At 66.3% G+C, this 57671-nt stretch carries 47 protein-coding genes, 4 tRNA genes and 1 riboswitch (1 of these 52 only partly in view); of the genes, 30 read left to right on the top strand and 21 right to left on the bottom strand.

Annotated features, from left to right (window positions below; genetic code table 11):
* A protein-coding gene (gene glgB, locus AC1X6S_RS03500; protein ID WP_483404969.1) for a 1,4-alpha-glucan branching protein GlgB crosses the window boundary here: on the bottom strand, positions 1-1949 show its 5' portion. It extends 238 nt beyond the left edge of the window; 1949 of the gene's 2187 nt are visible here — the first part of the coding sequence; it begins with the start codon at positions 1947-1949; its stop codon lies beyond the left edge, outside the window.
* Positions 1950-2320: 371 nt separating this feature from the next.
* On the bottom strand, positions 2321-4387 hold the full coding sequence (locus AC1X6S_RS03495) for an alpha-1,4-glucan--maltose-1-phosphate maltosyltransferase (RefSeq protein ID WP_483404407.1): 2067 nt from the start codon (positions 4385-4387) through the stop codon (positions 2321-2323).
* 112 nt (positions 4388-4499) lie between these two features.
* Between AC1X6S_RS03495 and glgP the strand changes: the two genes are divergently transcribed.
* Complete coding sequence (gene glgP / locus AC1X6S_RS03490; protein WP_483404406.1) at positions 4500-7070, top strand: alpha-glucan family phosphorylase; 2571 nt, start codon at positions 4500-4502, stop codon at positions 7068-7070.
* Here the strand turns inward: glgP and ybaK are convergent.
* Positions 7067-7558, bottom strand: a complete 492-nt coding sequence (gene ybaK, locus AC1X6S_RS03485) for a Cys-tRNA(Pro) deacylase (RefSeq protein WP_483404405.1) — start codon at positions 7556-7558, stop codon at positions 7067-7069. The genes glgP and ybaK overlap by 4 nt on opposite strands.
* A gap of 84 nt (positions 7559-7642) precedes the next feature.
* Positions 7643-9727, bottom strand: a complete 2085-nt coding sequence (gene glgX, locus AC1X6S_RS03480) for a glycogen debranching protein GlgX (protein WP_483404404.1) — start codon at positions 9725-9727, stop codon at positions 7643-7645.
* A 60-nt stretch (positions 9728-9787) separates the two neighbouring features.
* On the opposite strand from glgX, the gene AC1X6S_RS03475 reads away from it, so the two are divergent.
* The 3 genes from AC1X6S_RS03475 (at position 9788) to ligA (ending at position 14586) form a co-directional block, all read left to right on the top strand.
* Entirely contained in the window at positions 9788-11008 is a 1221-nt protein-coding gene (locus tag AC1X6S_RS03475) for a cysteine desulfurase family protein (protein ID WP_483404403.1), read from the top strand.
* Positions 11009-11089: 81 nt separating this feature from the next.
* A complete protein-coding gene (gene mnmA, locus AC1X6S_RS03470; RefSeq protein ID WP_483404402.1) occupies positions 11090-12214 on the top strand; it encodes a tRNA 2-thiouridine(34) synthase MnmA in 1125 nt (374 codons plus the stop codon).
* An 86-nt stretch (positions 12215-12300) separates the two neighbouring features.
* Complete coding sequence (gene ligA / locus AC1X6S_RS03465) at positions 12301-14586, top strand: NAD-dependent DNA ligase LigA (RefSeq protein ID WP_483404401.1); 2286 nt, start codon at positions 12301-12303, stop codon at positions 14584-14586.
* A 24-nt stretch (positions 14587-14610) separates the two neighbouring features.
* On the opposite strand, the gene AC1X6S_RS03460 is transcribed toward ligA, so the two are convergent.
* Positions 14611-16326: a long-chain-fatty-acid--CoA ligase gene (locus AC1X6S_RS03460; protein ID WP_483404400.1), complete on the bottom strand. Its 1716-nt coding sequence runs from the start codon at positions 16324-16326 to the stop codon at positions 14611-14613.
* A 98-nt stretch (positions 16327-16424) separates the two neighbouring features.
* On the opposite strand from AC1X6S_RS03460, the gene gatC reads away from it, so the two are divergent.
* From gatC to AC1X6S_RS03410, 10 genes are all read left to right on the top strand, one after another.
* Positions 16425-16724, top strand: coding sequence for an Asp-tRNA(Asn)/Glu-tRNA(Gln) amidotransferase subunit GatC (gene gatC / locus AC1X6S_RS03455; RefSeq protein ID WP_108391294.1), 300 nt, complete (start codon positions 16425-16427; stop codon positions 16722-16724).
* Positions 16724-18235 (top strand): Asp-tRNA(Asn)/Glu-tRNA(Gln) amidotransferase subunit GatA, encoded by a 1512-nt coding sequence (gatA, locus tag AC1X6S_RS03450; RefSeq protein WP_483404399.1) that lies wholly within the window; start codon positions 16724-16726, stop codon positions 18233-18235. The genes gatC and gatA overlap by 1 nt, the downstream gene beginning before the upstream one ends.
* A complete protein-coding gene (gene gatB / locus AC1X6S_RS03445) occupies positions 18235-19749 on the top strand; it encodes an Asp-tRNA(Asn)/Glu-tRNA(Gln) amidotransferase subunit GatB (protein ID WP_483404398.1) in 1515 nt (504 codons plus the stop codon). Before gatA ends, gatB begins: the two co-directional genes overlap by 1 nt.
* Before the next feature lie 49 nt (positions 19750-19798).
* Positions 19799-20392, top strand: coding sequence for a hypothetical protein (locus AC1X6S_RS03440; protein ID WP_483404397.1), 594 nt, complete (start codon positions 19799-19801; stop codon positions 20390-20392).
* Positions 20393-20432: 40 nt separating this feature from the next.
* Complete coding sequence (locus AC1X6S_RS03435) at positions 20433-21686, top strand: DNA polymerase IV (RefSeq protein ID WP_483404396.1); 1254 nt, start codon at positions 20433-20435, stop codon at positions 21684-21686.
* Positions 21687-21761: 75 nt separating this feature from the next.
* Entirely contained in the window at positions 21762-22121 is a 360-nt protein-coding gene (locus AC1X6S_RS03430) for a hypothetical protein (protein WP_108391289.1), read from the top strand.
* Positions 22122-22138: 17 nt separating this feature from the next.
* Positions 22139-22249: riboswitch (TPP riboswitch) on the top strand.
* 33 nt (positions 22250-22282) lie between these two features.
* Complete coding sequence (locus AC1X6S_RS03425; RefSeq protein ID WP_483404395.1) at positions 22283-22960, top strand: ECF transporter S component; 678 nt, start codon at positions 22283-22285, stop codon at positions 22958-22960.
* Complete coding sequence (locus AC1X6S_RS03420; RefSeq protein ID WP_483404394.1) at positions 22961-24463, top strand: ABC transporter ATP-binding protein; 1503 nt, start codon at positions 22961-22963, stop codon at positions 24461-24463.
* Positions 24460-25242, top strand: coding sequence for an energy-coupling factor transporter transmembrane component T family protein (locus AC1X6S_RS03415; protein ID WP_483404393.1), 783 nt, complete (start codon positions 24460-24462; stop codon positions 25240-25242). Before AC1X6S_RS03420 ends, AC1X6S_RS03415 begins: the two co-directional genes overlap by 4 nt.
* Positions 25235-25789: an AAA family ATPase gene (locus AC1X6S_RS03410; protein ID WP_483404392.1), complete on the top strand. Its 555-nt coding sequence runs from the start codon at positions 25235-25237 to the stop codon at positions 25787-25789. The genes AC1X6S_RS03415 and AC1X6S_RS03410 overlap by 8 nt, the downstream gene beginning before the upstream one ends.
* On the opposite strand, the gene AC1X6S_RS03405 is transcribed toward AC1X6S_RS03410, so the two are convergent.
* The 4 genes from AC1X6S_RS03405 to orn form a co-directional block, all read right to left on the bottom strand.
* Entirely contained in the window at positions 25786-27018 is a 1233-nt protein-coding gene (locus AC1X6S_RS03405) for a D-alanyl-D-alanine carboxypeptidase family protein (protein WP_483404391.1), read from the bottom strand. The genes AC1X6S_RS03410 and AC1X6S_RS03405 overlap by 4 nt on opposite strands.
* A gap of 58 nt (positions 27019-27076) precedes the next feature.
* Positions 27077-27427, bottom strand: coding sequence for a metallopeptidase family protein (locus AC1X6S_RS03400; RefSeq protein ID WP_483404390.1), 351 nt, complete (start codon positions 27425-27427; stop codon positions 27077-27079).
* 54 nt (positions 27428-27481) lie between these two features.
* A tRNA-His gene (locus tag AC1X6S_RS03395) sits at positions 27482-27557 on the bottom strand.
* Between the two features lie 50 nt (positions 27558-27607).
* A complete protein-coding gene (gene orn, locus AC1X6S_RS03390; RefSeq protein WP_483404389.1) occupies positions 27608-28228 on the bottom strand; it encodes an oligoribonuclease in 621 nt (206 codons plus the stop codon).
* A gap of 90 nt (positions 28229-28318) precedes the next feature.
* Between orn and AC1X6S_RS03385 the strand changes: the two genes are divergently transcribed.
* Both AC1X6S_RS03385 and nadE read left to right on the top strand, forming a co-directional pair.
* Positions 28319-28391, top strand: a tRNA-Arg gene (locus AC1X6S_RS03385).
* Between the two features lie 54 nt (positions 28392-28445).
* Entirely contained in the window at positions 28446-29267 is an 822-nt protein-coding gene (gene nadE, locus AC1X6S_RS03380) for an ammonia-dependent NAD(+) synthetase (protein WP_483404388.1), read from the top strand.
* 132 nt (positions 29268-29399) lie between these two features.
* On the opposite strand, the gene AC1X6S_RS03375 is transcribed toward nadE, so the two are convergent.
* From AC1X6S_RS03375 to AC1X6S_RS03365, 3 genes are all read right to left on the bottom strand, one after another.
* Positions 29400-30134, bottom strand: coding sequence for a hypothetical protein (locus AC1X6S_RS03375; protein ID WP_483404387.1), 735 nt, complete (start codon positions 30132-30134; stop codon positions 29400-29402).
* 128 nt (positions 30135-30262) lie between these two features.
* Positions 30263-30508: a hypothetical protein gene (locus AC1X6S_RS03370; RefSeq protein ID WP_483404386.1), complete on the bottom strand. Its 246-nt coding sequence runs from the start codon at positions 30506-30508 to the stop codon at positions 30263-30265.
* Between the two features lie 92 nt (positions 30509-30600).
* A complete protein-coding gene (locus tag AC1X6S_RS03365) occupies positions 30601-31608 on the bottom strand; it encodes an aldo/keto reductase (RefSeq protein WP_483404385.1) in 1008 nt (335 codons plus the stop codon).
* Positions 31609-31829: 221 nt separating this feature from the next.
* Here AC1X6S_RS03365 and AC1X6S_RS03360 point away from each other — a divergent pair, with 221 nt between their 5' ends.
* The 3 genes from AC1X6S_RS03360 (at position 31830) to ettA (ending at position 34764) form a co-directional block, all read left to right on the top strand.
* On the top strand, positions 31830-32453 hold the full coding sequence (locus AC1X6S_RS03360; RefSeq protein WP_483404384.1) for a single-stranded DNA-binding protein: 624 nt from the start codon (positions 31830-31832) through the stop codon (positions 32451-32453).
* Between the two features lie 171 nt (positions 32454-32624).
* Positions 32625-33077 (top strand): DUF6993 domain-containing protein, encoded by a 453-nt coding sequence (locus AC1X6S_RS03355; protein ID WP_483404383.1) that lies wholly within the window; start codon positions 32625-32627, stop codon positions 33075-33077.
* A 4-nt stretch (positions 33078-33081) separates the two neighbouring features.
* The gene (gene ettA, locus AC1X6S_RS03350; RefSeq protein WP_108391278.1) at positions 33082-34764 is read left to right on the top strand and encodes an energy-dependent translational throttle protein EttA; all 1683 of its coding nucleotides are present in this window, start codon (positions 33082-33084) and stop codon (positions 34762-34764) included.
* Positions 34765-34850: 86 nt separating this feature from the next.
* On the opposite strand, the gene AC1X6S_RS03345 is transcribed toward ettA, so the two are convergent.
* On the bottom strand, positions 34851-35735 hold the full coding sequence (locus AC1X6S_RS03345; protein ID WP_483404382.1) for an acyl-CoA thioesterase: 885 nt from the start codon (positions 35733-35735) through the stop codon (positions 34851-34853).
* 70 nt (positions 35736-35805) lie between these two features.
* Here AC1X6S_RS03345 and AC1X6S_RS03340 point away from each other — a divergent pair, with 70 nt between their 5' ends.
* On the top strand, positions 35806-36462 hold the full coding sequence (locus tag AC1X6S_RS03340) for a DUF8185 domain-containing protein (protein WP_483404381.1): 657 nt from the start codon (positions 35806-35808) through the stop codon (positions 36460-36462).
* Between the two features lie 60 nt (positions 36463-36522).
* Here the strand turns inward: AC1X6S_RS03340 and AC1X6S_RS03335 are convergent, their stop codons facing one another.
* From AC1X6S_RS03335 to pepN, 4 genes are all read right to left on the bottom strand, one after another.
* Complete coding sequence (locus AC1X6S_RS03335; RefSeq protein WP_483404380.1) at positions 36523-38187, bottom strand: FAD-binding dehydrogenase; 1665 nt, start codon at positions 38185-38187, stop codon at positions 36523-36525.
* Positions 38188-38293: 106 nt separating this feature from the next.
* Positions 38294-38686 carry a globin gene (locus AC1X6S_RS03330; RefSeq protein ID WP_108391274.1) on the bottom strand — a complete coding sequence of 131 codons (393 nt, stop codon included), beginning with the start codon at positions 38684-38686 and terminating at the stop codon, positions 38294-38296.
* A complete protein-coding gene (locus tag AC1X6S_RS03325) occupies positions 38683-39693 on the bottom strand; it encodes a mechanosensitive ion channel family protein (RefSeq protein ID WP_483404379.1) in 1011 nt (336 codons plus the stop codon). Before AC1X6S_RS03325 ends, AC1X6S_RS03330 begins: the two co-directional genes overlap by 4 nt.
* A 138-nt stretch (positions 39694-39831) precedes the next feature.
* Positions 39832-42378 (bottom strand): aminopeptidase N, encoded by a 2547-nt coding sequence (gene pepN, locus AC1X6S_RS03320; protein ID WP_483404378.1) that lies wholly within the window; start codon positions 42376-42378, stop codon positions 39832-39834.
* 130 nt (positions 42379-42508) lie between these two features.
* On the opposite strand from pepN, the gene AC1X6S_RS03315 reads away from it, so the two are divergent.
* From AC1X6S_RS03315 to AC1X6S_RS03300, 4 genes are read left to right on the top strand one after another with little or no spacing between them, the layout of a single operon-like run.
* On the top strand, positions 42509-43135 hold the full coding sequence (locus AC1X6S_RS03315) for a mycothiol-dependent nitroreductase Rv2466c family protein (protein WP_483404377.1): 627 nt from the start codon (positions 42509-42511) through the stop codon (positions 43133-43135).
* A gap of 51 nt (positions 43136-43186) precedes the next feature.
* Positions 43187-43693: a ribose-5-phosphate isomerase gene (locus tag AC1X6S_RS03310; RefSeq protein WP_483404376.1), complete on the top strand. Its 507-nt coding sequence runs from the start codon at positions 43187-43189 to the stop codon at positions 43691-43693.
* A gap of 1 nt (position 43694) precedes the next feature.
* Positions 43695-44690: an Fpg/Nei family DNA glycosylase gene (locus AC1X6S_RS03305; RefSeq protein WP_483404375.1), complete on the top strand. Its 996-nt coding sequence runs from the start codon at positions 43695-43697 to the stop codon at positions 44688-44690.
* Between the two features lie 34 nt (positions 44691-44724).
* On the top strand, positions 44725-46248 hold the full coding sequence (locus AC1X6S_RS03300; RefSeq protein ID WP_483404374.1) for an amidohydrolase: 1524 nt from the start codon (positions 44725-44727) through the stop codon (positions 46246-46248).
* Positions 46249-46333: 85 nt separating this feature from the next.
* Here AC1X6S_RS03300 and AC1X6S_RS03295 read toward each other — a convergent pair whose 3' ends face one another.
* Positions 46334-46822 (bottom strand): Dps family protein, encoded by a 489-nt coding sequence (locus AC1X6S_RS03295; RefSeq protein ID WP_483404373.1) that lies wholly within the window; start codon positions 46820-46822, stop codon positions 46334-46336.
* Between the two features lie 228 nt (positions 46823-47050).
* On the opposite strand from AC1X6S_RS03295, the gene AC1X6S_RS03290 reads away from it, so the two are divergent.
* The 3 genes from AC1X6S_RS03290 to AC1X6S_RS03280 are packed head-to-tail and all read left to right on the top strand — an operon-like array spanning position 47051 to position 50873.
* A complete protein-coding gene (locus AC1X6S_RS03290) occupies positions 47051-48772 on the top strand; it encodes a multicopper oxidase family protein (RefSeq protein ID WP_483404372.1) in 1722 nt (573 codons plus the stop codon).
* On the top strand, positions 48762-50183 hold the full coding sequence (locus AC1X6S_RS03285; protein WP_483404371.1) for a sensor histidine kinase: 1422 nt from the start codon (positions 48762-48764) through the stop codon (positions 50181-50183). The genes AC1X6S_RS03290 and AC1X6S_RS03285 overlap by 11 nt, the downstream gene beginning before the upstream one ends.
* A gap of 21 nt (positions 50184-50204) precedes the next feature.
* Complete coding sequence (locus AC1X6S_RS03280) at positions 50205-50873, top strand: response regulator transcription factor (protein ID WP_483404370.1); 669 nt, start codon at positions 50205-50207, stop codon at positions 50871-50873.
* A 34-nt stretch (positions 50874-50907) separates the two neighbouring features.
* Here the strand turns inward: AC1X6S_RS03280 and AC1X6S_RS03275 are convergent, their stop codons facing one another.
* A complete protein-coding gene (locus AC1X6S_RS03275) occupies positions 50908-54741 on the bottom strand; it encodes an SCO7613 C-terminal domain-containing membrane protein (RefSeq protein ID WP_483404369.1) in 3834 nt (1277 codons plus the stop codon).
* Between the two features lie 301 nt (positions 54742-55042).
* Between AC1X6S_RS03275 and AC1X6S_RS03270 the strand changes: the two genes are divergently transcribed.
* Positions 55043-55588, top strand: coding sequence for a gamma carbonic anhydrase family protein (locus AC1X6S_RS03270; protein WP_483404368.1), 546 nt, complete (start codon positions 55043-55045; stop codon positions 55586-55588).
* Positions 55589-55595: 7 nt separating this feature from the next.
* On the opposite strand, the gene AC1X6S_RS03265 is transcribed toward AC1X6S_RS03270, so the two are convergent.
* Positions 55596-55787, bottom strand: a complete 192-nt coding sequence (locus AC1X6S_RS03265; protein WP_483404367.1) for a hypothetical protein — start codon at positions 55785-55787, stop codon at positions 55596-55598.
* Between the two features lie 35 nt (positions 55788-55822).
* Positions 55823-55896, bottom strand: a tRNA-Gly gene (locus AC1X6S_RS03260).
* Between the two features lie 208 nt (positions 55897-56104).
* On the opposite strand from AC1X6S_RS03260, the gene AC1X6S_RS03255 reads away from it, so the two are divergent.
* Together AC1X6S_RS03255 and tig are read left to right on the top strand one after the other, a co-directional pair.
* Positions 56105-56178: transfer RNA gene (locus AC1X6S_RS03255), tRNA-Pro, on the top strand.
* 56 nt (positions 56179-56234) lie between these two features.
* Entirely contained in the window at positions 56235-57641 is a 1407-nt protein-coding gene (tig, locus tag AC1X6S_RS03250; protein WP_483404366.1) for a trigger factor, read from the top strand.
* Positions 57642-57671 lie beyond the last annotated feature (30 nt).

Genomic DNA, 57671 nt, shown 5'->3' with positions numbered 1-57671 from the left:
TTGCCATCGTGATCGCGGCGGAGGAACGACAGCACGCTGTGCTCGGCGTCGCCCCCGTCGATGAGCTCGAACCCTTCCGGGTCGCTGTCGCGCGCCCAGAGGGCCGGGTTCTCCTTGTAGACGGCGTTGAGCTGTCCGACGAGGTTGAACAGGCCCTGGTGGGCTGGCTGGTCCAGGATCCACCAGTCGAGACCGCGTGCCTCAGACCATTCGGACGGCTGACCGAACTCCTGGCCCATGAACAGCAGCTGCTTGCCGGGGTGCGCCCACATGAAGGCGAGGAACACGCGAACGTTGGCCAGTTTCTGCCAGTGGTCTCCCGGCATCCGTGTCAGGAGTGATCCCTTGCCGTGCACGACCTCGTCGTGGCTGATCGGCAGGAGGAAGTTCTCGCTGAACGCGTAGACGAAGGTGAAGGTCAGTTCGCCATGGTGGTACTGGCGATACATGGGGTCTTCCTTCATGTACTGGAGGGTGTCGTTCATCCAGCCCATGTTCCACTTGATGCCGAAGCCCAGTCCGCCAGACGACGTCGGCCTGGTAACTCCGGGCCAGCTCGTCGACTCCTCGGCGATCATCACGATGCCTGGGTTGCGCTTGTACGCTGTCGCGTTCGCCTCCTGGAGCAGGCTGATGGCGTGGAGGTTCTCCCGGCCGCCGTGCTCATTGGGCACCCACTGGCCCTCTTCCCTCGAGTAGTCGAGGTAGAGCATCGATGCAACCGCGTCGACGCGAAGACCGTCGACGTGGAACTCCTCCAGCCAGTACAGCGCGTTGGCAACAAGGAAGTTGCGCACCTGGCTGTCGCCGAAGTTGAAGATGTACGTGCCCCAGTCCTTGTGCTCGCCGAGGCGCGGGTCTGAGTGCTCGTAAAGGGCCTGGCCGTCGAAACGGCCGAGCGCCCACTCGTCGGTGGCGAAGTGCCCTGGAACCCAGTCCATGAGCACGCCGATGCCGGCCTGGTGCAGCTGGTCGATCAGGTACTTGAGGTCGTCGGGGTGGCCGAAGCGGCTCGTCGGCGCGTAGTACCCGCTGATCTGGTAGCCCCACGAGCCGCCGTACGGGTGCTCAGCGAGCGGCATGAACTCCACGTGCGTGTAGCCGAGCGCGCGGATGTACTCGATCAGCGGCTCGGCAACCTCGCGGTAGCCGAGGCCAGGGCGCCACGATCCGAGGTGCATCTCGTAGATGCTCATCGGCCCGTCCTGCGGGTTGGTGCCCGCGCGACGCTCGAGCCACGCTGAGTCGTTCCAGGTGTGCGTGGATTCACCGACGACGGATGCCGTGAGCGGCGGGATCTCCGTGAACCTGGCCATCGGGTCGGCGCGCTGCACCCACTCGCCATTCGCGGTCAGGATCTCGAACTTGTACTTCGCGCCGGCGGCCACATCTGGAACGAAAAGCTCCCAGACGCCGGTCGGCCCCATGGTCCGCATGGCATGGGACAGGCCGTGCCAGCCGTTGAACTCGCCGATCACACGGACCGCACGAGCGTGCGGTGCCCACACGGTGAACGCTGTTCCCTCGACGGGGTCGCCGTAGGCGGAATGGGTCGTGAGGCGGGCGCCGAGCGCGTGCCACAGCTCCTCGTGCCTGCCCTCACCGATGAGGTGAAGGTCGAGTTCACCGATCGTCGGCGGGAAACGATACGGGTCGTCTGACGTCCAGGGTTCGCCGTCCTCGTACGTTGCGCGCACGCGGTAGTCGACGAAACCGTGAGCGTGAGTACCTGACCAGATGCCGCCGTGGAGGTGCTCGAGCTGCACCTCTTCTCCGGCGGAGAGGATGGCGGTGACCGACGAAGCGAACGGTCGGAGCACGCGGATGACCGACTCGGCTCCGAACGTGTGCTGTCCGAGGACCGCGTGCGGGTCGGGGTACGCACCGGCGGCGACAGCCTCGAGGACAGCGGTCTCGGGGACCGGAACCGGCGTGGCAGCCGGTGTCACGGCATCCGCCCTGGGCGGCACGACATCAGCGGCCGGGGGAGTGACAGTGCCGGAAACGGCATCCGTCTTCGGGGTGGCATCCGTCGGGGTGTCCGCGTCCGCGGGCTCCTGGGTCAGCGGCTTCTGGATCGCCGGCTCCTGGGTCGCGGGTTCCTGGGTCGCGGGCTCGCGGGGAGCAGCCTCCAGGGGCGCGGGTTCCGGGGTGGCGGGGGTCGCCGTCGCCGGACGCGCGGGGGTGACGGGCGTGACCGGCGACGCCGAACGCTCGGGCGTTACCGGTGCTGCGGGCGTGACCGGCGCTGCTGGCGTTACCGGTGTCCTGGGTGTTGCCGGGGGTACCGGCGTCTTCGGTGTCGGCGTGTTTGGGTCTGTCACTTGTTGAGCTCCTCAACGTGGAAGATGTGTACCGGTTCGACAAAGGCATCGAGCCGGACGAAGTTGTCGGTTCCCCACTCCCAGGCGTTGCCCGTGATGAGGTCCGTGACACGGTACGGCGTTCCCGGCGCGATGCCGAATGCCGTCGTGTCGAGGTGAACCATGGTCTCCCGCACCGAGTGCGGATCGACGTTGGCAACGACGAGGATCGTGTCAGGGGCACCGGTCGGTGTGAATGCACCGTCGAGGTGCTTGCTGTACACGAGGATGGAGTCGTCGTTGCTCGCGTGCAGGGTGAGGTTCCGCAGCTGCTGCAGCGCAGGGTGCGCCCGGCGGATCTTGTTCAGCATCCCGATGTAGACCGAGAGCGACTTTCCGGCCGCGTCGGCAGCGGCGAAGTCACGAGGCTTGTACTCGTACTTCTCGTTGTCGATGTTCTCCTCTGAGCCGGGACGGGCGACGTTCTCGAACAGCTCGAATCCGGAGTAGACGCCCCAGGTCGGAGCGGCGGTCGCCGCGAGGGCGGCACGGATGGTGAACGCGGCCGGTCCGCCGAACTGGAGGTACTCGGTGAGGATGTCGGGCGTGTTCACGAAGAGGTTGGGGCGGAGGAAATCGGCGGTCTCGCTGGAAATGCTCGTGAAGAATTCCTCGAGCTCTTCCTTCGTGTTGCGCCAGGTGAAGTAGGTGTAGCTCTGCTGGAACCCGACGCGGGCAAGAGCCTGCATCATCGCCGGGCGGGTGAAGGCCTCCGCGAGGAAGACGACATCCGGGCTCTCGGCGTTCACGGTCCCGATCAGCCACTCCCAGAACTCGACGGGCTTGGTGTGGGGGTTGTCGACGCGGAAGATCTTCACGCCGAGCGAAATCCAGTAACGGACGATACGGAGGACTTCGGCGCGGATGCCCTCGGGGTCGTTGTCGAAGTTGACCGGGTAGATGTCCTGGTACTTCTTCGGCGGGTTCTCCGCGTACGCGATGGAGCCGTCCGGCAGGGTCGTGAACCACTCGGGGTGAGTGGTCACCCAGGGGTGGTCGGGCGAGGCCTGGAGGGCGAGGTCAATAGCGATCTCGAGCTTGTGCCGCGCTGCCTGCTTGATGAACCAGGTGAAGTCGTCGACGGTGCCGAGGTCGGGGTGGATGGCGTCGTGTCCGCCCGCGGGCGATCCGATGGCCCATGGCGAACCCGGGTCGTGCTCACCGGGGGTGAGGGAGTTGTTGGGGCCCTTGCGGAATGACGTGCCGATGGGGTGGATCGGGGGCAGGTATACGACGTCGAAGCCCATGTCTGCGACGGGTCCGAGGCGTTTCGCGGCGGTCCGGAACGTGCCCGACTGCCATGAGCCGTCCGCGCGCTGCTTCGCGCCTTCCGAACGGGGGAAGAACTCGTACCAGGCGCCGAGTCCGGCCCTGGCGCGTTCCACCCGGATCTCGGCGGTCTCTGATTCGCTCGCGATGCCGCTGATCGGGCGAACGCTGACGATGCGCTCGATCTCGGGGTCGGAGAGCACGGCGAACCGCGCGGCGTCATCGATCGAGGTGTCGAGCAGGAGCTCAGCCGCTGTGGCGAGTGCATCGCGCTCACGTACCGGGCGGTTTTTGTCCTTTGCGGCGCCGACGAGGAGCTCGGCACCCATGGTGTACATGAGCTCGACGTCGATGCCTGCGGGAATCTTGATCTCAGCGTTGTGCTGCCATGTTGCCCACTCATCGGCGTATGCACGCACACGGAACGTCCACGTTCCCTGCGAGGTGACCTGCGCGAGTGCGGAGTAGTCGTCGAGTCCGACGGTTACGAGCTGCATCGGATGCCGTGTCGTGCGCCCGGAAGGATCGGTGAGCAACAGCTCAACCCCGATGCTGTCGTGACCCTCGCGGAATGCCGTTGCCTGGAACGGGATGACCTCGCCGACGAAGCCTCGTGCGGGCCACCGGCCACAGGAGACGACGGGTGAGATGCCGAGAACGGGGATGCGACCGATTCGGGACACGGGAGCTATGGATTTAATGTTTGCTGCAGTCGGGGCTGTCGCCGCCGCCGCGCTGGATGCTTTCTTCGCCACCCCCCGACCGTACCGCGAATACACGATCGACGAGGAGCCTTGACCAAACCGTCACAAGCTAATACGGCCCACTGCTAACGCCCGAAGTGCTCGCTCACCTAGGCTGAAACGCGTGAAGGCCATTCGACGATTTACTGTACGCCCCGCACTCCCTGAGCGGCTCGCCGCACTCGAGGCGCTCGTAGGGAATCTCCGCTGGGCGTGGCATCTGCCGACGCAACAGCTGTTCTCTGAAATTTCACCCGGCGCGTGGCGGGACTACCAGCACGATCCGATGAGCCTGTTCGGCGAGATCGGGCAGGAGCGAATCGACGCACTCGCCGCCGACGATGCGTTCGTGCACCGGGCAAACACGCTCAGGGATGACCTCGATCGGTACCTGCACGAGCCGCGCTGGTACCAGGGCATCGAGGGAGAGAAGCCCGGGCTGATCGCATACTTCTCACCGGAGTACGGCATCGCCGCCGCACTGCCGCAGTACTCGGGCGGACTCGGCATCCTCGCGGGTGACCACCTCAAGAGCGCCTCCGACCTCGGCGTCCCGCTCGTCGCCGTCGGACTCTTTTACCGCGCCGGTTACTTCAGCCAGTCGCTGTCGCCCGACGGCTGGCAGCAGGAGACGTATCCGGTTCTCGATCCGGACGGACTCCCGCTCCGGGTGCTGCGCCAGCCAGACTCGAGCCCCGTCGTGATCACCCTGAGCCTCCCCGACGATCGCGTCCTGAGCGCTCGGGTCTGGGTCGCTGCGGTTGGCCGGGTGACACTGCTGCTGCTCGACACCGACATTCCCGAGAACACCGACGACCTCAGCCGGGTGACCGACCGCCTGTACGGCGGTTCAGAAGAGCACAGGCTGCAGCAGGAGCTCCTCCTGGGTATCGGCGGGGTGCGCGCTATTCGAGCCTGGACAGAGCAGACCGGAGTCGGGCAGCCCGATGTCTTCCACAGCAACGAGGGGCACGCCGGTTTCCTCGGGCTCGAGCGGATCGGCGACCTGATCCGTGGCGGGCTCAGCTTCGACGAAGCCCTCCAGAGCGTTCGGGCCGGAACCGTCTTCACCACTCACACCCCTGTCCCTGCCGGCATCGACAGGTTCTCGGCCGACCTGGTGAGGCGCTACTTCGACGCCGATCTTCTCCCCGGCGTATCGGTCGACGACATCCTCGCGCTCGGAAGCGAAACCGGAGCTCCCGGCGGCGCGTTCAACATGGCCGTCATGGGTCTTCGACTCGGGCAGCGCGCCAACGGGGTGTCGAAGCTGCACGGCAAGGTGAGCCGCGGCATGTTCTCGTCGCTCTGGCCCGGATTCGACCCGGAGGATGTCCCGATCACGTCGATCACCAACGGTGTCCACGCCCCCAGCTGGACGTCACCCGAGCTCACGGCGCTCGCCGAGGCCACCTGGGGTAACCCGGAAACCGCGCACGCCGACTGGACCAGTCCCCAGCTGTCGACCGCGGCCCTGTGGGAAACCCGCAACGTCATGAGAGCGGAACTCGTCGCCGACGCCCGACGCCGGGTGATCAGGGCGTGGAACGAGCAGAACCCGGGAGGGCTCGCACCGAACTGGCTCTCAACGATCCTCAACCCCGATGTCCTCACTATCGGTTTTGCGCGGCGCGTTCCGACCTATAAGCGGCTCACCCTCATGCTCCACGACACCGACAGGCTGAAGCGGCTCCTCACCGACCCCGACCGCCCGGTTCAGATCGTCATCGCCGGCAAGTCTCACCCGGCAGACGAAGAGGGAAAACGGCTGATCCAGAAGGTGGTCGAATTTGCGAGCGACCCCGAGGTTCGCCAGCGCATAGTATTCCTGCCCGACTACGACATCTCGATGGCGCAAAAGCTCTATCCAGGCACGGACATCTGGCTCAACAATCCGCTTCGGCCCTTCGAAGCATGCGGGACGAGCGGGATGAAGGCGGCGCTCAACGGAACGCTCAACCTGTCGATCCTCGACGGCTGGTGGGATGAGTTCTTCGACGGGGAGAACGGCTGGGCGATTCCTTCCGCCGCCACAACGGATCCGGTCGAGCGGGACCGGCTCGAGGCAAACGCCATGTACGAATTGATCGAGCACCAGATCGCCCCGCTGTTCTACGAGAGGAACGAGTCGGGAGACCCCGAGCGGTGGCTCGGGCATGTCAGGCACACCCTCGCCACCCTGTCTCCGCAACTCACCGCGGACCGGATGGTGCGACAGTACGTGACCGAGCTCTACGTTCCCGCGTATTCAAGCCAGGCCGTTCTTCGCCACGACGGCTATCGTGCCGCTCGTGCGCTGGCCGAGTGGAAACGACGCGTTCGAGCGGCGTGGCCCGACGTCGCCATCGTTCACGTGGAATCCGGTGGGCTCGACGCGACACCCCAGGTGGGCGACGAGCTGCGGCTTCGTGCGACGGTTCGCCTCGGCACGCTCTCACCGGATGACGTCGCCGTGCAGGTCGTCTACGGGCAGAGCAAAACGGGGGACGACGAGCTCCACGACACCCGCACGCGCGACCTGGAGATCGAGATCGACCCGGACAGGCCCGCTGACCAGTCGGACGGCACCAGCCTCTTCACGGGCTCGGTGCGGCTCAGGCGGCCAGGCGGGTTTGGGTACAGTGTCCGGATCGTGCCGAAGAACGAGCTGCTCGCCAGCCCCGCAGAACTCGGCTTGATCAGTACCGCCAGCTAGCTCCTGGCGATCGCCCGGAGCTCACCGTCGGTGACCGCGACGAGGTCGCCCGGGGTGAGCTCGATGTCGAAGCCTCGCCTGCCACCCGAGACGAAAACCGTCTCGTGGGTGGCGGCCGCGGAGTCGATCACCGTGACGAGTCGCGACTTCTGGCCGATCGGACTGATTCCGCCGACGACGTAACCGGTCTTGCGTTCGGCGAGGCGGGGATCCGCCATCACGGCTTTCTTGCCCCCGACCGCCGCGGCGAGTGCTTTGAGGTCGAGCTGGGCAGCGACGGGAACGACGGCGACGACGAGAGAACCGTCGACGTCGGCGAGGAGCGTCTTGAAAACCCGCGTCGGCGGAACCCCGAGCGCGGTGGCCGCTTCGAGGCCGTACCCGGTGGCTGCGGGGTCATGAGCGTACGGATGAGGCGTGAAAGGGATGCCTCTGGCCAGGAGCGTCGCCGTCGCGGGCGTCTGTGCCGATTTCTCCTTGCGGGCCACGGTGTCTCCTTGCGTCAGCATCTCCGGGTGTCAGTGTCTCCCGGCCAGTGTCTCCAAGCCAGTGTCTCCGCACCAGTGTCTGCGTCAGTCGCGTCTTTCGTCGCTCACTTCGCCGCCGTCATCGGAGACCGCCAGGAACAGTTGCATCGATGTTGGGGCTATCTCGATTCTGTCCCCTGGCGCCGAGCTGACGGCATCCGTCACCGGTGTTTCATCGTTGCTTCGCCAGAGAAGTTCATACCGTGAGACCTCCGGATGCCGGGGGAGTGTCACCGTCGTGCCGTCCTCGACCCCGTGGATGATCAGGAGAATCCGGTTGAAGTCTTCGAACTCCGGCGTCGAGGACGCCACGTACTGCAGGGTGCGGTTGCGTGCGCTCTCCCAGTCGTCGGCGCTCATGGTGTTGCCGGACGCGTCGTACCAGTCCATCTGGTTCGCACTCGGAATCACCTCTCCTGAGCGTCCGAATCGGGTCGGCCGCAGGGCCGGATTCTGCCGCCTGAGTTCGATGAGTCTCTTCGAGTGTGCGAACAGGTTGCGCTGCCAGCCGTCGACGGGAGAGCCGAGCCAGGTCAGCTCGGAGTCGTGGCAGTACGCGTTGTTGTTTCCCCGTTGGGTACGCCCGAATTCGTCACCGGCCGTGATCATGGGGATGCCGGCCGAGAGCAGCAGGGTGCCGAGCAGGTTGCGCATGGCCTTCCTGCGGGTGGAGAGAATCGTCACGTCGGCGGTCGGGCCTTCGGCACCGTGGTTGAACGACCGGTTGTTGTCCGTCCCGTCGCGGTTCGATTCGCCGTTGCCGATGTTGTGCTTGATGTCGTACGACACGAGGTCAGCGAGGGTGAACCCGTCGTGGGCGGTGATGAAGTTGACGGACGCGAGCGGTCCGCGGTCGGGTGAGAAGGTGTTGCTTGACCCCGCGAGTCGCGTCGCGAAGCCGCCGATGCCGACCGGCGCCTGGCTCGCCCTCCGTGCGTAATCGATGTCGGAGAGCCAGAAGTTCCGGGCGCGGTCACGGTACCTGTCGTTCCACTCGCTCCAGCCGCGGGGAAAGTGCCCCGTCTGCCAGCCGCCAGCGCCGACATCCCACGGCTCGGCGATCATCTTCACCCCGGCGAGGGCCGGGTCGGTGATGATGTCGTTGAGCAGTTCGGAGTGAGCGGAGAACTCGTGGTTCGCCTCCCGCCCGAGCGTCACGGCGAGGTCGAACCGGAAGCCGTCGATCTGGAGGTCGTTCGCCCAGTACTTGAGCGAGTCGAGCACCAGCTGGCGCGCGGCGGGATGTGCGGTGTTCACGCTGTTGCCGCAACCCGTCACATCGATATAGGTGCCGTCGGCGGTCTGCCGGTAGTACGCGTCGTTGTCGATTCCGCGAAGGCTCGTTGTCGGACCCTTCCTGCCCTCCTCAGCCGTGTGGTTGTACACAACGTCGAGGATGACCTCGATACCGGCCTCGTGCAGAAGCCTGACCATGCCCTTGAACTCACGGAGAATGGCATCCGGACCTTCAGCCTGTGCCGCCTTGGACGCGTATGGCGGATGCGGGGTGAAGAAGTTGAGGGTGTTGTAGCCCCAGTAGTTGACGAGGCCCTGCCTGACGAGCCGTTGCTCCGAGGTGAACGCGTGGACGGGGAGGAGCTCGACACTCGTGACGCCGAGGTCCTTCAGGTACCCGATCGTCGCCGGGTGGGCGATGCCGGCATAGCTTCCGCGAAGGTGCTCGGGTATCGAGGTGTTGAGCTTGGAGATGCCCCGGCCGTGCGCTTCGTAGATCACCGTGGCGTCGAGGGGGACCTTCGGTTTTTCGACTCCGCCCCAGTCGAAGGTGCCGTCAACCACGACGGACTGGTATTGACCGGGAGCGATCCGGACGAGGCCCTTCGAGTATGGCTCGATGAGAAGCGTTGAGGGGTCGAAGGCGTGAGTCGGACCCTCTGGGCCTGCGGCGCGAACCGCGTATCGCGTGCCGACTTTCAGCGATCGCGTCCGAACCGACCACACATCGGAGTCTCCGCGTTCGAGGGGCAGAGTCTTCGTGACCCAGGTGGGATCCTTGGGGTCGAACAGCACGAGCTCGAGCTGCTGGGCGGAAGCGGACCACACCCTGAGCTCTCCACCGTGCGAGGTCAGGTGCACTCCGAGGGAGCGCGGTGCGCCGGCAGAAGTCATGCGATCTAGAGTAGTTGGGTACGGGTTTCGTACGTGAATCGTCACCGGGAGGGAGAACCCATGGTTGTCTACCTCGACCACGCGGCGACGACGCCGATGCTCCCCGAGGCAATCGACGCATACACGGATGCCATGCGCCAGGTCGGTAATCCTGCCTCCATTCACTCGCAGGGACAGTCCGCGAAACAGATGCTCGAGGAAGCCAGGGAAGTCATCGCGCGATCGCTGGGCTGCGACCCGATCGAGGTTGTGCTGACCTCGGGCGGCACTGAGTCCATCAACCTCGCGCTCAAGGGCATTTACTGGAAGCGCAACGCCGACGCGCAACGCCCGGTCATTCTCGCCCCCGGCGGCGAGCACCACGCCACCATCGACACGCTGGAGTGGCTCCAGGCGCACGAGGGTGCGTCGCTCGAGTGGCTTCCGCTCGACGAAAACGGCTGGCTCTCACCCGACGTCGTCGAGCGTGCGCTCGCCGAACACGGTGACCGGGTCGCCCTCCTCACCCTGCTCTGGGCGAACAACGAGGTGGGGACCATTCAGCCCGTCACCGAGATCGCGACGCTCGCTGCGGCATCCGGAGTGCCGATGCACGTCGACGCCGTCGCGGCATACGGATACCTTCCGGTCGACTTCGGAGCGGTTCGGCGCGCGTCAGGCAGCACCGGCGACACCGGACTCGTGGCGCTGAGTGTCTCAGCGCACAAGATCGGCGGCCCTGTCGGCATTGGCGCCCTCGTCGTTTCGCGCTCGGCGCACGTTGAACCGCTGCTGCACGGCGGGGGTCAGCAGCGCCAGGTCCGTTCCGGGACCCAGGATGTCGCGGGCGCTGTGTCGTTTGCTGTTGCGGCCCGCGCGGCCGACGAGCGTCTCGCCAGCGAAGCTGATCGTCTTATGGCGCTGCGCGACCGGCTCATCTCCGGCATCCTCGACGCTGTCCCGTCGGCGAAGCTCAACGGGCCGACCGGGCAAGGACGGCTGCCGGGCAACGCGCATTTCGCCTTCCCGGGATGCGAGGGCGACTCGCTGCTCTTCCTTCTCGACATGGCCGGGGTCTCGGTCTCGACCGGATCAGCGTGCCAGGCCGGAATCCCCGAGCCGTCGCACGTGCTGAGGGCCATGGGGCGCGACGAACTCGAGGCTCGGGGCGCACTCCGGGTTACGCTCGGGCACTCGACAACCGAAGCGGACGTCGATGCCCTCCTCGCTGCCATCCCCGCGGCATACGCCCAGGCCGCGCGCGCCGGACTGGCCGACCGGAAGACCGTGCTCGGCGCATAGGCCCGACCCGCTGCCTTGCAGGGAACCGCGTCTGGGCAGCCCGACAGGCCCTATCCAGTCGAGGGCGCGTAGACTGTTCCGGTGAAGGTTTTAGCAGCTATGTCAGGCGGGGTGGACTCCGCGGTCGCCGCAGCGCGTGCGGTCGAAGCGGGTCACGAGGTCGTCGGCGTGCACCTGGCGCTGAGCCGGATGCCCGGTACGCTGCGCACCGGGAGCCGCGGGTGCTGCACCATCGAAGACTCGATGGACGCACAGAGGGCCGCGAACATCATTGGCATCCCGTACTACGTGTGGGACTTTTCCGAGCGGTTCAAGCTCGATGTCGTCGACGATTTCATCGCCGAGTACACGGCAGGCCGGACCCCGAACCCCTGCATGCGGTGCAACGAGAAGATCAAGTTCGCCGCCCTGTTGGAGAAGGCTCTCGACCTGGGCTTCGACGCGGTCTGCACCGGCCACTACGCCACGATCGTGATGGATGCCGACGGCAACCCTGAACTTCACCGCGCGAGCGCGTGGGCGAAGGACCAGAGCTACGTGCTCGGCGTGCTTACTGCCGAGCAGATCGCACACTCGATGTTCCCCCTCGGCGCTACGCCGTCCAAGGCCGAGGTTCGAGCCGAGGCTGCCGCGCGGGGATTCAGCGTGGCGAACAAGCCGGACAGCCACGACATCTGCTTCATCCCCGACGGCGACACCCGTGGCTGGCTCGCCGATCGCGTCGGTGCCGAGAAGGGCGCGATCCTGGACCGGAACGGAACAGTCGTCGGCTCGCACGAGGGCGCACAGGCGTTCACCGTCGGCCAGCGTCGCGGACTCAACCTCGGCGTGCCAGACCCGGGAGGTCGACCGCGCTTCGTGCTCGAGGTTCGGCCGAAGACCAACGAGGTCGTCGTCGGGCCGAAGGAAGCTCTGGCCATCGGTGAGATCGCCGGGTCGCGGTTCACCTGGGCAGGACGCGCACCCGAGCACCGCGACCTGGCATTCGAGTGCGACGTGCAGATCCGCGCGCACGCAGACCCGGTGCCGGCCGTCGCCGTCGTGCAGCCGAACGCCGAGACCGGCGAGCCCGAGCTGATGATCCGCCCGCACACCCCGCTCGACGGTGTCGCGCCAGGACAGACCGCTGTCGTCTATGTGGGTACCCGCGTGCTCGGGCAGTGCACCATCGACCGCACGGTCAGCGCGGTTCCGGCCGACGCCTGAACCGTCGCGCAGCGAGGTGTGGGCTGAGCCCCGCTGTAGCGCGCAACCCTTCCGCCGGTGTCTGTGCCTGTCCCTAGACTGGTTGGGTGACAGAAAGCATCGAGACGCAGGGCACACGCGACGACCTTGAGACGGCAGCGGCTGAAGCCGCCGACCTGACCACACGCATCCTCGAACTCCGCGACGCCTACTACGAGCGAGACACCTCGCTCGTGTCCGACGCCGAGTACGACGCCATGATGCACAGGCTCGAGCAGCTCGAGCATCTCTTCCCCGAGCTGCAAACGCAGGACAGCCCGACCCAGACCGTCGGCGGTCGCGCGCAGGCGTCGCTCTTCGATCCGGTCACCCACGTGGAACGGATGCTGAGCCTCGACAACGTCTTCTCGGCCGATGAGCTCCGCGCGTGGAGCGAGCGGGTTGAGCGCGCGTCAGGCCGGAAGGTCCACTACCTCACCGAGCTCAAGATCGACGGCCTCGCCGTCAACCTGCGCTACGAGCGGGGTCGGCTCGTGAGCGCCGCGACCCGCGGTGACGGCGTCGTCGGCGAAGACGTCACCGAGAACGTCGCCGCAATCTCCTCCATCCCCGAGCGCCTCAGCGGGACCGGGCATCCAGACCTGGTCGAGGTCCGCGGCGAGATCTTCTTTCCCGTCGAATCGTTCCGTGAACTCAATGAACTGCAGCTCGCCGCTGGCGAGAAGGTCTTCGCCAATCCCCGCAATGCAGCGAGCGGCAGCCTCCGGCAGAAGGCAGAGGGCAAGAACGCCGCCCAGCTCACGCTGATGAAGAACCGGCTGGGCCGGCTGCGGATGCTCGTTCACGGTGTCGGGGCGTGGCCGAACCCGCCCGTTGCCGCGCAGAGCGAGGTCTACGACCTCCTCGCGGGCTGGGGACTGCCGACCTCGACCCATTACCGGGTCTTCGACGACATCGACGGGGCCGTCGGCTTCATCGACTATTTCGGTGAGCACCGGTCGAGCGTCGAGCACGAGATCGACGGCATCGTCGTCAAGGTCGACGAGCTCGCGCTGCACGACGAACTCGGTGCGACGAGCAGGGCCCCGAGGTGGGCGACGGCATACAAGTACCCGCCGGAGCAGGTCAACACGAAACTACTCAACATCGTCGTCAGCGTCGGCAGAACAGGGCGGGCCACCCCGTTTGCACAGGTCGAGCCCGTGCGCGTTGCCGGCTCGACGGTGAGCCAGGCGACGCTGCACAACCAGGACGTGGTCAAGGCGAAGGGTGTGCTCATCGGCGACACCGTCGTGCTGCGCAAGGCGGGTGACGTGATCCCGGAGATCCTCGGCCCCGTCGTCGAACTGCGCGACGGCTCCGAGCGCGAGTTCGTGATGCCCGAGCGCTGTCCATCGTGCGACACCCCCCTCCGTCCGGCGAAAGAGGGCGATAAAGACCTCCGCTGCCCCAACTCCCGGTCGTGCCCGGCGCAGGTCAGGGGTCGGGTCGAACACGTCGGTTCCCGTGGCGCCCTCGACGTCGAGGGACTCGGAGAGGTTGCGGCTGCCGCGCTGACCCAGCCGCTCGAACCGACACGACCACCGCTCGCCGATGAAAACGGCGACGTCTCCGAAGCGCGATTGTTCGCGATGACCATCGCCGACCTGTTCCCGGTCGAGGTGACCGTGATCGACATCGAGACGGGACTGCCGAAGCTGACCGACGACGGTGCTGTGAAGCGGGTTACTCCGTTCCGCCGCCGCAGGGCGAAGAAAGACGGCCCGTTCGACCCCGACTCCGAGGTGTTCAACGGCGACGAGTTCTCCGTGCCGTCCAAGGGTGCACTCGAGTTGCTCGAGAACCTTGCAGCGTCCAGGACCAAACCGCTGTGGCGGATCCTCGTCGCCCTGAACATCCGGCACGTCGGCCCTGTCGCTGCCCGGGCTCTCGCGAACTACTTCGGGTCACTCGACGCGATCCGCGCGGCGACCCGCGATGAACTGGCCGAGACTGAGGGTGTTGGCGGCATCATCGCCGACGCGGTCATCGACTGGTTCGAGGTCGACTGGCACAAGCAAATCGTCGAGGAGTGGCGAAGGGCAGGCGTCCAGTTCGCGACACCGGGGCACCCCGGCCCCGGCGCCGCTGGCAACGAAGACGGCGTCCTCGCCGGGCTCACGGTCGTGGCGACCGGGTCGCTCGAGGGCTTCACCCGAGAGGGCGCCCAGGAGGCGATCATCGCCGCCGGTGGCAAAGCGGCATCGAGTGTGTCGAAGAAGACGGACTTCGTCGCTGCAGGACCGGGCGCAGGGTCGAAGCTCGGCAAGGCCGAGGAACTCGGCCTCCGGATCATCGACGCTGAGCAGTTCGCCCTGCTGGTGTCGAAGGGACCCGCCGCACTCGACGAGTAACCGGGGTCGTCGCCTGGGCGCTTCCTAAACGGTCGGGAAGGACCCTGTCTTGCCCGATTCCTTCTCGAGCAGGCGCTCCCTGACCTGTTTGCGCAGCACCTTGCCGATGAGCGAGGTGGGCAGTTCGTCGATGAACATGATGCGCCGCGGCACCTTGTACGGCGTGAGGTTGTCCCTCGCGAACTGGCGGATCGACTCGCGGTCGGGCTTTTCGCCAGCCTTGAGCATGATCGCAGCGACGACGTCCTCGCCCGAGTGCGCGCTCGGCATACCGACGACAGCAACATCGGCAATGGAGGGGTGCAGGCGCAACGTGTTCTCCACCTCGGTCGGCGCGACGTTGAACCCGCCGGTGATGATGAGTTCCTTGATCCTGTCGACGACGGTGACGAAGCCGTCGCTGTCCATCGAGACGATGTCTCCCGTGCGGAACCAGTTGCCGACGAAGACGGCACTCGTCTCCTCCGGCTTGCGGTAGTAACCGGAGAACACCTGTGGCCCGCGAACGATGAGCTCGCCTGGCATGCCCGGCTCAACGTCGACTGTCGGGTTCTCGGGGTCGACGATCCTGATTTCGGTGCTCGGCAGGGGGAGGCCGACGGTCCCGGCCTTCCGGCCGTCGGAGACCGGGTTTGCCATGAGCACCGGCGAGCACTCGCTCAGGCCATAGCCCTCGATGAGGTATCCGCCGGTTGCAGCTTCAAACGGCACGACGAGGTCGTGGGGGAGGGCCATGGCGCCGGTGATGCCGATCTCGAGTCCCTCAAGCGACACATTGGTCTCGATCGCTCGCTTGAGGAGGCGGTCAGCGATCGGCGGGACGGCGGGCAGGAAGGTCGGCGGATGCTTCTTCGCGGCTTTCAGCACAAGGTCAGGGTCGAACTTGGGGAACAGGACCAGCCGTGCGCCGAGGCTCATCGCGAAGGTGAGGCACAGCGTCAGGCCGTAAGCGTGGAACATCGGCAGGACCGCGTAGATCGTGCAGCCGACGTGGGTGATCGTCGGGGTCCACGCCCTGGCCTGGACGGCGTTCGCGAGAAGGTTCGCGTGGCTGAGCACGGCGCCCTTGGGGAGACCCGTCGTTCCCGAGGTGTACTGGATGATCGCGACGTCGCCGGACTCCGGGCGCGGGTGCTCCGGATCGATCGGACGGGAGGACAGCAGGCTCGACCAGCTGATCGTGCCGCTCGTCTTCGCGGTGAGGGCGTCTCGTGACGCACGGGCCTTCGCGATCGGCAGGGTCAGCGCCACGCGCATTCCGAATGGCATGCTCCGGGTGATGTCGACGTCGATGAGCGAGTCGACGGCGATGTCGCCGGGGAAGTCCTGAACCGTTGCGACCACTTTGTTCCACACGATGGCGACCTTCGCACCGTGATCCTCGAACTGGTGCCTCAGCTCGCGTGGAGTGTAGAGCGGATTGTGCTCGACCACTATCGCGCCGAGGCGCAGGATCGCGTAGAACGCCACGATGTGTTCCGGGCAGTTCGGCAGCACGATGGCCACGGGGTCGCCCTTCTTCACGCCGAGGCCACGGAGCGCTTCTGCGACACGCTCGATGGACTGCAGGAGTTCGCGGTAGGTCGTTGTTGCGCCGAAGAACTCAAGGGCAACGAGCGACGGGTGCTTTTCGGCGGAGAGGCGGACCAGGTCGCCGAGGCTTCCGTCCTGAACCGGGATGTCGAATGGGACGTCCGGTGCGTAGTTGGCAAGCCAGGGACGTTCGGTGGTATCGGTCACTCGGCATATTCTAATCCCGCGGGCTCACGGGCGACGAGCCGCAGCGCACGCTCCCAATACAATGGAGGGACACCCCAGTACTTATATGACGGAGACCCATGTCTGAAATTTCTGAGGAGCAGGTGGCGCATCTGGCGAACCTCGCCCGAATTGCCCTCACTCCCGAAGAGATCTCGAGTCTCACGACCGAGCTCGACCAGATCGTCGACAGCATCGCAAAGGTGCAGAAAGTCGCCACAGACGACGTTCCGGCGACGAGCCACCCTGTCCCGCTCTCCAACGTCTTCCGCGATGACGTCGTCGGTGACACGCTCACCATCGAACAGGCCCTGCAGAACGCGCCGGAACAGGCAGACAACCGGTTCAAGGTCTCAGCGATCCTCGGGGAGGAGCAGTAATGAACGACATCATCAGAATGACAGCTGCCGACCTCGCCGAGAACCTGCAGAGCGGCGCAATCAGCGCTGTTGACGCGACCCAGGCGCACCTCGATCGCATCGAGGCCGTCGACACCGACGTGCACGCCTTCCTCGCCGTGAGCGACACCGCACTGGCGACTGCCCGTCGCATCGACGAACGCCGCGCGGCCGGCGAAGAACTCGGCCCTCTTGCCGGGGTTCCGCTCGCCGTCAAGGACGTGCTCGTCACCACCGACATGCCGTCGACCTCCGGCAGCAAGATCCTCGAGGGGTACATGTCGCCGTTCGACGCGACAGTCGTCCGTCTCTCCCGCGAGGCCGGCCTGATCCCCATCGGCAAGACCAACATGGACGAGTTCGCCATGGGCTCGTCGACCGAGCACTCCGCATACGGGCCCACCCGCAACCCCTGGGACCTCGACCGCATTCCCGGTGGGTCTGGCGGTGGCTCGGCTGCCGCCGTCGCCGCTTTCGAGGCTCCGCTCGCGCTCGGCAGCGACACCGGCGGTTCCATCCGTCAGCCCGCGCACGTCACGGGCACCGTCGGCGTCAAGCCGACCTACGGAGCCGTCAGCCGGTACGGCGCCATCGCCCTCGCATCATCGCTCGACCAGGTCGGACCCGTCACCCGCACCGTGCTCGACGCCGGGCTCCTGCACGACGTCATCGCCAAGCACGACCCCAAGGACTCGACGTCCCTCACCGACGCCTGGCCGTCGATGGCGGATGCCGCGCGGTCGGGCGCACGCGGGGAGGGCCTCGCCGGTCTCAAGGTCGGTGTCGTCAAAGAGCTCTCCGGCGACGGCTTCCAGGCCGGAGTGCAGAGCCGGTTCGAGGAAACCGTCGCCATGCTCACGAAGCAGGGCGCCGAGGTCGTCGAGGTGAGTGCGCCACACTTCGAGTACGCCGTTGCCGCGTACTACCTCATCCTCCCCGCTGAGGCGTCGAGCAACCTCGCCAAGTTCGACTCCGTCCGGTTCGGCATGCGCGTGCAGCCTGAGGGCGGCGGAACCGTCGAGCAGGTCATGGCGGCCACCCGCGAGGCCGGATTCGGCCCAGAGGTCAAGCGCCGCATCATCCTGGGTACCTACGCCCTGAGCGCCGGTTACTACGACGCCTACTACGGCAGCGCCCAGAAGGTCCGAACGCTCATCCAGCGCGACTTCAACGCCGCGTTCGAGCAGGTCGACGTCCTCGTCACACCGAGTGCGCCGACGACCGCCTTCAAATTCGGCGAAAAGCTCGCGGACCCGATGGCGATGTACCTCAACGACATCACCACCATCCCGGCAAACCTGGCCGGAATCCCCGGCATCAGCGTTCCGATCGGACTCGCGCCGGAAGACGGACTGCCGGTCGGCATCCAGGTCATGGCCCCGCAGCGTGAAGACGCCCGTCTCTACCGCGTTGGTGCGGCAATCGAAGCTTTGCTCGAGCAGCAGTGGGGTCACACGTTGATCTCGCAGGCTCCGGCACTGGGAGGAAAATAATGGCGAAAGACGCCCTGATGGACTACGAGAAGGCGCTTGAGCTGTTCGAGCCGGTGCTCGGCTTCGAGGTCCACGTCGAACTGAACACCAAGACGAAGATGTTTTCGTCAGCGCCGAACGAGTTCGGCTCCCTGCCGAACACGAACGTCTCGCCGGTGTGCCTCGGGCTGCCCGGCTCGCTTCCCGTCGTCAACGGACAGGCCGTCCGCTACGCGATCAGCCTTGGTCTCGCCCTGGGCTGCTCGATCGCGCCGTCGTCGCGGTTCGCCCGGAAGAACTACTTCTACCCCGACCTGGCCAAGAACTACCAGATCTCGCAGTACGACGAGCCCATCGCGTTCGACGGGTCCGTCGATGTCGAGCTGCCGAACGGCCGCCTCGTCACCGTGTCGATCGAACGTGCGCACATGGAAGAGGACGCGGGCAAGCTGACCCACGTCGGCGGGTCGACCGGCCGGATCCAGGGTGCCGAGTACTCGCTCGTCGACTACAACCGTGCCGGCGTTCCGCTCGTCGAGATCGTCACAGACATCATTTACGGCGCCGAAGCGGATGCCCCCGAGCTGGCCAAGGCGTACGTTGCGACAATCCGTGACATCGTCACGAGCCTCGGAATCTCCGACGCGAAGATGGAGCGGGGCAACCTGCGCTGTGACGCCAACATCTCGCTGCGCCCCCGCACGCCGGAGGGCCAGCCGCCCGCCCCGCTCGGAACGCGCACTGAGACAAAGAACGTCAACTCGCTTCGGTCGGTCGAACGGGCGATCCGCTACGAGATCCAGCGCCAGGCGCAGGTGCTCGCCGACGGCGGGACCATCATCCAGGAGACCCGTCACTGGCACGAGGACACCGGCCGCACGAGCGCCGGCCGTCCCAAGAGCGACGCCGACGACTACAGGTACTTCCCCGAGCCCGACCTGCTGCCGGTCGAGCCGAGCCTTGAGCTCATCGAGGAACTGCGTGCAGCGCTCCCCGAGCCTCCTGCCGCGCGCCGCCGTCGGCTCAAGGCCGAGTGGGGTTTCACCGACCTCGAGTTCCAGGACGTCGTGAACGGCGGGCTCCTCGTCGAGATCACAGCGACTGTTGCCGCCGGTGCGAAGCCAGCAGCGGCACGCAAGTGGTGGACAGGGGAGATCAGCCGGATCGCCAACGTCCAGGGCACCGAGGCATCCGCCCTCGTCTCACCGGAGAACGTTGCCGCACTCGCCGCGCTCGTCGAGGACGGCACCCTCACTGACAAGCTTGCGCGCCAGGTCCTCGAGGGCGTCATCGCGGGGGAGGGATCGCCGCAGGAGGTCGTCGACGCCCGCGGGCTCGCTGTCGTCTCCGACGACGGTGCCCTGATCGCGGCCATCGACGACGCGCTCGCGTCGCAGCCCGACGTGCTCGCGAAGATCCGCGACGGCAAGGTCCAGGCGGCAGGCGCCGTCATCGGTGCTGTGATGAAGGCCATGAAGGGCCAGGCGGACGCGGCGAGGGTGCGGGAACTCGTTCTCGAACGCGCACAGGGCTAAGGGCGTTCGTCACCTGTAAACCTGAAAACTCTTCAGGTACGATCAGCCCATGCTGGTCGAGGGTTCGATTCGCTGGCAGATTACAGAGGATTGCCCGAGGGATCTGCTCCTCGCGCTTGCCCTGAGAGACCTCGCGGGTCTCTCGCGTGAGTGCGAGGCGCAGGTGCCTCGAGTCATCCCTCCGCCAGCCGGGGTTGCCCTGCCCGATATCGACAGGGTCGCACTTGCCGCGCAGTGGCGCGGGTGGTGGGCCGGCATCGTGCGCAGGGAGACCCGGCCGTTCATCAGCCAGGTTCGCCCGCCGCATTTCGAGGTGTTCGATCGCGCTCTCGAACTGCAGGACCTCGTGTATGCCTGTTACGACACCGTCACGGCCTGGGTCGAGTCCCGCCACGCCGAATACCTGATGGCGGTGAAAGCGAGAGAACATCCACTGGGAGACGCGTACCAGCTCGTGCAGAGGCGGCAATTCGAGCTCCGCAGGCAGACCACGTCCTTCAGGCTCGACCTCGAGGTGATTCCCGTCGCTGAGCCGGGAGCCTGGGTGGTTGCTCCGGACACCGTGATCATTTCCGAGTCGCTCCGTGACGATCCTGAGGCATTCCGGGAGTGGCTCAAGCCGGTCGTGATCGCCCTGGTCTGACCCGGCATGGCGTGGCCGCAAAGCTGGGAGAATAGAACCCATGAGCAGGCAGGACGGCAGCGCACGACAGGTCACGCGAGGTGACGTCGACGACACCGGCGCAAGCATCCTGCACATTGACATGGACGCATTCTTCGCGTCGGTGGAGCTGCTGGACCACCCCGAACTCCGCGGCAAGCCGGTGATCATCGGGCATCCGGAGGGCCGGAGCGTCGTCACAAGCGCCACCTACGAAGCACGGCGATTCGGCGTGACCGCTGCGATGCCGGTCTCGAAGGCGATCAGGTTGTGCCCGCAGGCAACGATCCTTCCTCCGCACCACGAGCGGTACACCGAATACTCTCGCCAGGTCATGGCGATATTCCGGGATGCGACCCCGCTCGTCGAGCCGCTGAGTATCGACGAGGCGTTCCTCGACGTGTCGGGGGCGAGGCGGCTGATCGGTTCGCCCGCTGTCGTCGGTCAGCACATTCGTGAGCGGGTGCGCCGCGAGACCGGGCTGACCTGCTCGGTCGGTGCGGCTGCAACCAAGTTCGTGGCGAAAGTCGCCTCAGGGCGCGCCAAACCGGATGGACTCCTCGTGATTCCGCCGGCCGAGACGCTTGCGTTCCTGCATCCGCTACCGATCCGGGCGCTGTGGGGAGTCGGAGCAAAAACGGAGGAGGCCCTGCAGCGGCTTGGCCTGTCGACGGTCGGTGACGTCGCCGATACACCGCTCGCTACCCTGACCAGAGCGGTCGGAGAGGCCACCGGCGTCAAGCTGCACGAGCTCGCACACGGACGTGACGCCCGCCGCATCGTGACAGCGACGTCGGAGAAGAGCATCGGGCACGAGGTCACGTTCGACGTCGATGTCACAGACCCGGCACGCGTCAGGCTCGAGCTGCTCCGGCTGGCCGACCAGGTGGCCGTACGGCTCAGGAAAAGCGGCGTTTCCGCGAGAACCGTCGCGATCAAGGTGCGGTTCGAGGACTTCACGACGGTGACCAGGTCGCGCACGTTCGCCGAGCCGACGAACGTCGGCAGGCGTCTTTTCGAGGGCGCGAATGACCTGCTCACCGTCCTCGGCATCGACGGCAGGGCGATCCGCCTCATCGGGGTTCGCGCGGAACAGCTCACCGACGAACAGGATGCCGTCGCCGCGCTGTGGGACCCGGACGAGGAGTGGCGAGAGGCGGAGACAACCATCGACTCGCTTCGCGCGAGGTTTGGTGGCCAGGCCGTTCGACGCGCGTCCCTCCTGGGCAGGAAGGGAAACGACACAGCGGGCGGGACGCGGGCTCCGGCGCCGTGACGCCGGGCACCTGACTCCCGCGCGCGCAGAAAGCAACCCTTGGCGCGTCTCTCCTGCGGCCGGTAGCGTGTTGGCATGACAAATCTCGCGTTGGAAATGGCAGACAGGTTCAAGTCAATCGGAGTGACCTCCGTCTACGGTGACCCGGTTGAGGTCGACGGGGCGAAGCTCGTTCCCGTCGCACTCGCCTGGTACGGCTTCGGAGTCGGTGAGGGCGAGGGGGAGGGCGACACAGCGTCGTCGACCGTGTCGGGCAAGGGCACAGGTTCCGGTGGCGGAGGCGGCGGGTTCGCGCTTCCGATCGGCGCCTACCTCAAGACGAGCACCGGCCTGCGCTTCGAGCCGAACGTCGTGTCGCTCATGGCCGTCGGCATCCCCTTCGTGTGGGCCGTCGGCAAAGCGCTCGCGTTTGTCATCAAAGCACTGAAGAAGTAACGTTCGGGCTATACTCGCCTGAGTAACACGGGAGTCCGGTGAACCGGGCTGAGAGGAAGATTCCATAATCTTCGACCGTCGAACCTGATCTGGGTCATGCCAGCGCAGGGAGGCCTTCATCTCGCTACCCGTGCCCTGTTTCCTACACGGAGGGCGCGAAAGTGCATTTTTCACAATCACCAACACAGGTACAACACTCGACGGATGCCGCCGGCACGCCAGCGCGAGGACGCCGTCCGTCCCGCTGGCGCGTCGTTGACATCGTCACGGCCAGCGTCATCGGCGTTGCCGCCGGCGTCATCTTCTGGGCGTGGGGACTCGCCTGGGGCCCGATCAGCACAGCCCTGGCGCTCACACCGGGACTCGGCGGACTGCTCGCCGGGGGCTGGTTGTTCGCCGGGGTGCTCGGCGGGCTCATCATCCGGAAACCCGGTGCGGCGATCTACACCGAACTCGTTGCCGCTGCGGTCTCCGCGCTCATCGGTACCGTCTGGGGCTTCGACACCCTGATCTGGGGACTGATCCAGGGCGCAGGGGCCGAGCTCATCTTCGCCCTGTTCTTCTACCGCCGGTTCGGCATCGGGGTGGCATTGCTCGCCGGTGCGGGAGCCGGCGTCGCCGTCGGGCTCCTCGACACGACCTTCACGAGCTATGCGGCGCTCGATGCAGCGGCGAAGCTGACCTACTTCGTGAGCGCCGTGGCATCCGGGGTCGTCCTCGCCGGCCTGCTGTCGTGGTTTGCTGTGCGTGGCCTCGCCGCGACGGGTGCGCTGTCACGGTTCGCCTCGGGCAACTCGGCTCGTGCGATTCCCGCTCGAGCGACCGACCGGGGCAACTGAGTGTCGGGAACGACCCGTGACGGTACCGTTCGCGGGGCGGCTATCCGTGCAACCGGGTGGGGCTGGCGGCACTCCGGTCGGGGCACTCCGGCGGTCTCCGAGCTGACGCTCGACATCGCTCCGGGTGAGCGCGTCCTGCTCCTCGGCGCGTCGGGCGCGGGCAAATCCACGTTGCTCGCCGCCCTCGCTGGCGTGCTCGGGGGCGATGAGGAGGGCGACGAGACGGGCCAACTGCGCATCGACGGCGCGAGGCCCGCTGAGGTTCGCGGCAGGGCGGGACTGGTTCTTCAGGACCCCGACTCGCAGGTCGTCCTGGCGCGCGTCGGTGACGATGTTGCGTTCGCGTGCGAGAACCTCGGGGTTCCACGGGACGAGATCTGGCGGCGGGTGCGGTGGGCGCTCGATGCCGTCGGGCTCCGCCTTCCCCTCGATCACCCGTCGTCGCGGTTGTCCGGCGGGCAAAAGCAGCGGCTGGCCCTCGCCGGTGTCCTTGCCATGCGTCCTGGCCTCGTGCTGCTCGACGAGCCGACCGCCAACCTCGATCCCGAGGGTGTGACCGAGGTGAGGGATGTTGTCGCGCGCGTGATCGCCGACACGGGCGCGACCCTGATCGTGGTCGAGCACCGGGTCGCTGTCTGGCAGGATCTCGTCGATCGGGTCATCGTCCTCGACCCGGAGGGCGGAGTGCTCGCGGACGGGACACCGGCCGATGTACTCGACACCCACGGTCAGCGCCTCGCCCGGGCCGGGGTGTGGGTGCCGTCTCATCCACCCGTTCTGCCCACGCGACCGGCGCGTCCAGGCAGGGGTGCTGAACTCCTCGTCGCGGGGGACCTCTCGGTCGGTCGAACGCCGTTCGCCTCGCGGACGCGGCTGACGGCGGCATCCGCCCTCGACCTGTCGCTGTTCGAAGCAGAGAGCATCGCGATCACCGGGCCCAACGGCGCGGGGAAGTCGACGCTGGCCCTCACGCTCGCGGGACTGCTCGCTCGCCTCGGCGGCACGCTCGACGCGAGGTCTCCACTGGCCAGGGGACTCGGGCCGGACCCAGCGCGGTGGAAGTCGAAGGAGCTGCTGACGCGAATGGGCACCGTCTTCCAGGACCCTGAGCACCAGTTCCTCGCCACGACGGTGAGGCGCGAGCTTGCCGTCGGGCCGACGGCACTCCGACTCGAGGATCGGGAGGTCGGCGAGCGGGTCGATGAACTGCTCTCGAGGCTGCGGCTCGACGCCCTGGCCGATGCCAATCCGTTCACGCTGTCCGGCGGAGAGAAACGACGTCTGAGCGTCGCGACGATTCTCGCGACGAAACCCCAGATCCTGTTCCTCGACGAACCCACCTTCGGTCAGGATGCTGTCACCTGGCGTGAACTCGTCGTGCTGCTCGGTGAACTCGTCGACTTGGGAAGCTCCGTCGTGACGGTCACGCACGACGACGATCTCGTGCGAGCACTGTCCGACCGGGAGTTCGCCATCGATTCCAGCCACGCGGTGCTGTCGTGACCACGCTGGTTTCCGCAGCGCCCGACTCCGCGCTCGGGCGAGTGAACCCGATCGCCAAGCTCGCTGTTGCGGTACTGATCAGTGTGACCCTCCTGCTGTCGATCGACGTGGTCTCGGCATCCGTTGCCCTGATCCTCGTCTGCGTGCTGCTGTTCTGGTCGGGGCTCGACGCCCGCGGCTTCTGGCTCAGGACAGCACCGCTGTGGCTCGGCGCGCCCTTCGCCGGGCTGACCACTGTGCTCTACGGCGAGGACTCCGGAGCGCTTCTGGCCTCGTGGGGATTCGTCTCCATCACCGAGGGGTCTCTCGCCCTGGGTATCGCCATCATGCTTCGGGTGCTGGCGATCGGTTTGCCGAGCATCGTGCTGTTCGCAACGACCGACCCGACAGACCTCGCCGACGGGCTCGGCCAGGTGCTTCACCTGCCCGCCCGCTTCGTGCTCGGCGGGCTGGCTGGACTGCGGATGGTGGGATTGTTCGTCGACGACTGGCGTGCGCTTGGTCAGGCACGTCGCGCCAGGGGTGTTGGCGACGCCAGGATGCTCGTCCGGTTCGCCAGCCAGGCCTTCGCACTCCTGGTCCTCGCGATCCGGCGGGGCAGCAAGCTCGCGACAGCCATGGAGGCCAAAGGATTCGGCTCGTCCATTGAGCGCACGTGGGCCCGGCCGTCGACGGTCGGCAGGCCCGAACTTGTGCTGCTGCTCATCGGGGCGTCCATCGCGGGGGCGGCGATCACCGCGGCAGTGCTGGCGGGGACCTGGGAGTTCATCCTTGCCTAAGTTCGGACTGTCCCTGGCGGTCAGCACAATCGTGGGGCGGTTGGGGGACCCAGCAACCGAAGTGGTCATCCTCGACGGTCCGAGTGGCGCCGGCAAATCCACTCTCGCCGATGCCCTCGTGGCATCCTGGCCGGGGTCGGCGTACCCGACGCTCGTTCGGATGGACGACATCTACCCGGGCTGGGACGGGCTCAGCGCTGCGGGGGAGCACGTGGCAGTGAACCTGCTCGAGCCGCGAGCGCGGGGTGACCTGGCCCGTTGGCGGAGGCATGACTGGGCACGGGACGCGCACGCGGAATGGAACGTGGTGCCCGGTTCCGGCCCTCTGGTCATCGAGGGGTGCGGCGCGCTCACGGCGGCGAACCGGCGATTCGCGACGCTCGCCGTCTGGCTGGATGCGGACGACACCGTGCGGAAGGCGAGGGCGCTGGCGAGGGATGAGGGCGCTTTCGACGCACACTGGGACTCATGGCAGGCACAGTTCGAGCGGTTCGTCGACCGTGAGGACCCCGAGCGCCTGGCGGACCTCGTGCTCAGGCTCGACTAGCCGGTCAGCGAATCGATGAGCGCGCCGATCACCGGGACCGGGTGGGAGAGCCGCCAGAACACACCGGGATCGGTCAGGGCTCCGTCGAGCGTCAGCGAGGTCCTGGCGGACGTCGATCCGTCGACGACACTGATGCTGCCGACCTTTGCCCCGGTCCCGGCCGACGTGACCTGATCCGTCACCACGTCGATCTCGGGCGCAGCCGCGCTCCAGCGGAGTCGTGCGGGTGACGCTCCCGAAATACCGTTCGCCGAATCGCCCCACGCGGTTGTGAACGAGACGACCGGCGTGGCCTCGGCAAGGACAGGCGTCGGCGTGACGCCGCCCCTCGCGCTCTCCATCACGGCGGTGACAGCCGTCTCGAGGGTGTCCCAATCCGGTTGCCTGAGGAATGCGCCGTAGAACCTGTACGACTCGCCATCGACGGAAACGTCGCCGGCGAAGAGGAGGCAGATGCCGGCGGCATCCGTGTAGCTCCGTGAAACCCCGACCACCTGTTGTTCGGGCAGGTAGGTCGTGGTGTTGGTGACGCCGCGCCGGCTCGGAAGACCGGTGACCGGTTCGGCGAGCACCGAGGATATTGCAGGGTTGGTGAGCGCGAGGGCGGCCAGGCGGGAGAGATCTTTCGCCGTGCCGACGCTTGCTTCGTCAAGCCCTGTGGCGTCGACCACCGTGGTCTCGGTCATGCCATTCTCGACCAGCCAGGCGTTCGCGGCCTCGACGTACGCCTCGGTCGATCCGAATGCCCAGCCTGCGAGCGTGTCGGCATGGTTGTTGCTCGAGCCGAGGAGCACCGCCTGGAGCATTTCGCGCTGGGTCCACTGGTCCTCGGTGTACACGCTGACGGTGCGGGTGCCCGCGTCGCGGTAACCGACGTACTTCAGGTAGTCATCGCTCGTGATGGGAACGGTCCCGCCGGGCGCGCCGTCAGCGAGGGGTTTGGCGTCGAGGACGACCAGGGCCGTGATCGTCTTGGTGATACCGGCCATCGGGACAGCGTCCGGAGTGCCAGCGACCGCGAGGGGGGCGGCGTCCGCAGCTTCAGTGACAGCGCTGGCGCCGGTGGTTGGCAGTACGGGAGGCGCACTCGCCGCAGCGGGCGCCGATGCCGGGAGGGCGGTCACGGATGCCGCTGGCAGCGGACCGATGAGGGTGGCGGGCCCATAGATGCCCGCTCCGAGAATGACCAGAGTTCCGGCGAAGATCCCGAGACCTCGTGCTACGCCCATGGTGTACCGCCTGTTCCTGACACGGGATCAGGCTATCTGGCCGAGCGTCTTTCGACCGTCAGCCCCAGCCGAGCGAGTGCAATTCGTCGTCGTCGATTCCGTAGAAGTGGGCGATTTCGTGCACCAGTGTGATGCGCACCTGTTCCCTGAGCTGCTCTTCGTTGTCGGCGATGGCGAGAAGAGGCTCACGATAGATGCTGATCATGTCGGGCAGCTCGCCGAAACCGTACTGCCCGCGATCGGTCAACGCCACGCCCGAGTACAGGCCGAGGAGGTCGAGCGAGCCGTCTTCGGGAAGATCCTCGATCACGATGACGACATTATCCAGTCCGTCGACCATGTCGTCCGGTAGGGCGTCGAATACGTCACCGACGAGGGCTTCGAATGCATCGGCGTCGAGGGTGAACATTGACGACTGCCGATCCGACCCGGTTCGCGACCCGCGCGCGAGGATCTGTCTACTTGGGGTGAGTAACGGGGCTTGAACCCGCGACCTCCTGGACCACAACCAGGCGCTCTACCAACTGAGCTATACCCACCATGCGCATCCCCCGATCTCTCAACCGGACGAGGCAACCCTAAAAGTGTATTACATGATTGGAGCGTAATTGTTCACTACGGCCTGTGCAGCCGATTTTGCCTGGTCGGATGTCGGTCCGGGCTGCGGAACGAACACGGCCTCCCTGTAGTAGGCCAGTTCACGGATCGACTCGAGGATGTCGGCGAGCGCGCGGTGGCCGCCGTCCTTGGCCGGGGCATTGAAGTACGCCCTGGGGTACCAACGCCTGGCGAGCTCCTTGATCGACGACACATCGACGTTGCGGTAGTGCAACTGTGCATCGAGCCGCGGCATGAATTTGGTGAGGAAGGCGCGGTCTGTGCCGATCGAGTTTCCGGCGAGGGGAGCACGCTGCTCCGCGGGAACGTGCTTGAGCACGTACTCGAGGACCTGGTACTCCGCTTCGGCGACACTGACACCGAGGGGGATCTCCTCGAGGAGGCCGGAGGAGGTGTGCATGTTGGTGACGAACTCACCCATGTTCGCCAGCGCCGAGTCATCGGGCTTGATCACGATGTCGAGGCCATCGTCGACGGGCTTCAGGTCATAGTCGGTGATCACGACGGCGATCTCGACGAGTTCGTCGGCATCGATGTCGAGTCCCGTCATTTCGCAGTCGATCCAGACAAGTCGGTCGCTCACAGTGCTCATGGTGTCCATGCTATCCGTGACCTGTGACGCCAGCTGCCGCGCTGCGGGGTGACAGGGGTCCAGCGTGCTGCGGTATTCTGAAAGACGCCAGCCTCCGTAGCTCAGGGGATAGAGCAGGAGCCTTCTAATCTCTTGGTCGCAGGTTCGAATCCTGCCGGGGGCACATTTCTGTCGGCGCGACATCCGTTCGTAACGGCGGGTGGGTAAATTACTACCCATGCGAGAACTCCAGAAACAGATCATTGCCGAACTGCACGTTCTTCCTGAGATCGACCCGGAAACCGAGGCGCGTCGGCGCGTCGATTTCCTCGCCGATTACCTCACGGCCACCGGTGCGAAAGGCCTCGTGCTCGGTATCAGTGGCGGCCAGGACTCGTCCCTCGCCGGGAGGCTGTGCCAGCTTGCCGTTGAGCAACTCGCCGAGGACGATGTCAAGGTGTCGTTTATCGCGGTGCGGCTCCCGTACGGGGTGCAGCGTGACGAGGAGGATGCGCAGCTGGCACTGGAGTTCATCCAGCCCCAGCGGGTCGTGACGTTCAACGTCAAGCCGGGCGTCGACGGCATTGAAACCGAGTTCGAGACAGCGACCGGTGAGCCGATCAGCGACTTCAACAAGGGCAATGTGAAGGCACGGGCGCGGATGATTGCGCAGTACGCGCTTGCCGGGCAGGAGGGGCTGCTCGTTGTAGGGACGGACCACGCCGCCGAGGCCGTCACCGGTTTCTTCACGAAGTTCGGTGACGGTGGGGCGGACATCGTCCCGCTCACCGGATTGACAAAGCGGCAGGGCCGGGCCCTGCTCACGTTCCTCGGGGCGCCCGCACGACTGTACGAGAAGCTCCCTACGGCTGACCTGCTCGACGACCAGCCCGGACAGACCGACGAGGCGAACCTGGGGCTGACCTACGCGCACATCGACGACTACCTCGAAGGGAACGACGTTCCCGATGAGGTTGCGGATGCCATTGAGGCGCGGTTCCTCGCGACCAGGCACAAGCGCTCGACACCGGTGGAGCCCGCAGACAACTGGTGGCGCTGACCGGGCGCAGCGCCCCGCCGCGCTGAAGGCATACGCGCTGAGCTGCGCGCGGGCCCACAGGCGCTGACCCCGTAAACGACGAAGCCGGTACCGCGAGTTCGCGGTACCGGCTTCGTGGTGGAAATGGTGGCTCTAGGCCAGTTTCTTCTCGTCAGACTCGCGAGCAGCTGTGGCGCGTGCCACATCCATCGCGGCGACATCGTCGATCAGCTTTTGCGTCGTGGTGTCGGGGGTGTCCGACTCCTGGCGGGCGAACGCAGCGGGCGCGACAGCGGCGGGCTGCTCTGCCGGCTCTTCTTCCGTGTACTTCTCGTGGTGCTGGCGGGTCGCCCAGGCGTCCTGCTCCGCGAGGAGGGTCTTCTCGTGTGTCGTGGTTTCGAACCGCCAGCGCTCGAGGTCGGTTTCGAAGACGCGCTTCGCGCGGTTCGGGCGGTTCTGCCATTCGACGAGACGGTCACGGAACTCGGCGACGACGGGCCCGAGTTCATAACCGAACGTGGCGGAGTTGCGCTTCATCTCGGCGAGCTGGTGTGCAGACCAGTTCGCCGCGGTCGACGCACCCTTGATGGGCAGGAGGCGCAGCTGGATATCCGCCTGGGCGACTGCCCGGTCGGCGAGTGTCTGCTCCTGGGGGGTCAGTGAGTTCCAGGCGGCGGCCTCGGTCGACGCGTCGACGAGTGCGGCGATCGCCGCTGTCTTGAGGTCGCGGTCGCGCTGGGCGATCAGCCGGCGTACCGCTGCCTTGGTGATCGACGCCGCGAGCAGCGCCGAAACGATAATCGCGATAAAGATCACGGCGGCGGTGAAGAGCACCGGTCGTGTGTCGGTTGCGGTGAGCCAGTCTGTGAATTCATTCCACCATTCCATGTGCCGAAGGCTACCTTCGGGCCCGCCCGTATTCCCGTAACGGCGCCGCCGTGTCGCGCTTTCGACCGAGCGTTGCCCGACCGGTCATGGCCGGGAGGCAGCGAAACCGCCCACGGAGCTACGACCGCTCAACGCAGCGAATCGACGGCATCCTGCATGTTCCAGAACTGCCCGAGGGACAGGAATGACGCCCGGACCGGCGAGAACCGCTTGGCGATGAAGACGTCTCCTGTGGCCGAGCTGAGGCGCTCGACGTGTCCGAGTATGCGTCCGTCGCTGAGGCGAACGCGCCACAACCCGTCGTGGACGCTGACGAGTTCGATGCCCGCCCTCGTGCTCGACGAGACCGTCGCCTGGTGTGTTGCGATGTGCATGCTGCCTCTTGTCTCCGGCCGGTGGTGTCGGTGATCTCTTACCCACACGATAGGAGACACCACCGACACCGCCCGGTCGGCCGAGAGGAGCGCTAGCTCAGTCCGGTGCCGTCAACGGCGAACGGTTCGATCGCCGCGAGTTCGTCTGCCGTGAGCGGCGGAGCGCCAAGCGCGGCGACGTTCTGTTCCAGCTGCTTCACCGAGCTCGCACCGATGAGCGCCGAGGTGACCTGCGGATGCCTGAGAACCCACGTCAGTGCGAGTTGCGCGAGCGACTGCCCGCGGTCGGCGGCGAGCGTATTGAGGGCTCGGGCTCGTTCGAGATAGGTGGGCGAGATCCGCTCAGCCGGCAGGAATTTGCTCGTCGCCGCACGGGATCCGTCGGGAACCGTTCCATCGAGGTAGCGGTCGGTCAGGAGTCCCTGGGCGAGCGGCGAGAACACGATGGAGCCCGCTCCGACCTCGTCGAGGACGTCGAGGAGCCCGTTCTCGACGTGCCGGTTGAACATGGAGTAGCTCGGCTGGTGGATCAGGAGCGGGACGCGGTGCTCGGCGAGCGCCGCGGCGGCCGCTCTGGTCTGCTCCGGCGAGTAGTTGGAGATTCCGGCGTAGAGGGCTTTCCCTGAGTGCACAGCTGTCGCGAGTGCCCCCATCGTTTCTTCAATGGGGGTGTCGGGGTCCGGGCGGTGGGAGTAGAAGATGTCGACGTAGTTCACGCCGAGTCGCCCGAGGCTCTGGTCGAGAGAGGAGAGGAGCGACTTGCGTGAGCCCCACTGGCCGTACGGTCCAGCCCACATGTCGTAACCGGCCTTCGTCGAGATGACGATTTCGTCGCGGTGAGCGGCGAGGTCGTCGTGAAGGATACGACCAAAGTTGCGTTCAGCGGACCCCGGAGGGGGACCGTAGTTGTTGGCCAGGTCAAAGTGGGTAATACCGAGGTCGAACGCTCGCCGCACGATGGCCTGCTGGGTCTCGAGGTCCCGTCCGTCACCGAAGTTGTGCCAGAAGCCCAGCGAAACACGGGGGAGCATGAGGCCGCTCCTGCCCGTCCTGGCGTAGTGCATGTCGTCATATCGGTTTTCGGCAGCTGAGTACGTCATGAGGACAGGGTAGCGGTGTCGGGTACAGACGCAGCCCGGCAATCCTCCCCAGTTTCAGCGGCCGGATGCCCTGTCCACCGGGGAGGTACCGGAGGGACCCCGCCCGCTGGAGGGTCGCACACTCGAATCATGGTTCCGGAGGCGGCAGTCCGGCACGAGGTCGTCTCCGGAACCTCCACACCGGAGGTCCTGCGTGTGGAAATCCAGTTGGGAGAACCCTCATGACAGACAGCATCACCCTGACCGGCCTTGTTGCTACAGTTCCCGAGCACAAGACGATCCGCGACGGCGTGGAGCTCACGAGCTTCAGGCTCGCCTCGAACCAGCGTTACTTCGACGGGACGGCAGGAGCCTGGGTCGCTGGCGAGACGAACTGGTACACGGTCTCCTCGTTCCGGCAACTCGCCGGCAATGTCCACGAGTCGGTGCACAAGGGTGACCGCGTGCTGGTGATGGGGCGGCTGCGCATTCGGCGCTGGGAGAGCGGAGACAAGAACGGCACGACTGTTGAGGTCGACGCCGACAGTGTTGGTCACGATTTGGCCTGGGGAACCGCCAGGTACGCGAGGAACCCAGCACGCGACTCGGGCACACCCGCGGCTGACGCCGTCGGCGCCGAGAACCCGGGCTACGCTCCCGCGAGGCCAGCGGGCGATGACGGCACCGGTTACCCCGGGCTGGCGGCACGGGAGCCCGACCCCGCCAGCGCCCGACCGGACTCGTCGCGCGAGCAGGCGGACTGGGTGGCGCCGGTACTCGGCAGGACGGCCGTATCGGTCGGCGACCCCGGCACCCGGGGAACCAGCGAGGGTCGACCGGAGTTCGAACCGGACACTCCGTTCTGACGGTTCGGGCGCTCCCGTCCTAGACTCGACTGGTAGCCGATCGTTCCGACACGGCGCGACCGCAACGGGTCCGATCACAACCGGCCCGGATCACAACAGGCACAGGCACAGGCACAGGGAGATGGCGTGGCGAAACCCGATACACGGTGGCGAGGTCGGGTTGGGACTGGGGTGTTCGCTGTTCTTCTCGCTGGGGGATTGCTCGCCGGATGCTCGATGCCGGGAAGCCCTCCGACTCCGACTCCGACGCCGCCCGTTGCGACCGAATCGCCGGCGCCAGAGCCGCAGGCACCGCAACTGGTGCCTGGCGGGACCGCGGAGGAAAACCTCCCATACTTTGATTCGGTCAACACTTCTACCCTCGCCGCCAACCCGGCCGCAGACGGTCGTGCGTTCATCGACGGGCTTGTTGCCGCCGGCTTCGACAAGGCGGCCATGGAAGTGACGAGCGATACGACGACGATCGGGAACGCGGCGGACTCCATCCAGTTCTCGGTGCGATGGGGCGAAGCGTGCCTCATCGGTCAGAATGGCACGGCCGTCGGCGGCTATCACTCGATGGTGGGTCGGGTGCTCGGCACCGGGACATGTCTCATTGGGAAGACAAGAACAATAGACTGGTAGCAATATGGCCGAATATATCTATTCCATGGTCCGCGCCCGCAAGGCTGTCGGAGACAAACTAATTCTTGACGACGTCACCATGTCGTTCTTCCCCGGCGCCAAAATCGGTGTCGTCGGTCCCAACGGGGCCGGAAAGTCCACGATCCTCAAGATCATGGCTGGCCTCGACACACCGAGCAACGGTGAAGCGAAGCTCACGCCCGGGTACACCGTCGGCATCCTCATGCAGGAACCGGAACTCGATGAGTCGAAGACCGTGCTCGAGAACGTCCAGGAGGGCGTGGGCGAGATCAAAGCCAAGGTCGACCGCTTCAACGAAATCTCGCTCGCCATGGGCGAACCGGATGCTGACTTCGACGCGCTGCTGGCCGAGATGGGCACGCTCCAGGAGGAAATCGACCATGCTGACGCGTGGGACCTCGATTCCCAGCTGGAACAGGCGATGGACGCGCTGCGCACCCCGCCCGGCGACCTGCCCGTTGCGAACCTCTCCGGTGGAGAGAAGCGTCGCGTCGCGCTCTGCAAGCTTCTTCTGCAGAAGCCGGACCTCCTGCTCCTCGATGAGCCCACTAACCACCTCGACGCCGAAAGCGTTCTCTGGCTCGAGCAGCACCTCGCCAAGTACGCAGGTGCTGTGCTCGCCGTCACTCACGACCGGTACTTCCTCGACCACGTCGCCGAATGGATCGCTGAGGTCGACCGCGGTCACCTCTACCCGTACGAGGGCAACTACTCGACCTACCTCGAGAAGAAGCAGGAACGACTGCAGGTCCAGGGCAAGAAGGACCAGAAGCTGTCGAAACGCCTCGCTGAGGAACTCGAGTGGGTCCGGTCGAACGCCAAGGGACGACAGGCGAAGTCGAAGGCTCGACTCGCACGTTACGAAGAGATGGTGACCGAGGCCGAGCGCACGCGGAAGCTCGACTTCGAAGAGATCGTCATCCCCGTCGGACCGCGCCTCGGCGCGCAGGTCATCGACGCGAAGAACCTCAAGAAGGGCTTCGGGGAGCGCATCCTCATCAACGACCTCAGCTTCACATTGCCCCGTAACGGCATTGTCGGAGTCATCGGCCCCAACGGTGTCGGTAAGACCACGCTCTTCAAGACCATCGTCGGCCTCGAGCCGCTCGACGGCGGAGAGCTCAAGATCGGTGAGACGGTCGACATCTCCTACGTCGACCAGAGCCGCGGTGGCATCGACCCCAACAAGAACCTGTGGGAGGTCGTCTCAGACGGCCAGGACTACATCCAGGTCGGAAAGACCGAGATTCCGTCACGGGCGTACGTCTCCCAGTTCGGGTTCAAGGGACCTGACCAGCAGAAGAAGGCCGGTGTTCTCTCCGGTGGAGAGCGCAACCGCCTCAACCTGGCACTGACCCTCAAGCAGGGCGGAAACCTCCTGCTCCTCGACGAACCGACTAACGACCTCGACGTGGAAACCCTTGGAAGCCTCGAGAACGCGCTTCTCGAGTTCCCCGGTTGTGCCGTGGTCATCACTCACGACCGGTGGTTCCTCGACCGCATCGCAACGCACATCCTCTCCTACGAGGGGACAGAGGAAGACCCGGGCAACTGGTACTGGTTCGAGGGCAACTTCGAGTCGTACGAGGAGAACAAGATTGAGCGGCTCGGACCCGATGCAGCGAAGCCGCACCGTTCCGCATACCGCAAGCTCACTCGCGACTGACGCGGGCGCTCTGGCGAAACGATGAAGGCCATGCCGGTGACTCAGTCACCGGCATGGCCTTCATCGTTATCTTTTGCCAGGTGGGCTTAGGCGTCTGTTGCCAGTGCCGGTGGCACCCGCACCATGCCCTCCTGGGCGACGCTCGCAACCAGGACGCCGTCGCGGGAGTAGAACCGGCCGAGCGCGAGTCCGCGTCCGCCCGATGCGCTCGGGGACTCCTGGACGTAGAGCAGCCACTCGTCAGCCCGGGCCGGCCGGTGCCACCACATGGCGTGGTCGAGGCTCGCAACCTTGAGATTCGGGGTCACCCAGGCCAGGCCGTGCTTGCGCAGGATCGACTCGAGCAGCGGGTAGTCGCTCGCGTACGCGAGCGCAGCCCTGTGCAGGCTCGGGTCGTCGGGAAGGGTGCCGAACGCCTTGATCCAGACCGCGTTCGTCGCGGTGCGCTCGCCCTCGACCGAGAGGTAGATCGGCGACGGTACGTGGCGGATGTCGAATGGCCGGTCGTTGGCCCACGCCCTGGCAGCCGGATGATCGATGTGTCCGAGCAGCTCGGCTGCGGTCGGCAGGCTCTCCGGATCGGGGTAGCCCTCAGGCATTGGCGCCTGGTGGTCGAGGCCTTCGTCCTGGTCCTGGAACGAAGCGATCATCGAGAGGATCGGAACGCCGGACTGGTATGCCTGTGTGCGTCTCGTCGAGAACGAACGGCCGTCGTGGATCCGGTCGACGCTGAACGTGATTTCCTGGTTGACGTCACCGGGCCGCAGGAAATACCCGTGCATCGAGTGCACGATACGCTCCTCCGCTGTCGTCCGGCTTGCCGCCATCACGGCCTGCGCAAGAACCTGCCCCCCGTAAACCCGTCCACCCGGCATCCACAGTGATGGCCCCGTGAAGATGTCCTCGCTCGTTCGAGCTCCGGTATCAGTCAGGTTCAGGGCGTTCAAGAGGGATGCGACGGGGTCTGTCATTGCTCTCCGATTGGTGGTGCTGGCGGACTGGTGGGTTTCACCAATGCTTCTTAGGTAGTTTAGACAGCAGATGAATGACGCGATCACCCTCCAGGACGCCCACGCCGCCGCCGACCTTCGGGTGTACCTCGCCCGGGCGAGGCTCGTCGATGACACGGCGGTTCGCCTGATCGCCAGCGGGGGAGTGCTTGCCGTGTACTCGGCGGTGCTGCATCCGCACGGCCTGCTCGACACGAGCCCGACGATCCTCGGCCTCCGGACCTTCGCCGAGGTTTCTGGCGCCGTCTTCGACCGCGTTGTCGCTCCGGCTGCGATCGCGGACCGGCTCGCTCACACCGACGGGGCGTCCGGCGAGATCGTGGTCCCGCTTCCGCCGGCCGACGTACGAACGAGCTGGTCAGGGATAGCGCCGCCACGTGGCGGGTGGGAGCGGATCGGCGGGATCAGCTCGCTCGCGCTCGAACTGGCAGCGAGGGATGGCGCGGGAGAAGTCGCTCGGACGGTGCCGGACAACGCGGGTGACGCCATCGTGCAGCGGGTCAGGGCCGAGGTCTGGTCGCGCCCGCTCGCCGGGCACCCGGACGTTCCGTCAGGAATCGCGTTCGCGGCGGGGAGCCTCGGGTTCCTCGTCGGCGAGGAAGAGGTCCCGCTCTACGCCTCCGGTGCCTGGGTCAGGGCGAGTCCTGTGCGGGGCCACGTCCTCGTTCGCTCGTCACGGGGTCTCTGACCTCTCCCGGAATTGCCCGACGTGCGTCCGCGGAAACGGCTTGCACGCCAGAGCGATGGCTCAGGGTAGCTGAGCGTCGATCGCGCGCCCGGCGGTCCGACCGGTGAACAGGCATCCGCCCAGAAAAGTCCCCTCGAGTGCTCGGTATCCGTGCATGCCGCCACCGCCGAAGCCGCTGGCCTCTCCGGCCGCATAAAGCCCGGGAACCGGTGTGCCGTCGTCGCCAATCGCGCGTGCGGACAGGTCGGTCTGGATGCCGCCGAGGCTTTTCCGCGTGAGGATGTGCAGTTTCACGGCGATGAGCGGACCGGCCTTCGGATCGAGCAGTTTGTGCGGGCGTGCGACACGGATGAGCTTGTCGCCCCGATAGGAGCGGGCGCCCCTGATCGCGGTGATCTGCGCGTCCTTCGAGAACTCGTTGTCCAGCTGGGCATCGCGCCACCTGATCTCCCGTTCCACCCGCACCGGGTCGAGCGGGGCAGTGCCAGACAGCCTCAGCATGCCCGCCAGCAGCTCCGGCAGGTTGTCCGCGACCACGAAGTCGGCGCCCTTCTCTTTGAACGCCTCAACCGGGCCTGGCGCGCCGGGAGCAACCCGCTTGAGCAGAAGCCTGAGGTCCCGGTCGGTGAGATCGGGGTTTTGCTCGCTGCCGGAGAGGGCGAACTCCTTCTCGATGATCTTCTGGGTGAGCACGAACCAGCTGTGACCGTGTCCTGTGCCGAGGATGTGCTGCAGGGTCCCCAGCGTGTCGAAGCCGGGGAACAGCGGCGCGGGAAGGCGTGCGCCCGTCGCGTCGAGCCAGAGCGATGACGGCCCGGGGAGAATACGGATGCCGTGGGCAGCCCAGACCGGATCCCAGTTGGCAATGCCCTCCGTGTAGTGCCACATCCGGTCACCGTTGACCAGTCGCGCGCCGGCGCGTTCGGCGATACCGAGGCCGCGGCCGTCGACGTGGGCCGGGACTCCGGAGAGCATCGACTCGGGTGGAGTACCGAGTCGTGCCGGCCAGTTCGCCCTGACCAGGTCGAGGTTGCCGCCGATCCCGCCCGTCGTCACGACGACGGCCTGCGCCGACAGCTCGAAATCGGCGACGACGTCGTGTGGGCTCGCTTCGCCACGTCCGGCGGTCGACGGCGAGAGAATGCTTCCGGTCACGCCGGTCACGGCACCGTCGTGAACCACGAGCTCATCGACGCGGTGGCGATGTCTGAACTGCACACGCCCTGCCTCGACCCCCGCCAGGACGCGCTCGAGGAAGGGTTCGACGATCGCGGGGCCCGTGCCCCAGACGATATGGAACCGCGGGACCGAGTTGCCGTGCCCGTTCGCTGTGAACCCGCCGCGCTCCGCCCAGCCGACGACGGGGAAGAAGCCGACACCACGTTCGCGCAGCCACGATCGCTTGTCGCCAGCGGCGAAGTCGACATACGCTTCTGCCCATCGCCTCGCCCAATTGTCGTCCTGTCGGTCGAAGGCGGCGGAGCCCTGCCAGTCCTGCCACGCGAGGGAGTGCGAGTCGCGGATGCCCATCCGGCGCTGCTCGGGCGTGTCGACGAGGAACAGCCCGCCGAACGACCAGTGTGCCTGCCCGCCGCGCGACGCCTCCGGCTCCTGCTCGACGATGATCACCCGCCTGCCGGCGTCCGACAGCTCAGCGCCAGCGACGAGCCCGGCGAGCCCCGCGCCCACAATGATCACGTCGGTCGAGGTCTGTGCTGCTGGCATCCGGGATCTCCTTCGATCCGCGGGCTCCGTCGCCCGCGATGCTCCCAGCGTAGGAGATGCGCGCCCCGTCGGACGAGAGGGGCGTTACGCGTCGAGTCGCAGGGCGTTACTCGTCGAAGGTATTGACCATCGCCTGTGCTGCGCGCTCGAGGTAGTCCCAGAGGGTCGCCTCGTGCAGCGGTGACAGGCCGAGGGTATCGACCGCGGCGCGCATGTGCAGCAGCCAGCGGTCTCGCGCATCCGGATTGACCTTGAACGGCATGTGTCGCATGCGGAGCCGCGGGTGCCCGCGCTGCTCACTGTACGTCGACGGACCGCCCCAGTACTGCTCGAAGAACATCGTCAGGCGTTCGGTCGCTGCCGCGAGGTCTTCCTCCGGGTACATCGGCTTGAGCACCGGGTCGGCGGCGACACCCTTGTAGAACTCGAGCGACAGCTTTTCGAAGGTAGCGCGGCCGCCGACCTCCTCGTAGAAGCTGGGGGAGTTGAGGTTGGTCATGGCTGCGCCGGCCCCTTCTTCGCTGCTTTCCTCACGGCGTGGGGAGCTTCGTTGATGGTCTTGAGCGGCTTGGTGCGCGGCGGGCGTGCACCCGTGACGGATGCTGCACCGTCGAAGCCCTCGAGGACCACGCTCTTGAGCGATGGCAGCTGGACGCCCAGCTCGTCTGTGGCGTACTTCAGGCGCGCACGCAGCTCACGGGCGACGTCATCCTTGGCAGGGGGACGGGTCTTCACGACGAGGCGAATGATGAGCGCCTCCTCGGAGATCGACTCGATTCCCCACAGCTCGGGGCGCTCGAGGATCCGGCTGCGCCACTTCGGGTCCTGGGCAAGGGCTGTCGCCGTGGTGAGCATGGTGTCCTGGACCGTCTCGATGTCCGCGTCGTAGGGCACGGCGAGGTCGATGATGACCCGCGCCCAGCCCTGTGACATGTTGCCGACGCGCAGGATCTCGCCGTTACGCACGAACCACAGGGTTCCGTTGACGTCTCGCACCTGGGTGATGCGGATGCCGACGCGCTCGACGACACCGGTGGCAGGGCCGAGGTCGACGACGTCGCCGACGCCGAGCTGGTCTTCCATCACCATGAACAAGCCGTTGAGCACATCCTTGACGATGTTCTGGGCGCCGAAACCGAGGCCGGCACCGAGCGCGGCGGTCAGCAGGGCGAGCGAGCCGATGATGTTGGGGTCGATCTGGTTGACCACAAGGATGATCGTGACCACAACGACCGTGACGTTGACGATGTTGCCGAGCACGGTGCCGAGCGTGCGTGTTCGCTGCACCAGCCTCACCGCAGCGAGCGGTGACACGTTGAGCGCCTGGGTGTCTTCGGCGCCCTGAGTCTTCTTCACCCCGGACACGATCTGGTTCACGATCCGCCGGATCGCGAAGTGAAGGAGCCACGATGCGATAAACGCGCCGACGATAATGATCGCGATCATGACGAGGCGGCCGATTGGGGTAAGGAAGAAGGCGTCAACACCTTGCCAGAATTCAGTCATCGGGCCAAGTCTACCGTCGGGCCACTGGGCGGACGCTGGAGGTCCGGCGGGCAAATGCGCTGTGTCGTTAACGACAGGGGCGCAACGCGCACGGGCCGGGTGACGGCATCCGTGCGCATGGCGCCCCTGAACTTCGGGCTACGCCCGGGCGTCACGCTCCTGTGCCTTGAGCGCGCGCTCGACACCGGCGAGGTTCTCGACGACGATGCGTCGAAGGGCCGGCGGCTCGGCGTTCTGGTCGAGCCAGGCCACCGTTGCGTCCCGCAGTTCCGCGCTGGCGAGCGGAGCGGGGTAGAGCCCAACCGCGAGGTACTCTGCGATCTTGTAGCTGCGCGATGCCCAGATGCGCTGCAGCATCTCGAAGTAGTCGGGAACGAACGACGCGAGAACGTCCCGGTCGCGAGCGCGCTGGAAGCCGATGCCGGTCCACTGCACGATGGCGTTCGGGGCGGTGTCGATGTCGACGACGGATGCCCACGCGGCACGCTTCGCTTCGAGCGTCGGGATCGCGGCGCGGGCGAGCGCGGCAGCCTTTGCACCGTTGGCCGTGTTGTCCGCGGCCAGGGCAGCGTCGACCTCGTCGTTTCCGGCGACTCCACCCGCTGTGAGCGCGGCGAGGAGCTCCCAGTCGAGGTCGGTGTCGATCTCGAGCCCGTCGAGCGCGGTCTCGCCCGAACGGAGGGCGCGAATGGCGTCGAAGTGCTCCCCGGTGGACGCGACAGCCGCGAAGAACTTCACGAACTGGAACTGGGCGTCGCTGCCGGCTTCGGCACCCTGGGCGAGGGCCCACAGTGCGTCACCGACGCCCCGAACCGTGCTCTCCCTGTGCTCGGGTGCGACGTATTGGGTCGCCGCGAGCACGAGCTGGTTGAGTGTCGTGCGGATCGTCGTCGACTCGGTCTCTGTCGCGATGTTTCCGAGCACGAGGCGCACGTAATCGCGAGCGGGAGTTTCCGCGTCGCGGGTCGCGTCCCAGGCAGCGGCCCAGACGAGGGACCGTGCAAGCGGGTCCTCGATCGCGGAGAGTGACTCGGTCGCGACGGCGAGTGATGCGTCGTCGAGGCGGATCTTCGCGTAGGCGAGGTCGTCGTCGTTGAGCAGCACGAGGTCGGGGCGCTTGAGGCCTACGAGTTCGGCGACCTCGGTACGCTCACCGTCGACGTCGAGTTCGATCCTGTGCTCACGGAGGAGCTTGCCGTCGACGAGGTTGTAGAAACCGATGGCGAGGCGGTGCGGGCGGATCGTCGGGTATTCAGGCACTGCCGACTGCAGCACGGTGAAACCGGTGATAACTCCGGAGTCGTCGACCGTGATCTCCGGGCGGAGCGTGTTGACGCCGGCCGTCTCGAGCCAGAGCTTGCCCCAGTCGGTGAGGTCTCGGCCCGATGCGGTCTCCAGTTCGCTGAGCAGGTCGACGAGTTCGGTGTTGCCGTACTCGTGCTTCTTGAAGTACGCGGCCACGCCGGCGTAGAACGCGTCGATACCGACCCAGGCCACGAGTTGCTTGAGAACCGAGCCACCCTTGGCGTACGTGATGCCGTCGAAGTTGACCTGAACGTCCTCGAGGTCGTTGATCGTCGCGACGATGGGGTGGGTCGACGGCAGCTGGTCCTGCTTGTACGCCCAGCTCTTCTCCATGGCGTTGAACGTCGTCCAGGCACCGGTCCACTCGGTGGCCTCGGCGACAGCGATGGTCGACGCCCACTCGGCGAACGACTCGTTGAGCCACAGGTCGTTCCACCACTTCATGGTGACGAGGTCGCCGAACCACATGTGTGCGAGCTCGTGCAGGATCGTGACGACGCGGCGTTCCTTGATGGCATCCGTCACCTTGGAGCGGAAGACGTACGCCTCGGTGAACGTGACAGCCCCTGCGTGCTCCATCGCACCCGCGTTGTACTCGGGTACGAACAGCTGGTCGTACTTGGGGAAGGGGTACGGGTAGTCGAAGTTCTTCTCGAAGTATTCGAAGCCCTGGCGGGTCTTGTCGAAGATGTAGTCAGCGTCAAGATACTCGGACAGGCTCTGACGGCAGAAGACACCGAGCGGAATCGTGCGTCCGTCACTCGACGTCAGCTCACTGCGCACAGCGACGTACGGCCCCGCGATGATCGCGGTGATGTAGCTCGACATCCGCTGCGTCGGCTCGAACGCCCAGGTCTTGCTGTTCTCGCCTGCATCGACGGGCTCAGGGGTGGGGGAGTTGGAGATGACGTCCCAGTGGGCGGGAGCAGTCACGGTGAACCGGAACGTCGCCTTGAGGTCCGGCTGCTCGAAGACCGCGTACATGCGGCGTGAGTCCGGGACCTCGAACTGGCTGTAGAGGTAGACCTCGTCGTCGACGGGGTCGACGAAACGGTGCAGGCCCTCACCGGTGTTCATGTAGATCATGTCGGCGTCGACGATGAGCTCGTTGTCAGCCTGCAGGTTGTCCAGGGCGATGCGGATGCCGTCGCTGATAGCCGCCGGGTCGAGGGCAACGCCGTTGAGGGTCACCGAGTGCACGGTGCGCGTGATGGCGTCGATGAAGGTCGAAGCGCCCGGTGTTGCGCTGAACCGGACCGTCGTCGTCGACCGGAAGGTCTCTGGGCCGGTGGTGAGGTCAAGGGCGATCTGGTAGCTCGAGGGAGAGACGAGCGAGGCTCGTTCCTGTGCTTCGGCGCGGGTGAGGTTTTCTCCGGGCAACGGGGACTCCTTAGGGTGTGGCTGTCGATCGGTGCGGATCGTGTCCGAGATTCCAGCGTAGTGCTCCGCCTTCCGCTCCCAATGGGCTGAGGCGGTCACTCGCGAGCGAATTCCGTGGTTGGCTGTGGGAATGAGCACCGATACCCCGACCGCTACCCCGACCGCTGTTGATTTCTGGTTCGACCCGTCCTGCCCGTGGGCGTGGATGACATCGAGGTGGATCGACGAGGTCGCGAGACACCGCAACCTCGAGGTGACGTGGCACGTGATGAGCCTCGCCGTGCTCAACGAGAACCAGGAGGTGTCGGATGAGTACCGCGCTTTCTTCCCCCGAGCGCTTCGGTATACCCGCCTCGTCACCGCGGCGAAGGAAGAATTCGGTCAGGCCATCGTGAAGCCCCTCTACGACGCCCTCGGAACCCAGATTCACCCCGGCGGTTCGACCGACCCCGACACGGTGATCTCGCAGGCGCTGGCCGAGGTCGGCCTTCCGCCGGAATTCGCGGAGCACTCCGAGAGCGACAGCTACGACGCCCAGATGCGTGCCAGTCACTTCGACGGCATCGAACGGGTCGGCCAGGATGTCGGAACGCCGGTCATCGCTGTCAACGGCACGGCGTTCTTCGGACCGGTGATTTCGCCGGCGCCAGTGGGCGAGGAGGCGGTCCGGTTGTGGGACGGCGTCGTTGCTGTGGCGTCGTACCCCGGTTTCTTCGAACTCAAGCGCAGCCGGACCGTCGGACCGATCTTCAACTGATCGGGCCGCGCGAGTCGCGCGGACGCCGGTCGGGGACGGCAGAATGGAACCATGCGCATCCATATCGCCACCGATCATGCCGGCCTCGACTTCAGCACCGACCTGCAGGAATATCTCGCAGGCAGCGGACACGAGGTCGTCGATCATGGGCCGACCGAGTATGACGCCCTCGACGACTACCCGGCGTTCTGCATCAACGCCGCGCTCGGAGTGCTGCGCGACCGTGAGGCCGGTGTCGAGGCTCTCGGTGTGGTGTTCGGTGGCTCAGGCAACGGTGAGCAGATCGCCGCGAACAAGGTGCGCGGCATCCGTGCTGCCCTCGTCTGGAACGAGAGCACAGCGAAGCTCGCACGCGAACACAATGACGCCAACGTGATCTCGATCGGTGCGCGTCAGCACTCGTTCGATGAGGTGAAGACGTTTATCGACGCATTTGTCGCCGAACCGTTCTCAGGCGATGAGCGCCATGTCCGGCGCATCGCGCAGATCGCCGAGTACGAGACCACGGGGACGATCGCCGGCAAGGGCGTCGACGCCGGATCGTCCGAGCGGGGTTAGCGTGCCAGAGGGTCATTCCGTTCATCGCATCGCCAGGCAGTTCCGCTCCAACTTCCAGGGACATCAGGTCACGGCGTCGAGCCCGCAGGGCAGGTTCGCCGATGGCGCCGCGATCCTGTCCGGCCGCACGCTCGTCGACGTTAAAGCCGTCGGCAAGCAGATGTTCCTCGACTTCGATGACGAGCTCTGGCTGCGCGTCCACCTCGGCATGTACGGCGCATGGGACTTCGCCGGAGAGATCACTTCCGACGCCACCATCGCGAGCGCCAACGGCAGGATGGGCCAGACGAACCAGCACGGTACCGACCTCGCCGCGGTGATCCTCGACGAGGCCGGAGAGAATTCGCTGCACTCGATCGGTGCGCCGAGAAAGACCCGCGTGCGCATGTCTGAGCAGACCAAAGGCCTGTCGGGCGAGGAATGGGACACGTTCCCCCCTCCGCCCGTCGGCGCGGTTCGGCTCCGCCTGCTGACGGAGCACGCCGTCGCCGACCTGCGCGGTCCGACCGCCTGCGAGATCCTCGACAGCGAACGGGTGAACGCCGTGATTGCGAAGCTCGGCCCTGACCCGCTCCTCGACCCCAGCCAGGCCGCGGAGGACAGGTTCACCGCTGTTGTACGCAAGAAGCCCACACCGATCGGCCTGCTCCTGATGGACCAGTCCGTCGTCTCCGGGATCGGAAACGTCTACCGCGCTGAGCTGCTCTTCCGTTCGCGGATCAACCCGCACACGCCGGGCAAGCTGATTCCCGAGGAACTCGTCCGCGGGCTCTGGCAGGACTGGGCAAGGCTCCTGCCCATCGGGGTGGAGACCGGCCAGATGATGACGATGGACGACCTCCGGGGCGAGGACTATCGCAAGGCGATGGCGAGTCGCGACGATCGCCACTGGGTCTACAAGCGCGAGGGCCTGCCGTGCCGGGTCTGCGGGACGAACATCGTTCTCGAAGAGATGGGTGCCCGAAAGCTGTACTGGTGCCCCAACTGCCAGCGGTGACCGGCGGCGATATGGCCCACCCGAGGAGGGCGCGATGAGTGAATTCCGGCTGAGCGCAACCAGTCCCGGCTCAGGCATCCGCTCGACCCTCAGAAACGCGCGTGTCGTCGGCTCCGACCGCGCTGGTGTCGACATTCTGCTCGAAGACGCCCGGATCGTCGACATCCGTCCTGCCGGTTCACTGGCCCCGGAGGGAGAAGCCACTGATCTCGATGGCCGATGGGTGCTGCCCGGCCTCTGGGATCACCACGTTCACTTCACGCAGGTGGCCCTCGCCTCCCGGCGGCTCGACCTGACGGCGAGCGTCTCGGCCGCATCGGTGCTCGACCTCGTTCACGACTACGTTGCCGCTGCCGTGCCGAGGGTGCACCCGGACGATATCCTTGTCGGCACCGGATTCCGTGACGCGATGTGGCCGGATGCCGCGGACCTCGATGCGTTCGACCGGATCTCCCGGGGGCGGAGGGTTGTACTGATCGGTGCAGACCTGCACGGTGTCTGGCTCAACAGCGCCGCCCTCGCGCAGTTCGGGCATGCGGGTCACCCGACAGGTCTGCTGCGCGAGGAAGACGCTTTCGCGGTGAGCCAGGGGCTCGGCGCAGACGACGGCGTCGTCGATGGGTGGGCACGAGATGCGGCGGCCGCGGCGGCTGCACGCGGAGTGGTCGGCGTGGTCGACTTCGAAATGGCGTGGAACCTCGAGGTGTGGAGACGTCGAGCCCAGGCCGGGGCAACCGCGCTCCGGGTGCGGTTCGGTATCTATCCCGGCGACCTCGACCGTGCGCTCGCGGAGCGGCTCGCGACCGGCCAGATCGTGCCGCACACCCACGGCCTCGTCGAGGTCGGCTCGCTCAAGGTCATCACCGACGGATCCCTGAACACGAGGACCGCGTACTGCGACGATCACTACGACGGACTCGCTGGTCGATCAGACGCACACGGTGTGCTCACGGTGCCCGAAGCCGAACTCACCGAGCTGATGCGTCGCGCAACGGCCGGCGGACTGCACAGCGCGATTCACGCGATCGGCGACCGCGCCAATTCGCTCGCGCTCGACGCCTTTGCCGCGACGGGGGCGACAGGCTCGATCGAACACGCTCAACTGCTTCGCGACACCGATGTTGCGAGGTTCGCCGAGCTCGACGTCACTGCGAGTGTTCAGCCCGAGCACGCCATGGACGACCGCGACGCTGCGGAGAAGCTGTGGCCTGGACGCACGCGCCGCGCCTTTGTCCTCCGTGCCCTGCTCGACCAGGGGGCGAGAATCGCCCTCGGTTCTGATGCGCCCGTCGCGCCACTCGATCCGTGGGTCGCCATTTCTGCCGCGGTGGGTCGATCGAGGGACGACCGCGAGCCGTGGCATCCGGAACAGTCGATCGGTGTCGCCGAGGCGCTCGCGGCGACGACCCGCACGCCGAATGAGGCGGTAGCTGCCGGGCGGGTCGCTGACCTCGCGATCGTCGACAGGAACCCGCTCACGTCAACGCCGGAGGAATTGAGGCGGATGCCGGTCGCTGCGACGATCCTCAACGGCCGGTTCACGCACTCCGTGATCTAGAACCCATCCGGCTGTACCCGCCCGCGCATCAAAAAAGAGGGCCGCCCGAAGGCGACCCTCTTTCGAAGAGAGCGGGGAACCAGTGCTACTTGGCGACGTGGGCGACGAGGAACCAGCGGTCCTTTTCAAGGCCGCGGGACACCTCGACGGCGATGTCCTGGCTGGTGAGGTCGATCGCGTCGAGCTCGTCAACCGCTGTCTTCACCGTGGTGAGCGTGGCGTCGATCTGCGCGACGAATTCGGCGATGGTGGTCTCTGACTGCTGGAAACCAGCGGTCAGTTCACCGGTCGTGGTCTTGGCAGCGACGGTGGACAGGCGTGCGTCGACCGGAAGGCCGAGTGCGACGATGCGCTCTGCTGCGCTGTCTGCCCAATCCTGCGCGTGCGCGACGATCGTGTCGAGGAGTTCGTGGACGCCGATGAAGTTCGCTCCCCGAACGTGCCAGTGCGCCTGCTTGCCGTTGACGACGAGGGCGGTGAGGTCGATAACGACCGGGGTCAGGAACTGGGCGACGCCTGCGGCGACGTCGGGGCTGACGGAGGTCTGTGAGACGGTTGCGGTGGTTTCTGCCATGGGGTTCCCCTTTGCTTGTGCGCTGAAAGTGGTGCGCTCTGGATGCAACGGTACTCAGGCTCAGGCATTCCGCAAGCAAGACAAGGCTCTGCTTACCTGGGCAAGGGCTGGGTTCTCGAAGGCCCCGACGGTCCTCCAGCGGAGAGCGCCGGTGCGGGGGTTTTCCCCCTGACGGATCCGGGTGGTTCCCTGATATCGCGCGTTCGTTGTGCTCGCGAGGCTTGGTTCATGCTTTCACCGTCTTCTGCCTCCACTCAGTCCGCCGCCTTCACAGCGGCCTCGGATCCGGTCGTCCTGGCTGGCGGGCGGGGCCGACGCCGCAGGCGCCCTCTCGTTGTCATTGCGATCCTCGTGCCCGTTCTCCTCGTCGGGGGTTGCGGGGCGCTGGTCGGTGTCGGTTCCCTCATGAACGGCCTGGGTTCGGCGAGTCCGGTCGACACCGTTGGCGCCGTCAAATTCGAGAACCCTCTCGCCATCCCTGCCCCTGCGCCGTCGACGGTCGACCCCGACGGCACGCGCGTGTTCAGCCTCAACCCGCAGCGAGGAGCCAGTGAGTTTCGCGCGGGAGTCCGTACCGAGACCCTCGGCTACAACGGCGCGTACCTCGGCCCCACCCTGATGGCCGACCGGGGTGAGCGGGTCAGGGTCGACGTCAGCAACTCGCTGCCGGAGGCGACAACCGTGCACTGGCACGGAATGCACGTGCCTCCGGGAGTTGACGGTGGGCCGCACCAGCTGATCGCCCCCGGCGCCCGCACCTCACCCGGCTGGATGATCGACCAGCCCGCTGCGACGCTCTGGTACCACCCGCACCCCCACGGCGAGACTGAAGGCCAGGTGGCGAGGGGCCTCGCTGGACTGTTCCTGGTCAACGACGATGAACAGCGCCGACTTTCCCTGCCGAGCCGGTACGGGGTCGACGACGTTCCCGTGATCGTCCAGGACGCGACGCTCGGCGGCGATGATGCGGCGAGCGGCGGAGGCGACGCGTTCGTCGGTGCGCTCGGACCAGACCTGCTCGTGAACGGAACCCTCGCACCATACCTTGACGTGTCCACGACACAGGTGCGCCTTCGGCTCGTCAACGCGTCGACGGCCCGCACCTATAACTTCGGCCTCAGCGACGAACGGGAGTTCGCAATGATCGCCTCCGATGGCGGCCTCCTCGGCGAACCGTTCGTGACCGACGGCATCCGCCTCTCACCGGGTGAGCGTGCAGAAATTGTCGTGACGATGACCCCTGGCGAGAGAGTGATCCTGCGCTCGAGGGCGCCGGACCTCAGCATGCCCGCGGTAACCGCGTCGGGGAACGGCGGCGCCGACAGGTTCGACGTCCTGGAACTGCGAGCGGGCACATCGCTCGAGCCGTTGCCCGCCGTGCCGGACACTCTTGCGGCGATCGAAGAACTGAGACCGACGGATGCCCGGGCAACGCGCACCTTCGAACTCAACGGTTTCACGATCAACAACCAGCCGATGGACATGGGTCGCATCGACGAGGTCGTCACGCTCGGCAGCACCGAGTCCTGGCTGGTCACGAACGGTATGGGCATGCCGCACAACTTCCACATTCACGACGTGCAGTTCCAGGTGGAGTCGGTTGGCGGTGAGCCACCGGGTCAGGAGCTGGGCGGGTGGAAGGACACGATCTACCTCGAACCGGAGGTGGAATACCGGCTCACCCTCCGGTTCGAGGACTATTCGGATCCTGACCTGCCGTACATGTATCACTGCCACCTGCTCGCGCATGAGGACAGCGGGATGATGGGCCAGTTCGTCGTGGTGAAGCCGGGAGAGCGGGCAGGAACCCCGCCGCGTCATGACGACGGCTCGGGGGCATCCGGAGTTGACAGGACCGACGGGGAGACCTCTCGCGGGGACACTCCCCGCGAGAGAGCACGGGACGGCTTCGGGCCGCGCGAAACGGAAGGGACGCAGCATGTCCATTGAGCAAACCTCGCCAGGGGACATCCGCCAGGGCGATCGGAATTCTGGCACCCTTGATCCCATGGCGGGCGACGCGGGCCAGGCCAAAGTCCCGGCGAAGGGCTACGGGGCGCTCTGGCGGGGCGTTCCCCGGGAGCTCGGCTTCCTTCTGCCAACGCTCCCCGTCGTCGTGGTCGGGTTCGTGGCCGTTACCGTGCTTTTCTCCGCGGGGCTGGGACTGCTCGCGGTTGCGATCGGACTGTTTCTCGTCGTTGGTGCTCTCTACGTTGCGCGTGCGTTCGGCACCCTGGAACTGGTCAGGCTTGAAGCGGCGGGAAGGAAGCCGATCCGGCGTCCGGTGTGGCGAGCGCCCGGCGAGCGCCCCGGTTTCTGGCGCACGGCTCTCGGCCCACTCGCCGACGGGCATTACTGGATGTACCTGCTGCATACCGGGTTCGTCGGCTTCGTGGTCGGGGTGTTCTCCTGGTCGCTGGCTTTCAGCTGGCTCGCGTCAGGGCTCGGCGGGATCTCGTACTGGTTCTGGAACTCGTTCATTCCTGAGGGGGATTCGCAGTTCTGGCTGAGCGGTGTCATCTACCGGTTCTTCACGGGAGGCCGGGAACTCCCCGTCGATGCCGACGTTGCTGACGGCATCCTCGTCTTCATTGCCGGCCTGCTGTTTCTCGCGACGCTGCCCTTCGTCACCAGGGGAATGGTGAGCCTTCACGACCTGATTGCCCGGGGGATGCTGTCTCGGTGGCCGAGCGACGACCTCAGAACCGAGGTAGCGGCGCTCGCCGCCTCACGGGGTGCCGCCGTGTCGGCGGAGGACCAGTCCGTACGGCGTCTCGAACGCGATATCCACGACGGGCCGCAACAACGGCTGGTTCGACTCCAGATGGACCTCGCTGCGGCCGAACGGAGGCTGGAGGACGACCCGGCGGCAGCGCGGGCGCTGATCGCCGAAGCGCGTGAGCAGGCTCAATCCTCCCTCGAGGAACTCCGCGCGCTGTCCAGGGGGTTTGCCCCGCCGATCCTCGCCGATCGTGGGCTCGTGAGCGCCGTCGAGTCGTTCGCCGCGGTGAGCCCCATCCCGGTCAGGGTGAGGAGCACCCTCGAGGCCGGTACCCGCCTGCCCGCAGAGATTGAAAGGAACGCCTACTTCGTGATTGCGGAACTGGTGACCAACGCGTCCAAACACTCCGGGGCGACGGCGATCAGCGTCGAGATCGGCACGACCGGCACGCCGCACGCCGGTTACCGGCTGCAGCTTGTCGTCGCCGACGACGGGGTGGGAGGTGCCAGGTTCGACGACGGTCACGGGCTGAGCGGACTCCGCGATCGCCTCACCGGGTTGCGGGGGACGCTGTGGATCGACAGCACAGCGGGTAATGGCACGCGCGTGAGCGCATCCGTCCCCATTATCGATGGATGATCGCGGTCGTATGCTTCTCTCGTGACCGAGAACAGCGCCCCGTCGTCATCGATTCGCGTGGCCCTGGCGGATGATTCGGTGTTACTCCGCGAGGGGCTCGTGCGGCTCTTCGACGAGGCCGGCTTCACGACCGTCGGTTCGTACAGCGATGCTGGCAGCCTGCTGGCCGACGTCGGGACTCTCGAGGTGGATGTCATTGTCCTTGATGTGCGGATGCCGCCCACCTACCGCGATGAGGGAGTTCGGGCTGCGATCGAGATCCGTGCGTCGCGGCCGGGGGTCGGGATCCTCCTGCTGAGCCAGTACGTCGAGGCCACCTACGCGGAAGAACTCCTCGGTGCGTCCGCGGGCGGGGTCGGGTACCTCCTCAAGGACCGGGTGGCGTCGCTCGACGAACTCAAGGACGCGGTGCTGCGCATCGCTTCGGGCGGAACCGTGCTTGATCCGGAGGTGGTGCGTGAGCTCCTAGCTCATCGCAGGGATCCGCTCGCCTCGCTGACGCCGCGGGAGACCGAAGTGCTCCAGCTCATGGCTGAAGGCCTCACTAACCAGGGCATCGCGACCCGGCTGGTCATCGGCCTCGGCGCTGTCGAGAAGAACGTCACCGCGATTTTCTCGAAGCTCGAACTCGATGCGACAGGCTCAGACCATCGCCGGGTTCTCGCCGTACTCCGCTACCTGCGTTCCTGACACCAGCCGGGCGGTCGAACGAGACGGCAGCGCACTACCGCAGGGAGGTGATGCTCCGGGCAACGGCCCGAAGGTCACGAATCCGTTTCTCGTATGTTGCCGCAAGGACGATGAGGATTGTGCCGCCGATGCCCGCCCACAGCCACCAGGGGATGGCGCCATAGAGTCCCGAAATCCACGGCCAGAGCTGGGCGAGGCCGTGGACGACCAGTACGGCGGCCCCGATCAATGTCGGTGCACTGAGCTTCAGAGCGAGGCCGATTCCGAACACGACGAGCGCCGCAACCCCGAGGGCAACAACGCGCCACAGTTCGTTGCTCGCGAAATCGGCGAACAGCGACGGAACCAGGAGAAGGATCAAGCCGGCACCGAGGTGCGGCCACGAGCGGGCCGCCGGGTCGGCGGTCAGGCGCACAGCGCCAACGGCAATCAGGGCGATCGCGATCGGCACCGTCGCGGTTTCGAACGGGTCCGCGAGGCCGACGGTGATAGCCGATGCTGCGACGACCACCGCGGCTCCCAGCGCCGTCCACCGCACGATCTCTGAGCGCGCGGTACCGAGAGACGCGGCAACGAAGAGGGCGCTGGCGAGCAGCAGCGTGAGGAGGAATCTCCAGAGCTCGGCCTCTCCGGCCAGGATCGATTCCGCGAGTGGGAGGGCGATGGCGACAGGGGCTGCCGCGACGGCGAGGGTGCCCAGGATGTGGGGAACCTGGCGGCGGTACAGCCAGAGCGCCCCTCCGGCCAGCAGGCCGGCTGCGGCAACCTCGTTCTCCCATCCGGCAACGGTGCGTGTCGAGTCGAAGATCGGGAGAACGAGGGTGAGGAGCAGCATCGTAACCACGCCGGTGAGCCACACCACGATTGCAACGCGGGTCGCGTGCCAGACAGGCGGCAGGAATGGACCGGCGAGAAGCAACACGATGGCGGCGCCAAGGGCGATGGTCATGCGGACGGGCTCATCGATGCCAGAGGCTGCGGCGCTCGGGAGCAGTGCAACGGCGAGCGCCGCACCGAGAAGGACAGTCCTGGGTGAGCTGACGCGGGCGGTGGGCGGCTCTCGACGGATAACGATGAGGGCCAGGATCGCGAGCAGGAGACCCGAGACCGGCAGGGTGTAGAACTCAACGACGTCCACGTCGTTCCGCGCGAGGCCGAGCCACAGCGATCCGACAGCGAGCGGGAGGCCGGCCCACGCCACGTGGCGGCGGAGCGAACGACCGGCGAAGACGCCACCTTCGCCACTCGCGACGATCACTGCAGCGACCGCGAGCAGAAGGAGCGCGAGCCAGCCGAGCCTCTCGCTGCCGACGGCGAGTGCGACGACAGGGACCGCGGTGAGGATGAGCGTGACATCCCAACACAGCCGGGCGATCTGCGGCGGGTCTGTCAGTACACCGGCGGGATGTGGTCCCCATGAGTTATGCGTCGGGCGGAAGATCGCGAGTGCGCCAGCGGCGAGAATGACGATGGCCGCGGACACGGCCACCGGTATCACCGTGTCATCGATCCGGTCCCACAGGACAGAAACGAACCACAGGCTGACGAGGGGGGCCGCAGCGGCGGTCATATACCGCTCCGGCCAGGTAGCGATGCCACGCGGGAACTGCCAGAGAATGGTGACGGCAGCGGCGATCCCTGAAGCGATGAGGAAGCCGGTCGAGTCGACGGACACGCGCGAGGCGAGGAAGAAGAGTCCGCCGAGCATGCCGAATGCGCTGATGGTCACAGCCACGGCAGACTCTGCGCGGGTGAAGAATCCGCGGGTGAATGGCACCATCAGCAGGATCACAGCGGAGCACACGGCCAGGGCCAGGGCGGGAGCGGCCTGCCCACTGGTGACTCCCGTTACCGCCTGATACCAGGAGGGAACGAGCAGGACGCTGCCGAGCAGGACCACGAGCGCGCTGGCGACGATGGCCGGTGTTGTGGCGTAGGCCAGGGTCTGCGGGGCCGCGTGCTGAACGATCCGGTGGAGCACTACAAGGACAGCCAGCGTCACGAGCACAGCGAAGGGGAACGAAACGGTACTCGTGAGGCCGACAGCGAACACCCCGAAGGCGCCGAGAGCCGAGGTGATCGCCGCGACGAGCCGGTATGGCCAGGCAAGTCGCCGTGACGCCGTCGCGACAAGCGCCGCCGCGGTGACGACGAGGAGACCCGGCCCGCTGAGCGCCGGTGTGGCCAGGGTGACGCACACAGACAGCAGGCCGATGGCGCCGAGGGCCGCGGATGCCCAGCCGATGCTGGACAGGCGGCCGATGAGGGCGAGAGCGGATGCCGTGAGCAGCGATACCGCGATGAGTGCGACCGGTACCGCCCAGTCGGTCCCGGACAGGAAGCGCGCGATGGGGTCGATAACGTCGAGGCTGAACGGCCGGACGGCGAGGACAGAGACGAGCTGGATGAGCGCACTGAGAGCGGCGGGTGCAGCCGCGAGAGCTGTCGTGGCCAGGGGGACAGCCGTTGCGAGCCGCATGAGCTGTGCGCTGTCCGATGCGCGACCGAGGCGGGCGGCAGTGGCGAGAACGACGGCACCGAGCGCTGTCGCGGTCGCGGGAAGCCAGAACAGGTCGGTGGGGGTGTTCGCGTCGAACAGGAGAGCAGGACCAACTGCCGCGACGCTCACGCCGAGTCCGATCGCTGCGATGACCTGCCACGGGGTGCTGCGGAGCGATGTGGTGACGCCGGGACGCGGCGGGGAAGACGGCTGCTCTGAACCGGGCGCGTCCCCGATCGGTTCCTGGCCGACCGGGGCTCCGGTTGCCACGTGGACGCCGATCGCGTCAGCACCTGCCGGGTCAGCGCCAGGCGGCGGCGCCGTGACGACCCGGAACTCGGACAGTGCGAGATGTCCGAACCAGATGATCGCGATGACAGCGAGGGCGATGACGGCGCCACCCCGAAGGTCGGGGAACGCGATCGACGCAGGGAGGATCGCCAGCCCGGCCGCCAGGAAGCCGAGCGCCCGCACCAGGCCGCGCTCGAGCTGGCCGAGTGGAACCCAGCGCCAGGCGAGGGCGGCAGCGCCCACGGCCGCAAACGCCGCCCAGCTGTGCTCGACGGCGTCGACCGTGTTGAGAATGCCGATGGTGAGCGCGAAGACGGCGACCGGCCCGAGCAGCGCCGCGGAGATGCTCAGCGATCGGAGCGGCAGCATCCGGAATCCCGCGGTGAGTGCAACAGCCAGCAGGCCGGTTGCGATGCCCGTGTATAACCAACCGTCGAGCGTTGCCGAGCCGAACAGGTCGTTGGCGCGGACGATCCAGATGTCGAGCAGGAGGAGCACGATGGCGAGCACGGCGATGCCCTGCGCTGTACCCGAGAGCCTCCGCCGGTGCAGCAGCCAGGCAATGCCGAAGACGGCGATGCTTGCAGCTCCGGTCAATACCGACCGGACCTCGAGGCTCGCGACCAGGTAGGCGAGAAGGACGAAGAAGATCGCCATGATCGAGACGAGGATGACGCCAACCGTCAGCATGAGGATCTGGATGCCCGAACGCCGCGGTCGGTCATCGGCCGCTGCCCCTCCCGCTGCCGGTGGGAAACCCTGTGGCGGCAGTTGCGCGTGCAGCGCGCTCAGGGAAGCTGGTTCTGTCGCGGGTGCGGACGGACCCGACGCGGCGGGGGACTGCGCTCCCAGGAAGTGCTCACCGGGGTATCGCCCGACGGTAACTGGCTGCTGCTGTGCCACCTGTGCCAGCTGCGGCACGGGCGCGCTCGCCGCGAGCCGAAGCGCCTCGCGCTCAGCCTGGGTGGCGCGCATGCGATCGAGAAGGTGCTGCCGTTTCGACTCAGCGGCCCGAACAGCTGTGCCGGCTTCGAGCACGCCAGCGGCGTCAGGGCCCGAGAGGTCGAGACCGCACACGTGGCACACGGGACCGGCGGAACCTGCCGGCACCGGGGTGGATGCCGAGAGAGCGGTGAAGCAGGACGGGCACCGAGAGCTGTCCGTCAGGTATTCAGCGCGCTGCGGCCACACCGGTGGTCGGCCGTTCGGTCCTCCACCCGGGACAGTGGGCTCAGTCGAAGCGTGCGGCTGGGGCACATGGCCCTGAGTCGAAGACATGGCCCGATTGTGGCAGAGGCTGCCGTGATGAGTGGGTACATTTGCGATCGGTGGACAGAACTGCCCATGTCGAGGAAATCCGGAGCGATAGGGTGACCCCATGACGAGTGACAGCAGCGCAACAGTCCTCCGGCTCACCGGTATCGAGGGTCCGACGATCGACGACACGGCCTTCATCGCGCCCGGTGCGCGCATCGTCGGTAACGTCACGCTCGGGAGGGCGTCGAGCGTCTGGTACAACGCGGTTCTCCGCGGGGACTCAGCGTCGATCGAGGTCGGCGAGGGAAGCAACATCCAGGACGGGGTCGCCGTTCACGTGGACTCAGCATCGCCCGTCTCGATCGGAAAGGGTGTTTCGGTCGGTCACAATGCCGTCGTGCACGGCTGCACGATCGGAGACACGGTGCTCGTTGGAATGGGTGCCGTCGTGCTCAGTGGAGCGGTGATCGGTGACGAGTGTCTGATCGCCGGGGGAGCGGTCGTTCTGTCAGGCGCGGTTATTCCACCGCGTTCCCTCGTTGCAGGGGTGCCGGGAAAGGTTCGACGGGAGCTGACGGATGACGAGATCGATGGCATCCGAAAGAATGCGGAGATTTATCTCGAGCACTCTCGTCACCACGCGGAATCACTCGACGCCCTGGCGTGAGTCTCACTCAGCGCTGGCGTGCGCGGTTTTTCCTCGTCCAGCGCTTCTGCGAGGCCATTCCCGTGCCGAGGCAGAGGGCCGACGCGGCCATCAGAAGAACTCCCGAGCCGAAGCGGCCGGTGGCGAGTGCAAGACCGGCAATCACGAAGAGCACGACGCCGGCGGCTGTCCACAGCGCGTATGGGCGGAGCATCTTCATGGCTTCGCCTTTGTCTTGCGGGCGGAACTGATAATTGGAGGGGCTGACGAGAATCGAACTCGCATCATCTGTTTGGAAGACAGAGGCTTTACCACTAAGCTACAGCCCCGAATCCGGCGGAATTCTGCCGGAATTACGGTATTCAGTTTGGAGAACCGAGCCGGCGAACCGGCACTCGAATATCGTAGTACACGTTTGGGGGTGGTGTGTGCACACGCACGGTGGACAGGATTGCCCGCCGTCCGTGCATTAGACTGTCCGAGGCCTTCCAACCGAGTTTTGTCATCGATTGGCTTGTCCATCACCGGTAGTAATACCGGGGCGTAGCTCAGCTTGGTAGAGCGCCCGGTTTGGGACCGGGAGGTCGCAGGTTCGAATCCTGTCGCCCCGACAATCCGAAACTCCTCAGATCGAGGAAAAATCCACAACACAGGAGAACACACCAACGTGAAATCCACGGTCGAACAGCTCAGCCCCACTCGCGTCAAGGTTGCCATCTCGGTGACACCCGAAGACCTGAAGCCGAGCATCACCCACGCCTACGGCCACATCGCCGAACAGGTCAACATCCCCGGATTCCGCAAGGGCAAGGTTCCCCCGGCAATCATCGACCAGCGCATGGGCAAGGGCGCTGTGCTCGAGCACGCCGTCAACGAAGGCCTCGACGGTTTCTACCGCGCCGCCATCGAAGAGCACGGCATCCGCACTCTTGGTCGCCCAGAGGCTGACATCGTCGAGTGGCCGAGCGACAAGGACTTCTCCGGAGACCTGAAGCTCGCCATCGAGGTTGACGTTCGTCCCGAGATCACCCTCCCGGCATACGACGACATCACCATCGAGGTCGACGAGGCCGAGGTCACCGACAAGGACGTTGAGGAAGAACTCGACAAGCTCCGCACCCGGTTCGGCACGCTCGTCACCGTTGACCGCCCAGCGGCAACCGGCGACTTCGTGCAGATCGACCTCGTTGCAACGATCAACGGCGAAGAGGTCGACACCGCTTCAGGCATCTCATACGAGGTCGGTTCTGGTGACCTCATCGAGGGCATCGACGAGGTTCTCGAGTCACTCACCGCCGGCGAGGTCACCACGTTCAGCGCTCCGCTGCTCGGTGGAGACCACGAGGGCGAGACTGCTGAGATCACCGTCACCGTTGGAGCCGTCAAGGAGCGCGAGCTTCCTGCAGCCGACGACGACTTCGCACAGATCGCGAGCGAGTTCGACACCATCGCCGAGCTGACCGAGAGCCTCAAGGAGCAGGCGGCTCGCCAGAAGGCGTTCGGCCAGGGCACCGAGGCACGCACCAAGCTGCTCGAGAAGCTCGTCGAAATGGTTGAGATCCCCGTTCCGGAGAAGCTCGTCGAAGACGAGGTTCACCGTCACCTCGAGGGCGAAGGCCGACTCGAAGACGACGAGCACCGCGCAGAGGTCAAGACCTCGAGCGAGGCAACGTTCAAGCAGCAGATGCTCCTCGACACCATCGCAGAGGCCGAGAAGGTCCAGGTCAGCCAGGACGAGCTCACCCAGTACCTCATCCAGGGTGCCGCTCAGTACGGCATGGAGCCTGGCGAGTTCATCAAGGTCCTCGACGAGAACAACCAGATCCCGGCCATGGTCGGAGAGGTCGCCCGTAACAAGGCCCTCGCTGTTGTCCTCGGCAAGACCAAGGTCGTCGACACCGCTGGAAAGCCCGTTGACCTCACCGGGTTCATCCCGACCGATGGAGACGACGCTCCCGCTGACGAGACCGACGCCGACGACGCTGTTGAGGCAGACGCTGTCGAAGCTGACGCTGACGCAGCCGCTGAGACCGAAGAGGCTCCGGCCAAGAAGGCGAAGAAGGCCAAGAAGTAGTATCGCCGTGCGATAACGACGGATGCCCCG

Source organism: Mycetocola sp. Y442 (assembly GCF_056898615.1).
This window is presented reverse-complemented; position numbering and strand designations above follow the sequence as displayed.

What these genes read in the sequence shown, in the direction of transcription:
- glgX (WP_483404404.1), bottom strand. Translation starts at nt 9,727, where the DNA reads ATGACTTCTGCCGGCGCACCGCGCTCCCTCGGAGTGCACCTGACCTCG.
- AC1X6S_RS03475 (WP_483404403.1), top strand. Translation starts at nt 9,788, where the DNA reads ATGGTTGTCTACCTCGACCACGCGGCGACGACGCCGATGCTCCCCGAG.
- gatC (WP_108391294.1), top strand. Translation starts at nt 16,425, where the DNA reads ATGTCTGAAATTTCTGAGGAGCAGGTGGCGCATCTGGCGAACCTCGCC.
- gatA (WP_483404399.1), top strand. Translation starts at nt 16,724, where the DNA reads ATGAACGACATCATCAGAATGACAGCTGCCGACCTCGCCGAGAACCTG.
- gatB (WP_483404398.1), top strand. Translation starts at nt 18,235, where the DNA reads ATGGCGAAAGACGCCCTGATGGACTACGAGAAGGCGCTTGAGCTGTTC.
- AC1X6S_RS03440 (WP_483404397.1), top strand. Translation starts at nt 19,799, where the DNA reads ATGCTGGTCGAGGGTTCGATTCGCTGGCAGATTACAGAGGATTGCCCG.
- AC1X6S_RS03435 (WP_483404396.1), top strand. Translation starts at nt 20,433, where the DNA reads ATGAGCAGGCAGGACGGCAGCGCACGACAGGTCACGCGAGGTGACGTC.
- AC1X6S_RS03430 (WP_108391289.1), top strand. Translation starts at nt 21,762, where the DNA reads ATGACAAATCTCGCGTTGGAAATGGCAGACAGGTTCAAGTCAATCGGA.
- AC1X6S_RS03405 (WP_483404391.1), bottom strand. Translation starts at nt 27,018, where the DNA reads ATGGGCGTAGCACGAGGTCTCGGGATCTTCGCCGGAACTCTGGTCATT.
- AC1X6S_RS03400 (WP_483404390.1), bottom strand. Translation starts at nt 27,427, where the DNA reads ATGTTCACCCTCGACGCCGATGCATTCGAAGCCCTCGTCGGTGACGTA.
- orn (WP_483404389.1), bottom strand. Translation starts at nt 28,228, where the DNA reads ATGAGCACTGTGAGCGACCGACTTGTCTGGATCGACTGCGAAATGACG.
- nadE (WP_483404388.1), top strand. Translation starts at nt 28,446, where the DNA reads ATGCGAGAACTCCAGAAACAGATCATTGCCGAACTGCACGTTCTTCCT.
- AC1X6S_RS03375 (WP_483404387.1), bottom strand. Translation starts at nt 30,134, where the DNA reads ATGGAATGGTGGAATGAATTCACAGACTGGCTCACCGCAACCGACACA.
- AC1X6S_RS03370 (WP_483404386.1), bottom strand. Translation starts at nt 30,508, where the DNA reads ATGCACATCGCAACACACCAGGCGACGGTCTCGTCGAGCACGAGGGCG.
- AC1X6S_RS03365 (WP_483404385.1), bottom strand. Translation starts at nt 31,608, where the DNA reads ATGACGTACTCAGCTGCCGAAAACCGATATGACGACATGCACTACGCC.
- AC1X6S_RS03360 (WP_483404384.1), top strand. Translation starts at nt 31,830, where the DNA reads ATGACAGACAGCATCACCCTGACCGGCCTTGTTGCTACAGTTCCCGAG.
- ettA (WP_108391278.1), top strand. Translation starts at nt 33,082, where the DNA reads ATGGCCGAATATATCTATTCCATGGTCCGCGCCCGCAAGGCTGTCGGA.
- AC1X6S_RS03345 (WP_483404382.1), bottom strand. Translation starts at nt 35,735, where the DNA reads ATGACAGACCCCGTCGCATCCCTCTTGAACGCCCTGAACCTGACTGAT.
- AC1X6S_RS03340 (WP_483404381.1), top strand. Translation starts at nt 35,806, where the DNA reads ATGAATGACGCGATCACCCTCCAGGACGCCCACGCCGCCGCCGACCTT.
- AC1X6S_RS03335 (WP_483404380.1), bottom strand. Translation starts at nt 38,187, where the DNA reads ATGCCAGCAGCACAGACCTCGACCGACGTGATCATTGTGGGCGCGGGG.
- AC1X6S_RS03330 (WP_108391274.1), bottom strand. Translation starts at nt 38,686, where the DNA reads ATGACCAACCTCAACTCCCCCAGCTTCTACGAGGAGGTCGGCGGCCGC.
- AC1X6S_RS03325 (WP_483404379.1), bottom strand. Translation starts at nt 39,693, where the DNA reads ATGACTGAATTCTGGCAAGGTGTTGACGCCTTCTTCCTTACCCCAATC.
- AC1X6S_RS03315 (WP_483404377.1), top strand. Translation starts at nt 42,509, where the DNA reads ATGAGCACCGATACCCCGACCGCTACCCCGACCGCTGTTGATTTCTGG.
- AC1X6S_RS03310 (WP_483404376.1), top strand. Translation starts at nt 43,187, where the DNA reads ATGCGCATCCATATCGCCACCGATCATGCCGGCCTCGACTTCAGCACC.
- AC1X6S_RS03300 (WP_483404374.1), top strand. Translation starts at nt 44,725, where the DNA reads ATGAGTGAATTCCGGCTGAGCGCAACCAGTCCCGGCTCAGGCATCCGC.
- AC1X6S_RS03295 (WP_483404373.1), bottom strand. Translation starts at nt 46,822, where the DNA reads ATGGCAGAAACCACCGCAACCGTCTCACAGACCTCCGTCAGCCCCGAC.
- AC1X6S_RS03290 (WP_483404372.1), top strand. Translation starts at nt 47,051, where the DNA reads ATGCTTTCACCGTCTTCTGCCTCCACTCAGTCCGCCGCCTTCACAGCG.
- AC1X6S_RS03285 (WP_483404371.1), top strand. Translation starts at nt 48,762, where the DNA reads ATGTCCATTGAGCAAACCTCGCCAGGGGACATCCGCCAGGGCGATCGG.
- AC1X6S_RS03270 (WP_483404368.1), top strand. Translation starts at nt 55,043, where the DNA reads ATGACGAGTGACAGCAGCGCAACAGTCCTCCGGCTCACCGGTATCGAG.
- AC1X6S_RS03265 (WP_483404367.1), bottom strand. Translation starts at nt 55,787, where the DNA reads ATGAAGATGCTCCGCCCATACGCGCTGTGGACAGCCGCCGGCGTCGTG.